We start from the raw sequence: 57,671 nt of genomic DNA on the forward strand, positions 1-57,671 counted from the left end.
CGGGCTGGTCGTGTCGGAAATGATCGCGTCGTGGGCCATGGTCCGCGAAAACCAGAATACCCTGCGCATGGCGGAAGTGGCGGATGACGGTCCAAATTCCGTGCAGCTTGCCGGTTGCGACCCCGATGCGATGGGTCAGGCGGCCCGGATCGCGGTTGATCGCGGGGCGGACATCATCGACATCAATTTCGGCTGCCCGGTGAAAAAGGTGGCGGTGGGGCAGCTTGCGGGTTCAGCCCTCATGCGGGACGAGGCGCAGGCCGGTCGCCTGCTTGAAGGCGTGGTGCGCGCGGTGAATGTTCCCGTCACGCTCAAGATGCGCATGGGATGGGACCATAACAGCCTGAACGCCCCCACGCTGGCCCGGATTGCACAGGAATCGGGCATCCGCATGGTGACGGTACACGGCCGCACCCGTCAGCAGTTTTATAACGGCACGGCTGACTGGCGCTTCGTGCGCAAGGTGGTTGATGCGGTGGACCTGCCGGTTATCGTCAATGGCGATATCCTGACGGTGGAAGACGCCCGCGTGGCCCTTGAACGTTCCGGCGCGCAGGGTGTGATGATCGGCCGGGGCTGTTATGGCCGCCCGTGGTTTCTGGCGCAGGTCGCCCGCGCGCTCATGAACGGCGAGGATGTGCCCGAGCCTGACCTTGCGGCGGAGAAGGCCATCGTGCTGGAACATTACGGCATGATGATCGACCATTTCGGCGCCCATCCCGGCCTGCGTCTGGCGCGCAAGCATGTGTCCTGGTATTCGGCGGGGCTGCCCGATTCGGCGGGTTTCCGCGCCGCGATCAACCGTGTGGATGCGGTTGATGCCGCCATCGGCATGATCCATGAATTCTATGACCGCCAGATCGAAGCGGGCAATGTGCGCGGGCCACGCCCCTCCACCATGGAGGCGGAAAGGGCCGCCGCACAGGCGGCATGAGGGAAAGCCCGTCCCCTTCTGATGGCCCCGGTGGCTGTACGCCCGCCAATGTAACGGGCAATGGCCGGATCGTGCTTGATTCGCTGGCTTTGCCGGTCATGGTCGTGCGGGCCGATAACAGCATCGGTTACGTCAACAGCGCGGCGGAGCCGTTTTTTGGCATGTCGCGCTCCTATCTGGCGCAGTCGCGCCTGACCGACCTGCTGCCTGCCGACAATCCCGTATTCATGCTCATGGAGCAGGTGCGCGCGCAGGACCATACCGTGGTCGAGCACGAGGTCACGCTGGAAAGCCCCCGCCTGCATCATGACGGTGTCACCGTGCAGGGCGCGCCCATGCCGGAGGAACCGGGTTCGGTCGTCCTGACCTTCCATGATTTTTCAGCCGTGCGCGTGCTGGATCGGCAGCTTACCTTCCGTTCCGCCGCGCGCAGCGTGGCGGGCATGGCCGCCATTCTGGCGCATGAGGTCAAGAATCCCCTTTCGGGCATAAGGGGGGCCGCGCAACTGCTTGAAACATCGGTGGGCGAGTCCGACCGGGAGCTTGCGGTCCTGATCCAGGACGAGGTCAACCGTATCCGTGACCTTGTGGACCGGATGGACATGTTCAGCGACCGTCCGATCGAACGCAGGCCGGTCAACATCCATCGCGTACTCGAACATGTGCGCAGGCTGGCCCAGCAGGGCTTTGCCGCCGATATCCGGTTTCAGGAAGAATACGATCCTTCCCTTCCCCCCGTATGGGGCAACCGCGACCAGTTGGTGCAGGTGCTGCTCAACCTTGTGAAGAACGCAGCCGAAGCCCTGCACGATCATCCCGCCGACGCGCCCGCCCCCGTGATTACGCTTACGACCGGCTACCGGCCCGGCATATGGGTCTCCACCGGCGGGGGGCAGCGCGTGCAGCTACCGCTGCTGGTTTCGGTGCGCGACAACGGGCCGGGCATTCCCGACAATATCCGCCCGCACCTGTTCGAGCCGTTCCTGACAACAAAAACAACGGGCAGCGGGCTGGGGCTGGCGCTTGCAGGCAAGATCGTGGGAGACCACGGCGGCGTGATCGAGGTGGAAAGCCAGCCCGGCTGCACGGACGTACTGCTGCATCTGCCTGTCGTGACGGAAGACCGCGAGACCCCGTAATGCCCCCATTCCAGTTCCTGAGAGATTTATAGCGAATGTCGCTGCCGACCATTCTTGTTGCCGATGATGACCGCTCCATCCGTACGGTATTAAGCCAGGCGCTGGGACGCGGGGGGTATCAGGTCCGCGCCACTGCGCAGGCATCGACCCTGTGGCAGTGGATCGAGGAAGGCGAGGGCGACCTCGTGATTACCGATGTGGTCATGCCCGATGAAAACGGGCTGGACCTGATCCCGCGTATCCGCCGTATCCGGCCCGACCTGCGCGTGGTGGTCATGAGTGCGCAGTCCACCCTGATGACGGCGGTCAAGGCGACGCAGCGCGGCGCGTTCGAATACCTGCCCAAGCCGTTCGACCTCAAGGAAGTGCTGGCGGTGGTGGCGCGTGCGCTGGCGACACCGGCAACTCCGGTCCAGCCGCTGGCCGCCCCCGCGCCGGACGAGCAGATGTCGCTTATCGGCCGTTCGGTCGTGATGCAGGACATCTACCGCATCATCGCCCGGCTCACGACTTCGGACCTGACCGTAATGATCGGTGGCGAGAGCGGCACGGGCAAGGAACTGGTGGCGCGCGCACTGCATGAATACGGGCGCAGGCGCACGGGGCCGTTCGTCGCCATCAACATGGCGGCCATTCCGCGCAACCTGATCGAAAGCGAACTGTTCGGGCATGAACGCGGGGCCTTTACCGGGGCCGCGACCCGCGTGGCCGGACGTTTTGAACAGGCGGCGGGTGGCACGCTGTTCCTTGACGAAATCGGGGACATGCCGCCCGAAGCCCAGACCCGCCTGCTGCGCGTGCTGCAGGACGGAGAGTTCGCGACCGTAGGCGGCACCGCGCCCATCCGCGCCAATGTGCGCATCATTGCCGCGACGCACCGCGACCTGCGGCAGGCGATCCGTGCCGGAACCTTCCGCGAGGACCTGTATTACCGCCTGAACGTGGTGCCCATGCGTCTGCCCCCCCTGCGGGAGCGGGTGGAGGACATTCCCCTTCTGGCCCGTCATTTCCTTAATGAAAACGCGGATGAGGGCGGGGTCGTGCGCCTGCTGGATGATGATGCGGTGGCCCGGCTGCAGGCCTATCGCTGGCCCGGCAACGTGCGCGAGCTTGAAAATCTCATGCGCCGCATCATTGCCCTGCACCCGCAGGAAAATATCGGCGCGGACATCATCGATGCCGAACTGGTCGAAGCCGGCAACATGGCGGCACAGGGCGAAGGCGAGGCTACCGGCCTGACCGAAACGCTGGCGGAAGCGGTGGAGCGTCACCTGCGTCGCTTCCTGTCATCGGGGCAGGACGGCATCCCGATGAGCGATATCTACGACAAGGTGATAGCCGAGGTCGAACGCCCGCTGATCACCATGACGCTGGCGGCCACACGCGGCAACCAGATCCGTGCCGCCGCCATGCTGGGGCTGAACCGCAACACGCTGCGCAAGAAGATACGCGATCTCGATATCCCCGTCGTGCGTGGCGGTAGCTGACCATGGACGCCACGCCCCGTCCCGGTGCCGCCTACCGTCTGGCGCGTCGCATGCTGGACATGCTAGTGCGCCGCAATGTGGCGCTGGTTCTGGTCCTGCTGGCGCTGGTGCTGGGGGTGGCGACGTTCGTAGTGCTGTCGGGTGGCCGGTCGCTGGCCCATCATCCGCAGATACAGGCTCTGGTCTTTGTCCTGAACTTCCTTGTCCTGCTGTTGCTGGCGACATCGCTGACCGAAAAGGTGGGGCGTGTGCTGGCTGAACGCCGCAGCGGACTGGCGGGCGCGCGGCTGCATGTGCGGCTGGTGACGCTGTTCGGTATCGTGGCGGTGGCCCCCACGATCGTCGTGGGCACGTTCGCGGCCGTATTCTTTCATTACGGCATCCAGATCTGGTTCAGCGACCGGGTGAATACCGCGCTGAACGAAGCGCTGGAGACATCACGTGGCTATCTGCAGGAACATAACGCCAATATCCGCACGGAAGCCTTCTCGCTGGCGAATTACCTTGTCAGTGCGCAGAACGGGCTGGCGGGTTCGGGTGGCGACCTGCTGCATGATTCCGATGCCCTGTCGCAGGTTCTGGACTCGCAGGCCACGCTGCGCGGACTGGATGTGGCCGTGGTCTATGACCCGTTTACCAACACGGTCGTCGCTTCCGGCGGGCTGATGGGGCGTGCGGCCAACCTGAAGGACCTGCCGCCGCCTGCCGCCACGCTGATGGCGCGCACCAACGAAATCGCGATCCTTGATTCGGCGGATGAAAAAACCGTCCGCGCGGTGGTTACGCTGGGCGATACGCCGCCGCTCATGCTGATGATCGCCCGCCCGGTCGATCCCGCCATTCTCGAACACATGCACCGTACCGAGCAGGTGGTGGCCGATTACCAGCGCCTCAACGGCAACCGGGGGAAGATACAGTTCACCTTCGTGCTGATCTTCGCGCTGGTGGCGGTTCTGGTTCTGGCCACGGCCATCCTGATCGGGCTCATGCTCGCCAACCAGATCGTGCGCCCCCTGCGTCTGCTCATTCTGGCGTCCGAACGGGTCAGCAAGGGCAATCTGGACAGCAATGTGCCCGAAGGCGACCGCGATGACGAGGTATCCAGCCTGTCGCGCGCCTTCAACCGCATGACCACCCAGCTTGCGACCCAGCGGGCCGAACTGGTCAACGCCACCAACCAGATCAATGAACGCCGCCGCTTTACCGAAGCAGTGCTGTCCGGCGTTTCCGCCGGGGTGATCGGGCTGGATTCGCATCGTGTGATCGAACTGCCCAACCGGGCCGCAAGCGTGCTGCTGCACCGTGACATGGCGGCATGCGTCGGTCGCCCCCTGATCGACGTGGTGCCCGAACTGGCCGACATGCTGGCCCGCATTGCCCATGACGGCGCGCGGGAACTGACGGGGGAAGTCAACGTGCTGGCCGGTGGGCGTGCCAGCACGCTGCTGGTGCGAATCGGCGCGGAAATGCAGAGCACCGTGACCGGCGATTTTGCTGACGGTTATGTGGTCACCTTTGATGACATAACAGCCCTGCAGGTTGCGCAGCGCAAGGCGGCATGGGCGGATGTCGCGCGCCGCATCGCGCATGAGATCAAGAACCCGCTCACCCCCATCCAGCTTGCCGCCGAACGGCTCAAGCGGCGCTTCCTGCGTGAAATCGCCTCCGATCCCGATACCTTTGCCCAGTGCGTGGATACGATCATCCGCCATGTGGGCGATATCGGGCGGATGGTGGATGAATTTTCCGCGTTCGCGCGGATGCCGCAGCCCGTCATGCGGGTGGAAGACCTGTCACGCATCGTGCGCGAAGCCCTGATCCTGCAACGCAACGCCCATCCCGAAATCATCTACGAGGCGACGCTGCCCGATCGCGGGCCGCTGGTGAACTGCGACCGCAGGCTGGTGGGGCAGGCGCTGACGAACCTGCTGCAGAACGCGGCGGACGCCATCGCCATGCGCGCCGGTGCCGCCGCATCGGGCGGGGATGGCGTGATCGGCACGATCCGTATTACATTGGAACATGAAGGCCCGAATGTCGTGCTCGCAATCGCGGATGACGGAATCGGGCTGCCGGTTGAGGATCGCGCCCGACTGACCGAGCCATATGTGACGCACAAGCCCAAGGGCACGGGGCTTGGTCTTGCGATCGTCAAGAAAATTCTTGAAGATCATGGCGGTAGCATCGGGCTTGAGGACCGCGCCGGGGGCAGGGGAGCTGTGTCGACGTTGATTTTGCCGATAAAGGACGACCATGGGGCATGAAATCCTGATCGTTGATGACGAGCCGGATATTCGGCTCCTTATCGAGGGTATTCTGGCCGATGAAGGATACGAGACCCGGCTGGCCGGGGATTCCGATTCCGCCATTGCCGCCTTCCGGGAACGTCGTCCCTCGCTTGTGGTGCTCGATGTCTGGCTTCAGGGGTCGCGGCTGGACGGGCTTGGCATCCTCAATGTCCTGCACAAGGAAGAACCGTCCGTTCCCGTCATCATGATATCGGGCCACGGCACGATCGAGACGGCGGTTGCCGCCCTTCAGCACGGGGCGTACGACTTTATCGAAAAACCCTTTCAGGCCGACCGGCTGCTTGTGGTCGTGCGCCGCGCGCTGGAGGCCTCCCGTCTTGCGCGCGAAAATGCTGAACTGCGCCTGCGCGCGGGCTCCGGCACCGTGCTGGAGGGGCGTAGTGCGGCCATAGTCGCCGTACGCAACCAGATCGACCGCGTGGCCCCCACGGGTTCGCGCGTCCTGATCTCCGGCGCGGCGGGCACGGGCAAGGAAATCGCGGCGCGGATGATCCATGCCAGTTCCCGCCGGGCGGAAGGGCCGTTTATCGCGCTCAACTGCGCCACCCTCGCCCCCGGCCGGTTCGAGGAGGAACTGTTCGGCATCGAAGGCGGGGAAAACGGCACGGGCCGCCGTACGGGCGTGCTGGAACGCGCCCATGGGGGCACACTGCTGCTGGATGAAGTGTCGGACATGCCGCTGGAAACGCAGGGCAAGATCGTCCGCGCCCTTCAGGACCAGACGTTCGAGCGCCTCGGCGGCGCGCGGCGGGTCAAGGTGGATGTGCGCGTACTGGCCACCACGAACCGGGACCTGCAGTCCGAAATCGCGCTGGGGCGTTTCCGGGAGGATCTGTACTACCGTCTGGCCGTCGTGCCGCTGCGGATTCCCAGCCTGCGGGAACGGCGCGAGGACATACCCGAACTTGCGCGCATGTTCCTTGACCGTGCGGCGGAAAATGCCGGTCTGCCCATGCGTGAACTGTCGGGCGATGCGATTGCCGCGTTGCAGAGTTATGAATGGCCGGGGAACGTGCGCGAACTGCGCAACCTTATGGAGCGGCTGCTCATTATGATGCCGGGCAACAGCGGCGATCCCATCCGGGCGGACATGCTGCCGTCCACGGTGGGGGAAGGGGCGCCCGCGCTGCTCAAGTTCGATTCTGACGAGGATGTGATGAGCCTGCCCCTGAGGGAGGCGCGCGACCTGTTCGAGACCCAGTACCTGCAGGCGCAGCTTCTGCGCTTTGGGGGAAATATCAGCCGTACCGCCGGATTTGTCGGGATGGAACGCAGTGCGCTGCACCGCAAGCTCAAGCAGCTTGGCGTCACATCCGAGGATCGTAACGCCGGATGAATTTTTGCCCCGTGCACCCATGACTGCTACACAACGAACTGTGATACGGACGGTGGCAACGCCGTAGCATGACACGAGACTGTGCCGTGTAAACCCGCCCAACAAGTAATCAAGTAAGGCCCTGCCCGTGGCAAAAGAACCTTCCCAGAATGTACAGGACGTGTTTCTCAACCACGTCCGCCGGTCGAAAACGCCGGTCACCATTTTTCTCGTAAACGGTGTCAAGCTTCAGGGCATCATCACCTGGTTTGACAATTTCTCCGTCCTGCTGCGGCGCGACGGGCATACGCAGCTTGTCTACAAGCATGCGATCAGCACGGTCATGCCCGCGACACCGGTCAGCCTGTTCGAACCGCCCGCCGAAAGCAGCGGGGCGGAAGATCACGCAGTAACGGATGGCAGCCTGTCGTGACGGCGGTGGTGCCGTCATCTGCCACGCGCGCGGCCGTCATCCTGCCGTGGGAACGTCCCGACCGGCATGATGATGCCCGCGCCGCCGAAGCGCGGCTGGAGGAAGCGGTCGGTCTGGCCGCCTCCATCGGGCTGGTGATCGTCTGTCAGGCCGTGCTGCTGCTGCGTGCGCGCAGGCCCGCCACCCTGCTGGGGGGTGGACAGGTGGAATCACTCAAGGAAACGGTCCAGGCGGACAACATCAAGGTTGTCATCATCGATTCCCGCCTGACGCCCGTGCAGCAGCGCAACCTTGAGCGCGCGCTTGGGTGCAAGGTGATCGACCGGACCGCGCTGATCCTTGATATCTTTGGCGAACGCGCCGCCACGCGTGAAGGCACGCTGCAGGTCGAACTGGCGCATCTGGAATACCAGCGCAGCCGCCTTGTGCGGACATGGACCCATCTTGAGCGCCAGCGCGGTGGCTTCGGCTTCCTTGGCGGTCCCGGTGAAACCCAGATCGAGGCCGACCGCCGCATGATCGGGGACCGGATCGTGCGCCTCAAGCGCGAGCTTGAGCAGGTCCGCCGCACCCGCGGCCTGCACCGGCAGGCCCGCAGGCGCGTGCCGTTCCCCATCGTGGCCCTTGTCGGTTACACCAATGCGGGCAAGTCCACCCTGTTCAACGCGCTGACCGGGGCCAGCGTATATGCGCAGGACCAGCTTTTCGCCACGCTCGATCCCACCATGCGCAGCATCCAGCTTCCATCGGGGCGGCGGGTGATCCTGTCCGATACGGTTGGCTTCATAAGCGACCTGCCGACCGAACTGATCGCAGCCTTCCGCGCCACGCTGGAAGAGGTGGCGGAAGCGGACATCATCCTGCACGTGCGCGATGTCGCCCATCCGGACAGCGTATCCCAGCGCAATGATGTGATCGAGGTGCTTGAAGGCATGGCCCGCACCGGCACGATCGAACAGGACTGGCAGTCCCGTGTGATCGAGGTGCTGAACAAGGCCGATCTGGTGGGCGGGCGTGATGCGGTGGGCGCCCGACCGGGCAATGTGGTCATTTCCGCCATCACTGGCGATGGCCTGCCTGACCTGCTGGCCGCGATTGACGAGCGCATGACGCGGGCGATGGAAGTCGTCGCCTACCGTGTGCCGCTGACCCAGGGCGCCGCCATGGCATGGCTGCACGAACATGGGGAAGTCATCGCCCGGACGGACGGGGAGGACGGCACTGACATGACCGTCCGTGTATCCCCTGCCAATCGCGCGCGGTTCGAAATGCAGTTCGGTGATGTCGTGACGTGCATGCAGCCTTCGTAGCCGGTTCCGGCGTGCGATGAGCGGAGTGCGATGACCGGGGTGTGACCGATGTGTGACCGGGGCAGGGTGGAAAATCCGCTGCTGCGGGTGCATGGATGTGTGGCCGCGAACTGACACGCATAACGGAGGTGGCAATGACGGTAAGGATCACACTGGCGGACATGCACATTGTGGTGGGCATGATGCGGGCGGCGGCGAACCGTCATGTCATGCCCCATTTCCGCTGTCTTGACCGTGCCGACATCCGCACCAAGACCAGTGCGCTGGATATCGTGACCATCGCGGATGAGGCCACCGAGCAGGACCTGACCGCCGCCCTGCAGGCCGCGTGGCCCGGTGCGCTGGTGGTGGGGGAGGAAGCGGTGGCAGCCGATCCCGCCCTGCTGGACGGATTGGCGTCGGCGGATCTTGCCTTTGTGATTGACCCGATTGATGGCACGGCGAATTACGCGGCGGGCGTGCCGCTGTTCGGGATCATGGTCTCCGCCCTGTCCGGTGGCGAGGTGATCGGCGGGGCGATTGTCGATCCGGTCTGTGACATCGCGGTACTGGCCGCGCGGGGACATGGCGCATGGCTGCATGACCAGCGGGGCCGCGAACGCCGCCTGCACGTTGCGCCCCCCGTGCCGCCACAGCAGATGTCGGGCAATGCCTCCTGGCGCTACCTGCCCGCGCCCGTGCGGGAGGCCGTGACGCGGAACCTGCCAAAGGTGGCGGGATCATGGGATTTCCGCTGTGCGGCGCATGAATATCTGATGCTGGTGGACGGGCGCTGCCATTTCCTGCTGTTCAACCGCACCCTGCCATGGGACCATCTGGCGGGCTGGCTGATCCATGCGGAAGCAGGCGGCTATGCCGCCCGGTTCGATGGCACGCCTTACCGTGTGACCAATCATGGCGGCGGCCTGCTTTATGCGCCGGACAGGGAAAGCTGGCACGCCCTGCACGCCCTGCTGTTCGGCCCTACCTGATACATACGCCGGGTGAGTCTCGGCTTTCTCCTCCACGGATTGCAGGCGCATCGCCGCTGGATTGCCGGGACGGTCCGGCTGTCACACGCGGGATTTCAGCGTAAACGGTTTTACCAGCGCGATGCCTGAGGGCGGCAGGTCAGCTTTCGGGCATCATATCCGCGCGTTCGCGGCGTTTGACCGCCTGCCAGCCTTCTTCCATGGTCTTTACGTCCACATCCCCAAGGCTGAGGCCACGCGCCATGATGTCGTGTTCCATGGCGGTGAAGCGGCGGGTGAACTTGGCGTTTGCCTGACGCAGGCAGGCTTCGGGGTCCATGTCCAGCTTGCGGGCCAGCGTGGCCAGCGTAAACAGCACATCGCCCAGTTCGTCGAATATCTTTTCCCGGTCGCCCGATTCCAGTTCGACCTTCAGTTCGTCCAGTTCCTCGTCCACCTTGGCCGCGACTTCGCCCACCGTGTCCCAGTCGAAACCGGTGCGCGCCGCGCGGGCCGACAGTTTGCGCGCGCGCAGCAGGGCGGGCAGCCCCACGGGCACATCATCCAGCGTGCCGCCGCGGTTGCGGGCCAGACGTTCCTGCGCCTTGCCATTTTCCCACTGGCCTGCACTGGCCGGGGTGTCGCCAAATACATGGGGATGGCGGCGCACCATCTTGTCGCCGATCATCCGGGCGACGGTGGCGAAATCGAACAGGCCCTGCTCATCGGCCATCTGCGCGTGATAGACCACCTGCAGCAGCAGGTCGCCCAGTTCATCGGGCAGGCTGTCCCAGTCCTCACGCGCGATGGTGTCCGCCACTTCATAGGCTTCTTCGATGCTGTAGGGCGCTATGGTGGCGAAGTTCTGGGCCTTGTCCCACGGGCAGCCGGTCTGCGGGTCACGCAGGCGGGCCATGATGTCCAGCAGGCGTTGCAGGGCGGTCGGGGCATCGTGCATGGGGTGGTTTCCTGCCTGTTTTGGTTGCGGTCTTGCGCAGGTTTTGTATAGATCGGCCACCGCGTGGGCGGAAAGTTTTTATCGGGACGCATGGAACATGAGCAGCGACGCACAGGCAGCGGTCTTTATCGATGGTGAGGCAGGGACAACCGGGCTGGGTATCCGTAACCGCCTGAAGCACCTGCCGGTCACGCTGCGTTCCATTGATCCCGAACGGCGCAAGGACCCGCAGGCGCGGCGGGACATGATGGCGTCGGTCGATGTCGTCATCCTGTGTCTGCCCGATGCGGCGGCACGCGAAGCCGTGGCGATGGCCGATGAAATGGGGGCTAATGCCCCCCGCGTGCTGGACGCCAGCACGGCGTTCCGGACCGATCCGGCATGGGTTTACGGTTTTCCGGAAATGGATGCGGGCCAGCCTGCCGCCATCCGTGCCGCGGCGCGGGTATCGAACCCCGGCTGTTACCCCACCGGCATGATCGCCCTGCTGCGCCCGCTGATTGCAGCGGGGCTGGTGCCTGCGGACTACCCGGTAAGCGTCAATGCCGTCAGCGGATACAGCGGTGGTGGCCGCAGCATGATCGAGGCGCATGAGCGTGACGGGGGACCGGCCTTCGAACTGTACGGGCTGGGGCTTGGGCACAAGCACGTGCCTGAAATGATGGCCTATACCGGGCTTGCGCATGCGCCGGTTTTCGTACCCTCCGTCGGGCATTTCCCGCAGGGCATGATCGTGTCGGTGCCGCTGCATCTGGACCGGTTGCCCGGTCAGGTCCGCATTGCCGACCTGCATGAAGCCCTTGCGGCCCATTACAGGGGATCGGACCGGATTACCGTGAACGATCCCTGCGCCAAACTGGTGGCCGATACGCTGGCCGGGACCGACCGGATGGAACTGCGCGTGCATGGTGACGACACGATGCGACAGGCCGTGCTGACCGCGCGTCTGGACAATCTGGGCAAGGGGGCTTCGGGTGCCGCGTTGCAGAATGTGGCGCTTATGCTTGGGCTGGAACCGCCGCCGCCCGTGTGATATAGCGGGTCCGCAAGACGTCCCTGGACCGATTGCCGTGGCATTCCGTCCTCTCCGGGCGGGTTGCCTGTATGCGAGAGTGACGGAACGGTAGACGTAGTCGACTCAAAATCGACCGCCGAAAGGCATAGGGGTTCGAATCCCCTCTCTCGTACCAGTCTGGCGCACCGGCGCGCGGTGTCGCCCCCTTTTGCCCGTGTCGCGAACAGGACGTGTCTCCCTTGCCTGAACCCCTTACTGCCAAGCCGTCCGCACGGCCTGCCAATCCGTGCTTTTCTTCCGGGCCGTGCGCCAAGCGCCCGGGCTGGTCGCTTTCCGCCCTGTCCGATGCGCTGGTGGGACGCTCGCACCGTTCGACGGAAGGCCGCGCGCGCCTGAATGATGTCATCACGCGCTCGAAGGCGCTGCTGGGCATGCCGGATGACTGGGTTCTGGGCATCGTGCCCGCATCGGATACGGGTGCGGTGGAAATGGTGCTGTGGTCCATCCTCGGCATGCGTCCGGTGGATGTGCTGGCGTTCGAAAGCTTTTCCGCTACATGGGCCAATGACATCATTGCCCAGCTCAGACTGGCCGATGCCCGCGTGCTGAAAGCGGATTACGGCGAAATCCCCGATCTGGCGCAGGTCGACTGGGCGCGCGACGTGGTGCTGACCTGGAACGGCACGACATCGGGCGCGCGCCTGCCCTATGACGCCGCCATTCCCGCGCAGCGCGACGGGCTGGTGATCTGTGATGCCACATCCGCCGCCTTCGCCATGGACCTGCCATGGGACAGGCTGGATGTGGTGACGTGGTCGTGGCAGAAAGTGCTTGGTGGTGAGGCCGCGCACGGCATGCTGGCCCTGTCGCCACGCGCGGTTGAACGACTGGTTTCAACCCCTGCGCCGCGTGCCCTGCCCAAGATCTTCCGCCTGACCAACAGCAAGGGGCTGATTGACGGCATCTTCCGTGGCGACACCATCAACACCCCGTCCATGCTGTGTGTGGAAGACGCGCTTGACGGCCTGAAATGGGCCGAAAGCGTCGGCGGGCTGAAGGGGCTGATCGCGCGCAGCGAAGCCAACCTTGCCGCCATAGCCGAATGGGAAGAACAGTCCGACTGGGCGCAGTTCCTTGCGACCAATCCCGCGCACCGTTCCAGCACCGCCATCTGTCTGCGTATCGTGGCGCCGTGGTTTACCGCGCTGGACCATGCGGGCCAGACGGCGGCGGCGAAGAAGATCGTCTCCCTGCTGGGGCAGGAAGGTGTGGCGCTTGATGTGGGCAGCTACCGTGATGCGCCGCCGGGCCTGCGGCTGTGGGGTGGTGCGACGGTGGAGGCATCCGACCTGCGTGCCGTGCTGCCGTGGCTTGACTGGGCCTACGCACAGGTCTGCCCCCAGCACGCCTGAAGCCATCCGCTTCCATGTCCTCTCCACCCTGTCCGCCGCTGGCCGGGCAGGGTGCAGCACGATAGGCCCCCGATATGACTGATGATCCGCCGTTCAATCCCGCGCTGCTGCCCGCCGGTTTCGTGGACAGGCTCCCCCCCGAGGCCGAAGCCGAGGCCGCCGGTGTCGAGACGCTGATGCGCGTGTTCGCGGCCCACGGTTATGACCGCGTGACGCCGCCCCTGCTGGAATTCGAGGAAACGCTGCTGTCCGGTGCGGGCTCTGCCGTGGCGGAGCAGACGTTCCGGCTGATGGACCCTGATACACGCCGCATGATGGCGCTGCGTCCCGACATGACACCGCAGATCGCCCGTATTGCCGCAACACGGCTGCCGGACGTGCCGCGCCCGCTGCGTCTTGCCTATGCGGGGCCGTGTATCCTCATGGCCAGCAACCGGGGTGAGGGGGATCGCCAGATTTCGCAGGCCGGTATCGAACTGATCGGTCCCGACCGGCCTGAAGCGGATGCGGAAATCGTCGCCATCGCCGCGGAATGTCTGGCCACGTTGCAGGTGCGTGGTGTGTCATTCGACCTGACCATGCCTTCCCTGACCACGGCGCTGCTGGATACGGGCGGGTTTGACGGACAGGTGCGCGGCACGCTCATGCGCGCGCTGGACCGCAAGGACGCAGCCGCCGTTGCCCGCCATGGCGGTGAACTGGCTCCGGTGCTGATCCGCCTGCTGCATGCGGCGGGTCCGGCGCATGGCGCGCTGGCGGAACTGGCTGCGGTCGACCTGCCGCCTGCCGTACGTGCGCTGAGCGAAAGGCTGGCCGCGACTGTCGCCGCGATCGAAGCCCGCGTGCCGGGTATCCGCCTGACGGTTGACCCGGTGGAATTCCGGGGCTGGCAGTATCATACCGGCGTCTGCGTAAGCGTGTACGCAGCCGGACAGCGCGAGGAGCTGGGTCGTGGTGGCCGTTATCTGTCCAATGATGACGAACCGGCCTGCGGTCTGACCCTGCGCCCGGACATCATCCTGCGTGCCGCCCCGGCGCTGCCCAGCCGCGTGCGGGTGTTCCTGCCGTGGGGCACCCCGGCGGAAACCGGGGCGGCACTGCGCGCCGGGGGCTATGCCACGGTTGGCGCGCTGGCGCCCGATGGGGATGCGCGGGCGGAAGCGGTGATGCTGTCCTGTCCGCTGATGGTGGTGGACGGGCAGGCCGTGCCGGTGGACGGGGCCTGATTTTTCGCCTGATTTTCTGAACAGCAGAGTTTTTTCCGGCAGGCACAGCAGTCGCCGCCGGGCAGCATATCAAGGAGCATGAAATGTCCAACGTCACCGTGATCGGCACCCAGTGGGGTGACGAGGGCAAGGGGAAGATCGTTGACTGGCTGGCCAGCCGGGCCGACGTGGTCGTGCGCTTCCAGGGCGGCCATAATGCGGGCCATACGCTGGTTGTGGGCGATCAGACCTACAAGCTGTCGCTTCTGCCTTCCGGCCTGGTACGTGGCAAGACGGGTGTGATCGGCAATGGCGTGGTTGTCGACCCTGAAGCCCTGCTGAAGGAAATCGACCGTGTCACCGCGCAGGGCCTGAAAGTCACGCCCGAGACGCTGAAGATTGCTGAAAACGCGCCGCTGATCCTGCCCGTGCATGGCGCGCTGGACCGTGCGCGTGAAGCCGCGCGTGGGGATCGCAAGATCGGCACGACCGGCCGTGGCATCGGCCCCGCCTATGAAGACAAGGTTGCCCGCCGCGCCATCCGCCTGTGTGACCTGGCCGAGCCGGAAACGCTGGACTGGAAGCTGGATGAACTGCTGCTGCACCACAATACGCTCCTCAAGGGGCTGGGTGCGGACACCTTCACCAAACAGGAACTGCTGGACTTCCTGAACGGCGTGGCGCCGCGCGTGCTGCCGTTCATGGCCCCGGTATGGGACCTGCTGGATGACAGCCGCCGCGGTGGCGCACGCATCCTGTTCGAAGGTGCGCAGGCGGTCATGCTGGATGTGGATCACGGTACCTATCCGTTCGTGACCAGTTCCAACACGGTTGCCGCCAATGCCGGTACCGGCGCGGGTGTCGGCCCCAACAGCATCGGTTTCGTTCTGGGTATCGCCAAGGCCTATACGACCCGCGTGGGTGAAGGTCCGTTCCCCAGCGAACTGCATGATGAAATGGGCCGCACGCTGGGTGAGCGCGGGCATGAATTCGGTACCGTGACGGGCCGCCCGCGTCGCTGCGGCTGGTTTGATGCCGTGCTGGTGCGTCGTGCGGTGCGCGTTGGTGGCGTGAACGGCCTTGCCCTGACCAAGCTGGACGTGCTGGACGGGCTGGACGAAATCAGGATCTGCGTCGGTTACGAGCTTGATGGCGTGACGACGAAGCATTTCCCCTCCGCCCCCGGTGCGCAGCAGCGTATCCGTCCCGTGTTTGAAACGCTGGAAGGGTGGAAGGACAGCACGAAGGGCGCGCGCTCATGGGCTGAACTGCCCGCGCAGGCCATCAAATATGTCCGCCGGATCGAGGAACTGGTCGAAGCGCCGGTAACGCTGCTGTCCACCAGCCCGGAACGTGACGACACCATCCTGATGCGTGACCCGTTCGAGGACTGATCTGAAAGTCATGGAAGTTCCTGGGTACCGCCTTTTTTCAAAAAGGCGGTATTCCCTGAAGCTTCTTCCCTCCTGTGGTCAGCACAGACAAAAAAAGCCCCGCAGCGCCAGAAGCGTGCGGGGCTTTTTTATCGGGAAGTAACGCGGGGTCAGGCCTCGGCCTGTGCCTCGTGTTTCGCGCGGCGGGTGGCGACTTCCGCCTTCATGGCGTTCTGTACCTTTTCAAAGGCCCGGACCTCGATCTGGCGCACCCGTTCGCGGGAGATGTTGTAGACGTGCGACAGTTCTTCCAGCGTGGCGGGTTCTTCCTTCAGCCTGCGCTCGGTCAGGATGTGGCGTTCACGCTCGTTAAGCGACTTCATGGCGTTGGCAAGAAGGGCCTGCCTGCCGGAAAATTCCTCGCTCTGGGCAAGGGTTTCTTCCTGGTTGTCATTGTCATCAACCAGCCAGTCCTGCCATTCGCCCTCGCCATCCAGCCGCAACGGGGCGTTCAGGCTGTGATCCGGGGCGGCAAGCCTGCGGTTCATGTTCACCACGTCCTGCTCGGGCACGCCGAGGGACTGGGCAATCTTGTTGACCTGTTCGGGCGGCAGGTCGCCATCGTCAATCGCCTGCATCTGCCCCTTGAGGCGGCGCAGGTTGAAGAAAAGTTTTTTCTGGGCGGCGGTTGTGCCGATCTTGACCAGTGACCAGCTATGCAGGATGTACTCCTGTATTGCGGCCCTGATCCACCACATGGCGTAGGTGGCCAGACGGAAGCCACGATCGGGGTCGAAGCGGCGCACGGCCTGCATCATCCCGATATTGCCTTCGCTGATCAGTTCGCCCACCGGCAGGCCGTAGCCGCGATAGCCCATGGCGATCTTGGCCACCAGCCGCAGGTGGGATGTTACGAGTTTATGCGCGGCTTCGGTGTCGCCCTTGTCTTTCCACCGGTGCGACAGGCGAAGCTCCTCCTCGGGGGAGAGCATGGGGAATTTGCGGATGTCCCGAAGGTATTTGGACAGGTTGTTTTCGGGACCGGAAATGAGAGCAGAAGAGGCCATTGTAACGGACTCCTGTTGCAGGGATGGGCAGCGGTAATCCGGTTCAACGTAATTGTGACCGGAAGGGTTGCATCATCACTCTGCTAGACGCACGACTGGACTTCTCACGTCCCCATATCAAACCCCCGTCATGGGCAGTTTCATACAGGACGTCCAGTTAGCCTGGGGGCGTCGGCCCCGGCAAACAATCATGGAATGTAGGGATTTTTCCCCGTTATGTCAATAAATATGCCAGCAGGTCAGGCGATGCTGTCCAGAAGCTGGCGGAAGTCTTCGGGGGGCGCGGTCTCGAACAGCATCTGTTCGCCGCTGCGCGGATGGATGAATCCCAGCCTGCGGGCATGCAGCGCCTGACGGGCAAAATCCAGCGCGGCATGCTTTGCATCGGGGGGCAGGCCGCGGGCGGCTGCGGGAATGCGGCGCAGGTAGACAGGATCGCCCACCAGCGCGTGACCTGCATGGGCGAAATGGACCCGGATCTGATGCGTGCGCCCGGTGGCGAGCCTGCATTCCACATGGGACAGCCCGCCATGGAAGGTGTCCAGGATCCGGTAATGCGTCAGGGCCGCCTTGCCGCCGCCATTGGCGATCACCGCCATGCGTTTGCGGTCGCGGCGGTCGCGCCCGATCGCACCGTCAAACGATCCGCTGGCGGGCGTGGGAATGCCCCAGCATATGGCCTGATAGGCACGGTCGATCCTGCGTTCGGCAAAGGCGAGGGAAAGCGCCTGATGGGCCATTTCCGTTTTGGCTGCGACCATGACGCCCGATGTATCCTTGTCCAGACGGTGGACGATGCCGGGTCTTTTTTCTCCACCGATTCCGGTCAGCCCCTCGCCACAATGGGCCAGCAGGGCGTTGACCAATGTGCCGTCCTCGTTGCCCGGCGCGGGATGGACGACCATGCCCGCCGGTTTGTCGAGTACGATCAGGTCGCGGTCTTCATAGAGTACGTCCAGACCGATATCCTGCCCCTGCGGTGTTGCGGGGATTGCGGGGGGCAGATGAATTTCATAACACATGCCCGCGCGCACGGGTTCCGCCGGGTCACGAAGCGGGCTGCCATTGCGTAACAGGTGGCCACTTTCCATAAGGGACTTGATGCGTGAGCGTGACAGCGTGGTGACCGCACTGGCAATGAAGCGGTCGGTACGCTGGCCTGCGTCATCGGCGGTGGCGATGACGGGGGCAGGGGGGGCGGTGTCGGTCATGGCATGTGTCTATCGGAAAAAACGGCATACGGGAACGGAAAGCACATAATGGAAAAACAGGGATCGCGCGCGCTGCTGGCGGCGGTGATCGGTATGGGGGTTCTGCTGTTTGTCGGCTCCCTCGTGCTGGTGGGCGTGTTGGTGCACCGGATGATGCATCCGTCCATTGCCGCTACCCGTCCGGCGGTTTCGGCGTCCGTGCCGACGCTGCCAGCGCAAGGGGGATATGAGGCGCTGATGCTGGATGAACCGGCAGGCACGCATGTTGAATTGCTGACCACGCGCCCCGATGGCATGATCGCCGCCGCCCTGTCGGGTGGAGGAAGTGCTGAACGCATCATCATATGGGACCCGGCGGCCAGGCGGATTGTGGCGCGGCTGCTGATCGGGCGCTGAAAGCCGGAAAAGCGGGGCGGCAGCATTCTTGCCTCTTGCATTGGAATGCGGGATCACATAGAAGCGGCCTCGGCCCTGGTCCCGTTCGTCTAGAGGCCTAGGACATCGCCCTCTCACGGCGACAACACGGGTTCGAATCCCGTACGGGACGCCAATTCTTCATATCGCAAATGATATTGCCCTTCCTGCTTATGCGGGCAATAGCGGCGTGGCATATGGATGCGCCCACTTGTGCGCATCTGAAGTCCTGTGCGGGATTTCTGCCTGCTTTTGTAAATATAATGCAGTTCGTGCAGGTGCCGGGGGAATGCTGTTCTGGAAAGCAGGACTGCTGTTGCGGCACTTTACGGTTTGTAAAAACATATCATGGCATGTGGTGATCAACAGATCGAAACGATCTGGTTTTCGCCGGGGGTTTGATGGATATTTTCTGACTTTCTTCCATAATTTTTCATGACAATTTTTTAAAAAATATATTTTTGTGATATTCGCGGGGCGACAGGCAGAAAGAATACCGGACTGTCGGCCTCTATTTTTGGGGCCGGGCCTGTTTTTTCATGAATTTGTCAGGCACGTAGATGTGCCAGTCTAACTTTCTGTCCGGTTTTCGTATCGGTCCGCCAGCGTGAAAATGGAAATAAAAACGATTAAAATCATAATAATAGAAGCGCAGATGGCTGATAAAGGCTGATGCAGCCGCCATCGCGCGCACGGTGGCTGTGGCTCTGGTTCGATATTTTTTTTTCTGCTATGCGCTTAACATTCGTAAAAAACTTGTGGAGTAATGGATTGTGAATGCGTTGCTGGCTGGTCTCACGCTTCTGATCATTGGCGACAGCCATGTAACATTCAAGGATTCCCTGCTCTCCATTCTCCCTGATGAATATACGAAGCAGGGCGCGAAAGTCGTGACATACGGGGTGTGCTCATCCACGGCGGCGGACTGGGTCGTGCCCAATCCCAATAACGGCTGTGGCGCGGCCGAGCGCATTGGCGATGCGCCGATCGGCGCCCCCAACATGAAACCCGCTTCCCCACCGCCCATTTCCGCGCTGATGGAAAAATGGCATCCGGATGTCATCATGGTCGTGCTGGGCGACACCATGGCGGCCTATGGCCAGAACACGGTGTCGAAGGACTGGGTGGATGAACAGGTCAAGACCCTGACCTATACCATCGGCAAGACCGCGTGCATCTGGATTGGTCCCACATGGGGGCAGTACAGCCCGCGTTACGGCAAGACCGACAAGCGCGCGGCTGAAATGGCGGAACTGCTGAAAAGCGAGGTTGCGCCCTGCGCCTATGTTGACGGCACGCAGCTCATGAAACCCGGTTCGGTCAACACCATCGATGGTATTCACGCCACGGGCGCAAGTTATCAGGTCTGGGGTAACGCGATCATCCAGACAACACTGCCCATGCTGGAGAAGATCAGGGCGGAATCACCCGCTTCGGCGCAGTAACCCCGTGTCTGCCCCGACAGGGGGCGCGGGCCGAAGGGTGGTGTATTTCATGGATTGCGGATCATGATCCAGAGTCAGGCGGTCAATGCTGCCCACAATACCTGGCGACGCATACTTCAGAACGAGTTCTTTCCCACAAGCCGTCGGCGCGATATCGACGGCCTGCGGGGGCTGGCCGTGCTGTCCGTCATGCTTTTCCATGCCGGGTGGCTGCAGGGCGGCTTTATTGGCGTCGACATCTTTATTGTCATTTCCGGTTATTTCATCGGACATTCCGCACTGGTGACGCAGCCGTTCCAGCCCATGCGGTTCATCTGCCGCCGGCTGTACCGCCTGTTGCCCGCACTTTTGTGCATGATTGCCACCATATCCGCCGGAATGCTGTGGTGGGTACTGCAAAGCGACCGTGCGGATATCGCCATCAACGGGGCGTATGCGCTGGTCTATCTGTCCAATATATGGGCATCGGGCCATGTCGGGTATTTCGAGGGGCAGAGTATTGCCTACCCCTTCCTGCATACCTGGTCGCTCTCGCTGGAGATGCAGTTCTATCTGGTCATCCTTGCCGTGGCGCTCGCGGTCAGGCTGGCGCCGCTGCGGCATATGGTGGTGATCGGTATTTTTGTCCTGTCGCTGGGATATGACCTGTACAGCCATTTTACCGGCGATACGCAGGGTTATTATAATATTCTCGACCGCCTGTGGGAGTTCTCCCTTGGTGCGATGATCTGGATACTGCCGCGTCCACAACCGGGGCGGGCCGTGTCCAATATCGTGTGTGGCGTGGCGATCGCCCTTCTTGTGGGCGTGATGTTTTTCTACACGCTGCAGTACGCCTGTCCGTCCTATATGATTATCGTGCCCTGTCTGGCGGTCATGGCCATCATCATGTGCCCGCAGCACGATGTGGCCCGCATGGCGCTGGTTCCTCTGTCGCCGCTGGGGGTTGTTTCCTATTCGGTGTACCTGTGGCACTGGCCCGCCATCGTGGTTGCCAATTACCTGCTGCAGTTCCAGGTCCATGGCATGGTGATGGGGGGCGTGCTGCTGGCGGCCCTGGTTGCAAGCCTGCTGAGTTATGTGTTTGTGGAGCGTGTTTTCCTTGATTACGAAGGCCGCCTGACACCTACTGCACGTAATTACGGCGCGCTGGCGCTGGTCGGTGCCTGTGGGGGGCTGGCGATGATTCTGTTCTACATATCGTCCGTGTCACGTGTGCATTAAGGCACCTGACCCACGCGGCGCGGGGGTGCCCCGACGCATCCGCGCGTCCATGCCAAAGGGCATGTACAATATGACGCTGCTATGTGGTGTCACGTTGTGCATCCCTTTTGGCATGGCGCGTGCGGATGATGGTCCTGCGCTCAGTTCCCAATCGGTCGCGGTGCAGGGTGTTGTGGCCGGAAATACGGTTCCATCGCCTGATAATCCCGAATTGGGTCTGCTCCTGCGCAAGGCCCAGTACTGGATCGGGCAGCAGCAGTACGACAAGGCGATTGAGGTCGTGCGCGAAGCGCAGAGCATCGCCCCTGATGACAGTCGTATCCTGTATTTTCAGGGGCGCATCCAGATCGGCACGGGCGAGATGGCTGCTGCCCACGCAACGGCGAAGCAACTGGTGGCGCGCCGTGATGGCGCGTCCTATGCCGATATGCTGAACGCGCAGATCAAATACAGTGCGATCGACCCCAGGGCACTGGCGGAGGCACGGCATCTGGCTGAAACCGGCAAGATGATGCCGGCGATGTTCAAGTACAAAGCCCTGTTCAGGGATGGTGATCCACCGCCCGATCTGGCGCTGGAATACTACCGCGTACTCGGGGCCACCATTCTGGGCTATCAGGAAGCGCGGACGAAACTGGGTGACTATGTCGCCCGTAATCCGGAGGATATGGATGCACGTCTGGAATATGACCGCATACTGACCTACCGCATCGCAAGCCGTGCAGAGGGGCTGGCGGATCTGAAGCAGATGGCGCGCGATGCCGATTCCACCCATATCCGCCACCGGGCACTGGCTTCCTGGCGGGAAGCCCTGCCATGGGAGCCGGTAACGGGTTCAAGCATCCCGCTCTATCAGGAATGGCTGGCCAGCCATCCCGATGATGTGGAAATCCGCAAGCTCATGCAGAAGGCGCAACTGACACAGGCCAGCATCGATGCCGCCACCGCCCGGATGGCAGGGTATAAGCTGCTGTCGGAAAAGAAATACGCCGAAGCTGCCAGCCAGTTCCAGCAGGCCCTGACGCTCAGCCCCAACGATCCGGATTCCCTTGGCGGGCTGGGGATCGCGGCACAGGCGCAGCAGCACCCGGACGAGGCCAAGGCCTATTTCATGCAGGCGATCGCGGCGGATTCCACGCCGGACAGCCACTGGCGCACGGCGTTGCAGAAAGTTTATGTCGGCGCGGCGCCCGATCCGCTGATCGCCAATGCCCGCTCGGCCATCGACGCCGGACGGTATGCCGCAGCGCAGGATGACATCAACCGCTTGCGCAGGCATGCGAATGCCGCCGACATGGCGCTGTTCCTGCAGGCGGCACTGGACCGCAAGCTGGGGCGGCTGGATGACGCGGCGCAGGCGTATCAGGAAATCCTGCGTCTTGCGCCCCATAATGCCGATGCCGCCTATAACCTTGCCTATGTCCTGCTCCAGCAGGGGAAGGAGCAGGGCGAACAGGTGAATGAACTGATGCGCATGGTGGAAAGCACGCAGCCCGCGCGTATCCCCACCCTGCGCGCCATGCAGTTGCATTACGAAGCAGACCACGCGACTGACGGGGATCAGCGCATCGCCCTGCTGAAGAAAGTTCTGGAGTACACGCCTGACGATCCATGGGTGCATCTGGAACTGGCAAACGCGCTGTATGTCCATGAGGATACGGAACAGGCCGCCGCCCTTATCCAGCAGCTTACCAGCGGGGCGCAGGTGCCCGCGGTGAATATCGAGGTGGCGATCCTGTATATGATCGCGCATGGCGAAATTGACACGGCAACAGCACTTTATGCCCGTCTGCCGCCGTCTGCGCGGCAGACCCCCAACATGGTGCGGGCCGGGCGTGAACTGCGCCTGACGCATGAAGTGCGGGCCATTGACCCCGGTGCGGCGGATTATACGGACCAGCTTATGGCGCTGGCGAACACGCCCGACCCGGACGGCATGCGGGGCATGATCGTCGCCATCGCCTTTATGGACCGTGACGATCCCCGTTCGGCCCGCAAGGTGCTGCAGCACGAGAACGCAATCACGTTCAATCCCGAGCCGAACCAGAAACTGTCCTATGCCGGGACATCATTGCGTATCGGTTCGTTGCGGGATGCGCGGGCGTATCTTACGGAATTCGATCGCATCGCCACGGACAGTCCCGATATCATTACCGCAGAGCAGCGCGATGTCCGCCACCAGATCGAGATTGGCCTGACCATCATGCAGTCGGACCGGCTGGACCAGAAAGGCCGGACGGCTCTGGCGGAAAAGCTGATGCTGCCACTGGTGATGGGCAATCCTTCCTCTGCCGCCGCGCATCTGGCGCTGGGGCGCGTATATGCAAGGGAAGACAAACCGCGCCGCGCGCTGGATGAAGACGTGACGGTGCTGAATGCGCATCCGGACAATCCGTCGGCCCTGACGGCGGCGGTGGATGATTCGGTGGGGGCGGATGTCATGGCATCCGCCCATGCCTACATGAAGCGGCTGATGGATGTCGCACCTGAAACCGCGCCGACATGGGAAGCGCGGTCGGACATTGCCCGCGCCGAAGGCCATGCCCGCATCCAGCTTGCGGATCTGGAACATGTGCGTGAACTGCTGTGCTCTGGCCGCCTGACCAAAAAATGCCCACCGCGCGATACCTTTGTGCCGGACTATGTCTGGCCACAAATGCACATCGAGCGTAACGGGCCAGGTGTCGTCCCGCTGCCTGCGGGCTATCAGATCATGTTCGATGACACGGCCATACAGGCGACCGACCGGCAGATCGCCTACCTGCGCGAAACGCTTGCCCCGCAGATTGATTCGAACATCTATGTCCGGGGCCGCACCGGGGCCAGCGGGGAAGGGCAGATGACGGAACTGGCCGTGCCGGTGACGGCCACCTTCCCGCTCTCGTCATGGGCGCACCGGCTGACATTTTCCCTTACGCCGACATTCCTGTTCACCGGCAGGCCCCAGCCGACATCCTATGGCATGAACATGTTCGGGACGGTCGGGGTCAATGGCGGCACGCTGAAGAACCATTACGACGCGCAGGGTGTCAGTCTGGGTGTCAGTTACACCAACCGCTGGTTTACGGGCGATGTGGGCACATCACCGCTGGGCTTCCCCATTACCAACGTTCTGGGTGGTGTCGAATTCGCGCCCTCGCTTACGCGTAACCTGCGGCTGCACATCAGTGGCGGCCGCCGCATGGTGACCGATAGTATCCTGTCCTATGCCGGCATGACCGATCCCGGCACCGGCAGGACATGGGGCGGGGTGACGCGTGTATTCGGTCATGGGGCGATAGAATACGCCCGTCCGTTTTGGACCCTGTATGCCGGCGGCGGCGGCGCCTATGTGGAAGGCACCAATGTCGTTGGCAATACGGAAGGCGAGGCCGGCGCCGGTGGCAATGTGATCGTGTGGAATCACAACGACCGGCAGGCCCTGCGCGTGGGGCTGGACCTGATCTATTTCGGGTACAGGCGTAACACCTATTTCTTCACGATGGGGCAGGGGGGATACTTTTCCCCCAGCTCCTATTACGGCGCGATGGTGCCGGTTACATGGTCCGGGCGTCAGGGTCGCTGGAACTGGTTCCTGCGTGGGGAGGCAGGATACCAGAATTACCATAGCGGCAGTTCCCCGGTCTATCCGCGCGACCCGCAGCTTCAGGCCACGCTGTCGCAGGGCAGTGGCCGACTGGCAGGGGGTGGCGCAAGCGGGGTTGCGGGCAACGTATCGGGGCAACTGGTCTACCAGCTTACGCCGCAGTTCCGGCTGGGGCTGAATGGCGGTTTCACGCGCGCGGGAAGCTGGTCGGAAACCAGCGGGATGCTGATGTTTCATTACGTATTTGATGCGCCTGACAAAACGCAGGCTGCGTCATCTTCCCGCCTGTCGGCGGAAGAGGACTGAGCGGAGAGATGCGGCGCAACCGGGATCGCAGGCCATGAAAAAGAAATCTCTCTGCCTTGCCGTACTGACCCTTGGGATCACGGGCCATACGCTGCCCGGCCATGCGGCGTCATGCGCGGATGCGCCGGGGGGAAGCGGCGTGTGCATTCCTGCGCCTGATAGCCGATCCGGCGGTATGGACCGCGCGCCGGGACCACATGATGACACCACGAAGGGTTATGCCACGGGCGATATCTGGCAGGCGGGCGGACAGGTCTGGCAGGCGGCATCGGTAACGGCGGGAAGCGCGCGGTGGGAACCGATGGTGGTCGCGCGTCCGGCGGATGCGCTGGCCGGTCATGTGGTGTTTGCGGGGGGCGCGGTGCAGATGGTTTCCGGCTATGTCGGGCCTGCGGTCGATGTGGAAACGGTGCAGGGGGGCAGGCGGGTCGTGACCACGCTTGCGATCCTGCCCGGCGGCATGCTGGATCAGGACACGTTGCGAACACGTCTTGCCGGGCGTGACGCGGGCACGTTCGCCACGGTCCTGCGGGTATATGACCAGAGCGGGCATGGCCATCACCTGCTGGCGACCGAAGGACGGCATGTGGTCCATATCGGTGAGGTCCGTATCGCGGGGAACGAGACCCTTTCATGGGGGGAAGAGAACGGGCCGGGGGGATTTGTCATCCCGGCGGGGGTGAAGGTTCCGGCGAATGACTTCTTTTTTGGAAGTGTGGGCACCTATGCTTCCTCCAATTCCGGATATGCGGCCTATCCCGTGCCAGTCCTGCTGGGCAGTGCCGGGCGGGGGCGGACGTTCAGGGTCTTTTTCGGCAGCTACAGTCTGGATGGGTTCGCCCATATAGGTGATGCGGCCAGCCCGGACCGCCGGACGGATCTGGTCATTACCAACGCGCCCGCCGCGTTCGACGTGTATGCGACACCTGCGGGCTATGGCCTCCATTCCGGCAATGCAGCCGCCAGCCTGTCCGGCAGCGTGGCGGCGGGCGGACTGGCCGGGGGGTATGTCGGGTTCAACATGGATGGCGGTCCGTGGTTTTCGCAGGGGCGCAATACGGGACAGTGGAGCGGTCTGGTTATTGCCGATCATGCACCTGATCCCGCGCAGCGGCGGTTGTTCCATGCAGCGGCAGCGGCAGCCGGAAACTACATGCCCCAGCTTCGCCCTGTCCTTGTCACGATCGGTGACAGCCGTTCGGAGGGGTACGGCCTGTCCGATGGCCGGAACTGGCCATACATCATGCAGCAGTACGGACGTTACCAGAGCTATGATCTGGCGGTATCGGGTGCGAACACGCGGCAGATGCTGGGCATGGTTCCCGCGGCGGAAGCGGTAGGCCGTGGTGCCGGCCCGAAGGTGGCCGTCGTGTTCGGTGGTTATAATGACCACCTGCCTTCCAGCCATTTCCCGGCAGATGAAACCGTGCGGAACATCGCGGAAATCATCAGGCGGCTTAAAAAGGCCGGTTTCACCGTAGCCCTGATTGATGAGACCAGTACCGGCGGCGCGCCGCGTGCGGCACTGAAAGCCGCGATCCACGACGGAACGCTTGCCCCCGATATCGAGATCGATCCCTTCGCGCCTGACCAGCCGCTCTACAACGTCGAAAACCATACCAACTGGCTGGCTGATGATACGCATCCTTCCCAGACGGGGCACGCCATTCTGGCCAGCATGGTCTGGGACCGGATCGGACGCCTGCTGCTGGAAGCGCCTTGAACCGACGTGCTGCCGCGCGGGCGAAGGTACGCAGGGACTGGCTGCGGTTGCAGTTTGATGGATTTCGGATAGGAAAACCTGATAACTCCACAGGATGCATGATTATCTGATGCGCGCGAATTCCATGACATCTGACAGCGGCGCACCGCTTCCCCCGCGCCCGGCGATGGGCCGCCGCACCATGCTGGCGGCCCTTGCGGCAATCGGGGGCGGGATGTCGTGCGCCCGTGCGGCTTCCCCTGTCGCCCCGCCGGGACCGGATGCCATCGCGGCGCAATGGGCCATCTTCCGTGCGCAATATTTCCGCCCTGACGGCCGCATTGTCGATACCGGCAATAATGGCCAGTCCCATAGCGAGGGGCAGGGCTACGGCATGCTTTTTGCCGTTGCCGCCGGTGATCTCCAGTCGTTCGAGGTCATGTGGAACTGGGCGCGCACCACCTTGCAGCATACGAAGGACAAACTGTTTTCATGGCGGTTCCTGCCCGACCATGATCCCGCCATGCCCGACACCAACAACGCCACCGACGGCGACCTGCTGATCGCACTGGCCCTTGGGCGCGCGGGGGTGCGATGGGGACGCACCGATCTGGTGCACGATGCGATTGCGATCTATCGCGATGTCCTGAAACACATGACCCTGCAGGTCGGGGGGTATCGGGTCCTGCTGCCGGGGGCGACGGGTTTTGTCACGCCGGATGTGGTGACACTCAACCTGTCCTATTACATTATGCCCGCGCTGCTGCAGGCCCTGGAACTGACGGCCGACCGGGCGTGGCGCACGATCATGCATGATGGCATGCGCATCATCCTGCAGGCCCGGTTCGGTCAGTGGCGGCTGCCTGCGGACTGGGTCGCCATGGACCGGCATACGCAGGTTTTCTCCATCGCGAAGGGATGGCCGCCGCGTTTTTCCTATGATGCGATCCGTGTGCCCCTGTATCTGTACTGGGCTCACATGCTGACGCCACGCCTGCAGGCGGATTATGCCCGGTTCTGGAATCATTTTGGCGCGGACGGACTGCCTGCATGGGTGGACCTGACGACGGGCGCGCGCTCGCCTTATAATGCTCCACCGGGATATCTGGCGGTGGCGCAGTGCACGGGGCTTGCTTCCGTCGCGGAATTGCCGACACTGGACCATTCGCCGGATTATTATTCCGCGGCATTGACGCTTCTGGTTTATATCGCGCGAGCAGAGGAGCAAGCGAAGTGAGCGGTTCAGGGTCGGAAGACAGGGTTGAAGGCAATGGCCAGGCCCCGGCAGGGGAGCGTCCGCAGGATATAGAACGTGTCCTGCAGAGCTTCGGTGTCGAGCAGGGATTCGTTTACCGTCCCTTTAGCGACCCCGCCTTTCAGCCCCCGGATGGTCCCCCTGCGATCGCACCGCCTTCCAGCCACGAAGAAGAAGGCCCCGCCGAGACCGAGGACTCTTACGACTGGCAGGGTGACAGCGAACCGGGTGAAAACGAACCGGCTGAAGAACCGGAAATGCGCGACGGGCCAGAAGAGCCAGAAGAACACGATGAAGGCGAAGACGGGCCGGAAGACGTAACGGCGGAAGAGACGCCCGAACACCGGGATCATGCCCTGCCTGCCATCGGCACCGATGTGCCGTCCGAGCCCGCGCACGACGGCCACCCGCCCGCGCCTGCCGTAGCGCATGAAGCGCCGCCGCCGCCACCCGCGGTGGAAGAACCCGCGCTCCCCCCGCCGGAAGCTGCCGTGGCGCTTGAGCCGCCTGAGCCGCCTGCGTTGTCAGAACCGGAACCACACGAAACGCAGGCTCCGCCGCTTCCCGCAATCGAATCGCCGCCGGTGGAAGCGCATGAGCCCGCTCCCGCCCCACCGGTGGAGGAGCCTGCCCCCACACCGGCATTGCAGCCCGCGCGCCGGAACGCCAAAGTGGATCGCTGGCCCCGTGCCCTACCACCCTATAAGGAACCGATGTCGTCGCCACAAAAACATGCGCTGGAGCTTCCGCTATCCTTCCCGGAGGAAACCGGGGAGGAGGACTGGATGCCCGTTCCCAAGGCGCGGCACCAGCGCGGGGAACGCCCGCGCCCTGCAAGCCGTAGCCTTGTTTTCTCCCTCAACCGCCCACCGGATGAACGCAGGCTGTTCAGCTCCGTTCCCGTGCGCGTTTCCCGTCCCCAACATTCCAAGGTGAAGAGCATGACCAAGTCGAATTCGAACCCCAACAGCGAAACCGTCTCCACCCCGTCGGCTGATGGTTCGCCGACCATGAGCGAAATGTTCATGATCCTTGGTGGCCGCGCGACCGAACGCCTGACCCCCAAATCCACCCTGCGCGACGCCCTGCTGCGCCGCCGGGAAGAAGAAGAATCCTGAAAAGGAACGTATCGCGCGTGGTTTCAGGGCCAGTCCGCTATGGCTCCCCTGAAACCGTGTGACGATATGACGACCGGGACAGGCGGGGCATTATCCCCGCCGTTTCGCACGATCTGGGCCTTTTCCGTCCAGACCGCCCGCCGGTTTTCAGGCGGCTGGAGTGCCGTTGTGCATGCTGGCGGCAGGCGTAATGACTGTCTGACAGTTTTTGAATGCAGTTTTCTGTTTTTGCAGTTTATTTCGGACGAGTGGATTTATGTCAGAGGTTGAGTCGCCAACACGGGCCGAATCGGCATGGTCGCGCCGGTTAGAACTGTTCCTCGCATCCCGTCCGGGAATTGGAATTACGGTTGCTATCGCCCTGTGCGCCCTGTTCGCGGCCAGTACGGTCACGCTGACGCCCAACCAGCAACTGGTCGTGGCCTTTGTCTACATGGCCGTCTTTTTCGTGGTTGGCAGAAAAAAGACCCGGCATGTCCAGGTCTTTCTGGAAGTCCTGTCGGCTGCCGTATCCCTGCGCTATCTTACATGGCGTCTGACCGACACGCTTTATTTCGACACCTGGATCGAGATCGGACTGGGCACGTTCCTGCTTACGGCGGAACTGTATGCGTTGGTGATGCTCTTCCTGACCTATTTCCAGACCATCTACCCGCTGGGCCGCGCGCCCATTCCCCTGCCCGACAATGCCAGGGACTGGCCCACGGTCGATGTCTACATCCCCACCTATAACGAGGATCTGAGCATTGTCCGCCTGACCATATTGGGCGCGCTGGGCATCGACTGGCCGCGTGACAAGCTGAACGTCTATGTCCTGGATGACGGAAAGCGGGAAGAATTCGCCCGGTTTGCCGAAGAGTGCGGGGTGGCCTACATCGCGCGCCCCGTAAATGAACATGCCAAGGCCGGTAATTTCAACTACGCGCTCAAACGGACATCGGGCGAGTTCATCCTGACGCTGGACAGCGACCATATTCCCACCCGCGCCTTCCTTCAGTTAACCATGGGCTGGATGATCGGGGACCCCAAGATCGCGCTGATGCAGACCCCGCATCATTTCTATTCTCCCGATCCCTTCCAGCGCAATCTGGCGACCGGTTTCCGTACCCCGCCGGAAAGCAACCTGTTCTATGGCGTGGTGCAGGATGGCAATGACTTCTGGGATGCGACCTTTTTCTGCGGCTCATGCGCCATCCTGCGTCGTGAGGCGATCGAGGGCATAGGCGGCTTCGCCACCCAGACCGTGACCGAGGATGCACATACCGCCCTGCGCATGCAGCGTCAGGGATGGTCCACCGCCTATCTGCGCATACCGCTGGCAGGCGGGCTGGCGACGGAACGGCTGATCACGCATATCGGCCAGCGCGTCCGCTGGGCACGCGGCATGCTGCAGATTTTCCGTATCGACAATCCCCTGCTGGGGCCGGGGCTGAACTGGGGGCAGCGGCTCTGTTACCTGTCGGCCATGATCTCCTTCCTGTTCGCGGTGCCGCGGGTGGTGTTCCTGACCTCGCCACTGGCCTTCCTGTTTTTTGGCCAGAATATCATTACCGCTTCGCCGCTGGCGGTGCTGGCCTATGCTGTTCCGCATATGCTGCACGCGATTGCCACGGCGTCGCGCATCAACAAGGGCTGGCGGTATTCGTTCTGGAGCGAGGTGTACGAAACCACCATGGCGCTGTTTCTGGTGCGCGTGACGATCGCGACCCTGCTGCGTCCCAGACGCGCCCGTTTCAATGTCACGAACAAGGGCGGCGTGCTGGAAAGCGGGTATTTCGACCTGCGCGCGGTCTATCCCAATATCATTCTGGGCATCGTGATGCTGATCGGCCTGTCGCGGGGGATCTACGGGCTGTTTTTCGAGCATGTCGATTTCATCGCCCGGCGTGGTTATCTGCTCAATTCCCTGTGGGCCGCGATCAGCCTGCTGATTATCCTTGCCGCCATCGCCGTGGGCCGGGAAACGCAGCAGAAGCGGTATAGCCATCGTATCCGCGCGGAACTGCCGGTCAGCATCACGACCGAGGATGGCGTCACGATGAATGGCATGACCGAGGACCTGTCCATGGGTGGGGCGTCGGTCAGCATGAACTGGCCCCACCCGGTCACGGCACCGCAGCAGGTCGATGTCCGCGTCGGCATCGAAGGGGAGCAGGCGCATCTCAGGGCGCGTGTGATCCGTAGCAGCAATGGCAAATGCGTCCTGCAATGGGATATAGGCTCCATTCCGGAAGAAGCCAGTATCGTCCGCATCGTGTTCGGTCGTGCAGATGCGTGGATGGACTGGAACGATTACAGATATGATCAACCCCTGCGCAGCGTGATGGAAATCCTTATCAACATCAAAGGTCTGTTCTATTTCCCCAGGCGGCGGCGCAATGCGGGGGCAGAGGCCAGCTATCCCAGTCTCAGTGAGGAAAATGTGTTAACGGATGAAGGAACGGCCGGGACGGATGGCGCCCAGCGCAGGCGCAAGACCGGTCTGCTGTCCGGCACGCGCAGCCTGAAAATACTGCCGCTGCTGGCATGCCTGTCATGGGCGGCATCGGCGCAGGCGGCTTCCTCACCCTCATCCGCGTCCGCACCCGTATCCACGCCAGCGCCGGTCCCGGCGAGCGATGCCGATACCGACGCCGCCGCTGCGGAAGCCGCAGTGGATAGTGGCGAGAACGCCAGTGGGGCGGGGGAGCAGATGGCCACCACCCACACCTATACGCTGGAACAGCTTGGCGCACCGCGCGCCCTGACCATGCGCAGCAACTCGCCGTTGCAGGGTCTGGAATTCGGTGTGCCCGCCGACCGGCTTGTCACCTCCGCGCGGCTGATCGTTTCCGGGGCGATGTCACCCAGCCTGCGGCCCGAGACCAGCGCCGTCACCATCACGCTGAACGAACAGTATGTCGGCACGCTGCGTCCCACCCCTTCGCAGCCGGCATTCGGGCCGATTGCGTTCGATGTGAACCCGATCTTCTTCGTGAACGGGAACCGGCTGAATTTCAATTTCGCCGCAGGCACGCAGGGCTGTGCCGACCCGACCGACAAGCTGATGTGGGCAACCATTTCCCAAAATTCGCAGTTGCAGGTCACGACCATTCCCCTGCCGCCGCGCAGGCAGCTTTCCCGCCTGCCGCAGCCGTTTTTCGACAAGGCTGTGGACCAGCAGGCGACCATTCCCATGGTGCTGGCGGCCAGCTATGATTCTGAAATCCTGACCGCGAGCAGCATCGTCGCCTCATGGTTCGGCAAACAGACCGATTTCCGTGGCGTGACCTTTCCCGTCTCCTCCACCATACCGCAGCGGGGCAATGCGGTTGCGGTGGGCGTGGTTGCGGAACTGCCCGCGGCGCTGGGGCATCTGCAGGTCAACGGGCCGACCGTGCTGGAGCTTGCCAATCCGTCCGACGCCAATGGCACGGTTCTGGTGGTGACGGGCCGCGACCGTGATGAGGTGATTACGGCCAGCAAGGGACTTGGCTTCGGTTCCGCCACGCTGCCCAACGCGCCGCGCGCGGACATCGCCCCCATCGATCTGGCGCCGAGCAGGCCTAACGACGCGCCCGCCTTCATTCCGACCAACCGGCCGGTCAAGCTGGGTGAACTGGTGCCGCCCGGCGTGCTGCAGGGGGTGGGCTATACACCCGGTATCATGAGCGTGCCGTTCCGCGTGCCGCCGGATCTGTACACCTGGCATGACCGTCCGTACAAGATGGATGTGCGTTTCCGCTCGCCCGACGGGCCGATTGTGGACGTGTCCCGGTCGCATCTGGATGTGGGGGTGAACGATGTCTATGTCCGCTCCTATTCCCTGCGTGATGACAGCAATGCCATCAAGAACGTGCTGGAACATCTGGGCCTGCACGCGGCATCAGGGGTGGAGAGCCATATCGTCTCGCTGCCGCCATGGCTGATCTATGGCAAGAACCAGCTTCATTTCTATTTCGACGCCATGCCCATGTCGAGCGCGGTATGCCGGGCCGGGCTGAACGTGCTTCACCTGTCGGTTGATCCTGATTCCACGATCAATTTTTCAAACGCCTTCCATATCACCACCATGCCCAACCTGGCCTATCTGGCCAGTGCGGGGTACCCGTTCACGACCTATGCCGACCTGTCCCGTACTGCCGTCGTGCTGCCCGATCATCCTTCCGCCAGCACGATCAGCGTGTTCATGGACCTGATGGGGTTCATGGGCGCATCGTCATGGTATCCGGTTGCGGGTGTTGAGATCGTGACCGCCGACCATGTCAGCGATGTTGCGGACCGGAACCTGATCGTCCTGAGCACGCTGGGTGAAAGCGGGGACATCTCGCCGCTGCTGGCCAATTCGGCTTACCAGATTTCCGATGGCCGCCTGCACATGTCCATCCGCACGCCGCTGGGTGGTATATGGAATGCGTTCCGCAGTCCGCTGGCCGCGCTGCAGGGGCATGGGACCACGGAAATGGAAAGCGACCTGACCGGCGGGGTCGGCGCGATGATGGAGTCCCAGTCGCCGCTCATGGCCGGGCGCACGGTCCTGGCCCTGCTTTCAGCCGACGGACAGGGACTGAACAACCTGATCCAGGTGCTGGAATCGCGTAAGGACCAGCCGCAGATACAGGGCGACCTGCTGCTGGTGCATGGTGATACGCTGTCCACCTATCGCAGTTCGCCGCTCTATACGGTGGGGTCGCTGCCACTGTGGATGTGGCCGGACTGGTATATGCACAACCATCCCTCGCGCGTGCTGGTGCTGGGCCTGTTTGCCTGCGTGCTGCTGACGGCGGTCATGACACGTGCGCTCGTCCGCCACGCCACCCGTCGATACAAGGAACTGCAGGACCAGCGCCGGACCTATCGCGACTGACCGGGCCGCTCCGTGTCCCGTGCGCCAGCGGCGCGCGGGGCGCATGGACGGCCTAGCCGCGGGGCCTATTCGGTGGCAGAGTAGATTATTGCTGTTTTATCCGCAGCCCCGGTGCGGCATGGTGGCAGCGTAATCAGCGCGACGACAGCACGACCGCGGGGGAGTGCCATGATTTCGAACCACTATCTTGTTATGGACCAGTAATGACAACTTTCAAGAAACAACCGGATTTTTCCCTGTTCCTTCAGGCGCTGTCCTGGGAAATCGACGATCAGGCGGGGATCGAGGTCAGGAACGAACTGCTGCGCGAGGTCGGTCGTGGCATGGCGGGCCGTCTGGCGCCGCCGCTGTGCAATACGCTTGATACGCTTCAGATCGAACTGAACGCCCTGCTGTCCATGCTGGGCTGGGGCTATGTCTCGCTCGAACTGCTGAGCGAGGAAAAGACCCTGCGTATCGTGCATGAAGATCTGCCGCAGGTTGGCAGCGCGGGCGAACCGCCGGGAACCTGGCTGGCACCGGTGCTGGAAGGGCTGTATGGCCGCTGGATCACGTCGCAGCCGGGTGCGTTCGGCGATTACGTGGTGGTGCGTGATCTGGAAGCGGAAGATCTGGATTCCGTGCCCCGCCAGACCATCATCCTTTACATGCGCGTGCGCAGCAACGCGCTGTAAGCTACCGGCGAACTGACACATGCGTTCCCTCCTGCCACTCCTCCGGCAGGGGGAAGGGTGCTGGCATGCGCAGGCCGGAAGGGCAGGGGCTGCTGCCGTCCGGTCATGGCTGCGTTCATCAGGGTATGATGTTGCGGGTGGCCCTTGTGGCGCATGCCGGTAACGTTCCGTCTGGAACAGGCGGGATATGCGGGCATGGTCGCCACCGCCCATGCAGGAGCCATCATGGGGTTGCACGATGCGCAAAGGCGGATTTCTGGCCATGGCCGCAGCAGCGACGGGAATGGTATGGGCTGGTACCGCACCGGCAGCAGCTTCGGGCTGGTCCGATACGCCGTCTGGGCGTGCCCGTATGCTGGCGGCCATTCAGGAACTGGAAATCACCCTTCTCACCCATCCCAGCGCGACGCGTGCGCTTGAGGAGTGGTGCGCCACCCATCGCATGGCCGACAGGCCCGTGGTGGTCGCATACAAGGTAGCCGGAAACAGTCCCGAAACCGTGCCCGAGCGGGTGCGGACCGATCTGGCCGTCACAGCCACGCAGGCCATCCGGCACCGGCAGGTGCAACTGGTATGTGGCGCGCATGTCCTGTCGGTTGCCGATAACTGGTACGTGCCCGACCGGCTGACGGCGCAGATGAATGACGCGCTTGACCAGACCGACATGCCTTTCGGCCATGTGGTCGCCCCGCTGCATTTTTCCCGGGAGCGGCTGGAATTCGTCCGGCTGTGGTCGCCGTCAGATGAAAAGCCCCCGGTAGCAGTGGGTGCGATGATCGTGCCCCCCGCCATCATCCTGCGCCAGCGCGCCGTGCTGCGCGACGCCCACGGCCTGCCGTTCAGCGAGGTTGTGGAAACCTATACCAGCCAGACGCTCGATTTTACGCCGGACCCACAGACCCCGCCCACACGCTGAGCGGATACCGGGCGGGCATTGCCGTGTCCTGTCAACGGGGCTACGCCGGTGCGTGGATGAAGACCGGAGCAAGGACGCAATCATGATCGACCTGCGAGATCCAGCCGTACCCGCGCACGAGGTAAGGCGGATGCTGGACCTGCAACCGCACCCCGAAGGTGGCAGCTACCGCGAGATATGGCGCGATACGCCAGCCCATGGTGGCCGGGGCGCTGTCTCGACCATCCAGTTCCTGCTTGCAGCAGGAGAGCGGTCGCACTGGCACCGTGTCGATGCGGCGGAAATCTGGTGCTGGCAGGGGGGCAGTCCGCTGGTTCTGGAAATGGCGGCGGAGGGAATGCCGGTTACGCGCACCATCCTTGGCCCGCTTCCGGGCAGCCAGCAGGCGCTTCAGGCCGTGGTGCCCGCAGGCATGTGGCAGGCGGCATCATCGCAGGGGGCGTGGAGCCTTGTGGCCTGTCAGGTCGCGCCTGCGTTCCTGTTCAGCAGTTTCGAACTGGCCCCGCCCGGATGGTCGCCGGAAGGAGAGGGCGCATGAACATGCAACTGACCCCGCAATGGCTTGTCTGGGCGCGTGACCTTCAGGCACTGGCCCAGAGTGGCCTGACCTATGCCGAAAGCCCCTTCGACCGGGAACGCTATGAAAGCATAATGCAGATCGCGGCGGACATGATGGCCGCAGGCGGTGCTGCCGACATGAAGCGTGTGCTGGACCTGTTCAGCAGCCAGCACGGTTACGCCACGCCGAAGGTGGTGGTGCGCGCCGCCGTATTCGATGACCGCCAGCGTGTGCTGCTGGTGCGTGAAGTTCTGGATCACGACCGGTGGACCCTGCCCGGTGGCTGGGCCGATGTGAACCTGACGCCGGTTGAAAACGCCGTAAAGGAAGTGCGCGAGGAAAGCGGTTACGACGTGCGCGTAACCCGGCTTGCCGCCGTATGGGACCGCGACCGGCAGGGGCACCCGCCGGCACCGTTTTCGTGCTACACGCTGTGCTTCATCTGTGAACTGACGGGCGGTGCGGCCCGCACCAGTATCGAAACATCTGAAATCGGGTGGTTCGGCGCGGATGAAATCCCCGCTGACCTGTCACTGGGGCGGGTATTGCCCCGGCAGATCGCGCGTCTGTTCGCGCATGCCCGCAATGCGGACCTGCCCGTGGATTTTGACTAGGGCACGGCAGGATCACCCATTGAAAACGCTGCAAACATTTCCATATCCAATACAAATTGTAATTTAACAGCTCATTTATAAACAACAGGACAGCCAATGACCGATCAGACCACAGCCAGCCCGTCCGAAACCACGGGCGAACAGCATGAATTCAGCGCCGAGGTCGGACGCCTTCTCGACCTTGTGGTGCATGCCCTTTATTCCGAACGTGAAATCTTCCTGCGTGAACTGGTTGCCAACGCGGCGGATGCGACGGACAAGCGCCGTTTCGAAGCCCTGACCGATGGCGCGCGCGCGCTGCCCGATGATGCAAAGATCCGCATCAACCCGGACAAGGATGCCCGCCTGCTGACCATCAGCGATGATGGCGCGGGCATGGGCAAGGATGAGCTTGCCCGCAACCTTGGCACCATCGCCCGCTCCGGCACCCGCGCCTTTGGCGAGGAACTGGCCAACGCGAAGCCTGAGGACAAGCCCAACCTGATCGGGCAGTTCGGTGTCGGCTTCTACGCGGCCTTCATGGTGGCGGACCGGGTGGATGTGATCTCGCGCCGCGCCGGAAGTGACGAAGCATGGCGCTGGTCCTCCACCGGCAAGGGCAATTACACCATAAGCCCCGCCACGCGCGACAGGGCGGGCACGGACATCATCCTGCATATCAAGGACGATGCGAACGACTTCCTCGATTCGTGGCAGCTTGAGACGATCGTGCGCAAATGGGCCGATCACATCTCGTGGCCGATCACCATCGTCAAGGAAGGCGAGGAAACATCCGCCAACAAGGGGACGGCCCTGTGGCGCAAGCCGCGCGGTGAGATCGACGAGGAACAGCTCAACGAATTCTACCGTCACGTCAGCCACAATTTCGATACGCCGTGGGCGACCCTGCACTGGCACGCCGAAGGCACGCTGGAATTCTCGGCCCTTCTGTTCATTCCCGGCAGCAAGCCGTTCGAGTTTGCCGAGCCGGTGCGTGAAAGCCAGATCCGCCTGCACGTCCGCCGCATGTTCATTACGGACGATGCGGGGCTGCTGCCGCCATGGCTGCGTTTCGTGACCGGTGTGGTCGATACCGAAGACCTGCCGCTGAACGTCTCGCGTGAGATGCTGCAGGCGACGCCGGTGCTGGCCCGTATCCGCAAGGCCGTCACCAACCGCGTGATTTCCGAACTCAGGACCCGTGCGAAGGACGAAGCGGATTTTGAGAAGTTCTGGGACAATTTCGGCCCCACCTTCAAGGAAGGTATCTGGGACGATGCGGAGCACCGTACCGACCTGGCCACCATCGCGCGCTTCCGTTCCAGCACGCAGGAAGGCTGGACTACGCTCGATGCCTACCTTGAGCGCAGGAAGCCCGAGCAGGAAGCCATTTACTACCTGACGGGCGACCGCACGGAAATGCTGTCCTCCTCGCCGCAGCTTGAAGGTTTCCGCGCACGTGGGATCGAGGTGCTGCTGCTGTCCGATCCGGTGGATTCCTTCTGGCCCGATCGTCTGGGCGTGTACAAGGACACCCCGCTGCGCAATATCAGCCAGTTCCATACCGATCTGGAAAAGTTTGGCGCACCGGAAGAAACGCAGGCTGAAAAGGATGCGCTGGAAGTCGTCATTCCCGCGCTGAAGGAAGCGCTGGGCGATGCGGTATCTGATGTGAAGGGCACCAACCGTCTGGTCAACAGCGCCGTGGTGCTGGCAGCTCCCGAATCCGGTCCCGACCTGCAGATGATCCGGCTGATGAAGCGCAGTGGCCAGCAGGTGCCAGACACGGCCCCCGTGCTGCAGGTCAATCCCGCGCATCCGCTTGTCCTTGATCTGGCGGCACGGGTGAAGAACGGCGACCCGGTGCAGGATATCGCCCTTGTGCTGATGGACATGGCCCGCATCCAGGATGGCGAGAGCCCGAAGGACCCGACCGGCTTTGCCCAGCGGCTGACCACCATCCTGACGCGTCTGCCGCTGACCGACGGCCCGCAGGGCTGAGCCTTCCGGCTTCATTCTTTTCGCGTTGTTTCATCCCGCCATGCAGCCTGCATGGCGGGATATTTTTTGCCCGATGCAGGTGGCGCCCCTTCCGCCACCGGCACTGCGCCCGCATATATGGAACCATCCATGAACTGGCTGTATGATACGACCGGTTTCGCAGCGATGGTTTCGCGTGGTCTGACGGGATGAAGCTGCCCCGACTGCCCGGTCATGCGGGATTCGGGGGAAGGGGGCTTGAATACCAGCCTGCCGGATGCTTCCCTACGCGCCCTTCTGGTGTTCTGGTTTTTCTATGGCGGCAAATATTATATGAAAATCGACAACGTCTCCTATCGTAGCGTCTGGGTGGATGCGGATGATGGCTGGTCAGTCCATATCTTTGACCAGACCCGGCTACCGTGGTCGCTGGACATCCTGCGCCTGACCGAACGCGATCAGGTGGCGCATGCCATCCGCACGATGCAGGTGCGCGGCGCACCGCTGATCGGTGCGGTGGCGGCCTACGGGCTGGCCCTTGCATTGCGTCAGGACAGCAGCGATGCGGCGATGGAGCGTGATGCCGCCCTGCTGGCGGCTACCCGCCCCACGGCGGTCAACCTTGCATGGGCCATCCGGCGCATGCTGACACGCCTGCGCACCACGGCCCCGGCCGACCGCGTGGCAGCCGCCTATGACGAGGCCGGACGCATCTGTGATGAGGACGTCATCCAGAACGAGGCCATTGGCCGACAGGGACTGGAACTGATCGAAGAGATTGCCAGCCGTCGCCCCGGACCGGTCAATGTCATGACCCACTGCAATGCGGGCTGGATCGCCACGGTGGACTGGGGCACGGCCCTTGCGCCGATCTACATGGCGCATGACCGTGGCATTGACGTGCATGTATGGGTGGATGAAACCCGCCCGCGCAATCAGGGCGCGTCGCTGACCGCGTGGGAACTGGGGCGTCATGGCGTGAAGCATACCGTCATTGCGGATAATGCCGGTGGCCACCTGATGCAGCATGGCATGGTGGACATGGTCATCGTCGGTACCGACCGCGTGACGCGTACGGGCGATGTGGCGAACAAGATCGGCACGTATCTCAAGGCGCTGGCCGCGCATGACAATGGCGTGCCTTTCTGGGTGGCGTTGCCTTCCACCACCATCGACTGGACCATCAGTGACGGTGTGACGGAAATCCCCATTGAGGAACGCAACGGCCGCGAAGTCACCCATATACAGGGACGCGACGAAACCGGCGCCGTGACCACCGTGCAGCTTGTGCCCGATGGCAGCAAGGGGGCCAATCCGGCCTTTGATGTCACGCCCGCGCGGCTGGTGACGGGACTGATTACCGAACGGGGCCGCTGCCCCGCATCGGCCGACGGGTTGTGCGACCTGTTTCCCGAATACGTGTGACACATCACCTATAACCTTGACAGGCGGGGGCGGGATTGGCTTTGTCGCGCCTGAAACCGGGCGCGTCCATGGCAGGCGCGCCCCCCGGACTCTGGTAGAATCAGGACAAGAGCATGCATCCCTATCGTACCCATAGCTGCGCGGCCCTGCGGGCTGCTGACGCCGGGCAGACGGCCCGCCTTTCCGGGTGGGTACACAGCAAGCGCGACCACGGCGGCCTGCTGTTCATTGACCTGCGCGACCATTTTGGCATGACGCAGATCGTGATCCCCGCCGGTTCCCCCGTTCTGGAAACGGCCGAGCGCGTGCGCGTGGAAAGCGTGCTGACGGTAACGGGCGAAGTGGTGCTGCGCGATGGCGCGACCAAAAACCCGAACCTGCCCACGGGTGAGATCGAACTGCGCGCGCGTGAAATCGCGGTCCAGTCCAGCGCCGACGTGCTGCCGCTGCAGGTGGCGGGGAACGAGCATTACCCCGAAGACCTGCGCCTGACCTACCGCTACATCGACCTGCGGCGCGACAAGGTGCACCGCAACATCATGCTGCGCGCGCAGGTGATCGCCAGCCTGCGCAAGCGCATGACGGATCTGGGGTTCATGGAATTCCAGACGCCGATCCTGACCGCATCCTCCCCCGAAGGTGCGCGCGACTTCCTCGTGCCCGCGCGCATGCATCCGGGCAAGTTCTATGCCCTGCCGCAGGCCCCGCAGCAGTTCAAGCAGCTTGCCATGGTCGCGGGCTTCGACCGCTATTTCCAGATCGCACCCTGCTTCCGCGATGAAGCGGCGCGTGCCGACCGCTCGCCCGGTGAGTTCTACCAGCTCGATTTCGAAATGGCGTTTGCAACACAGGAAGATGTGTTCGCGACGCTGGAACCCGTGATGGAAGGCGTGTTTCGCGAATTCGGCGGTGGCCGGACCGTCAGCAAGGCCCCGTTCGAGCGCATTCCCTACGCCACGGCCATGGATGTGTATGGCAGCGACAAGCCTGACCTGCGCAACCCGCTGAAACTGTCCGACGTGACCGAAGCCTTCGCCGGTTCCGGTTTCGGCCTGTTTGCCCGCATCGCCGCCGATGGTGGTCAGGTCCGCGCCATTCCCGCGCCGGGTGCGGGTGACCGCCCGCGTGCCTTCTTTGACAAGCTCAATAACTGGGCGCGCGAATCCGGTGCCGGTGGGCTGGGCTACATCATCTTCGCCGAAGATGGCGGCAAGGGGCCGATCGCCAAGAACCTTGAAGCCGAGCGTATCGAGGCCATTCGTGCGGCAACAGGGCTGAAGGCGGGCGACGCCGTGTTCTTCGTGGCGGGCAAGGGCGATGAGATGGTCAAGTTCTCGGGGGCGGTGCGTACGCGCGTTGCGACCGAACTGGACCTGATCGAACAGAACGCCTTCCGCTTCTGCTGGATCACGGATTTCCCGATGTATGAGCGCAACGAGGAAACGGGCGAGATTGACTTCTCCCACAACCCGTTCTCCATGCCGCAGGGCGGCATGGACGCGCTGCAGAATCAGGACCCGCTGACCATCAAGGCCTACCAGTACGATATCGTGTGCAATGGCGTGGAACTGTCATCGGGCGCGATCCGTAACCACCAGCCCGATGTGATGATCCGTGCGTTCGAGATTGCGGGCTATCCCGCCAGCGAGGTCGAAGCCCGCTTTGGCGGCATGCTGAATGCGTTCCGTTACGGCGCGCCGCCGCATGGTGGTTCGGCCCCCGGCGTGGACCGTATCGTGATGCTGCTGGCTGATGAGCCGAACATCCGCGAAGTGATCCTGTTCCCGCTCAACCAGCAGGGCGAAGACCTGATGATGGGGGCGCCGGCCCCGGTCGAGCCGCAGCGGCTGAAGGAACTCTCCCTCGCGCTCGACCTGCCCCGCCCCAAGCCCGGTCAGGCCAAGAACTGACCCTCATGGCGCGGGTGGGGCGTGCCGGGGCGCTTGCCCATGGCTGCATGGTCATCGTTGCGGGCGTAATCGCCCTGTGGCGGGGCCATTCGGTCGCGGCCCCCGCTTCCGCCCCCGTCATGGCCCCGCATCGCGCGGTCTATGATCTTTCCCTCTCCGCCGTGGGGGATGGCGATGTCGTCACGGCGGAAGGGCAACTGACTTTCGTTCTGTCCGACATGTGTTCGGCATGGTCCACGCAGCAGCAACTGCACCTGCGCACCACGGGGCGTAGCGGGGCGGAAGCCATAAGCGATTCGGATTATGCCGTGCTGGAGGAAAAGGACGGCTCATCCCTCGTCTTCCGTGCCGACCAGACGGAAAATGGCACGCCCGCGCCCCGCATCGCGGGTGAAGCGCGGATGGGGACCAGGGGCGGCAGCGTGCATTATACTGCCCCCGCCACCCATGATGTCGCCCTGCCTGTGGGCACGCTGTTTCCCGTAGCGTATACCCGTGCCGTCATTGCAGCCGCCCTTGCTGGCAGGGGGCAGATTTCCCCCGATCTGTTTGATGGAACCGTCGAAACCGGGGCGCTGGGCACGTATGTGCTGCTGCTGGGCCAGCAGGCGGCCCCGGTTGCCGTGCCCTTTCCCGCGCTGGCCACCCTTCCGGCGGTGCGGGTGCATGTTGCGTATTACAACAGCGCCACGCACGACATGACGCCGATGTTCCAGACCGGAATGCGTTATTTCATCAATGGCGTGGCCGACAATGCGGAGCTGGATTTCGGGCAGTTCCGCGTGGCGGGCACCTTGCGTGAATTCCGCCTGTTACCCGCCCATGACCGCTGCATGGGCGGGGCCAGTCCACCGGCGGGCGGTGTGGTCAGTCCGCCGCGGCAGCGTCAGCCGGCGTAAGGGTAATCGTCAGCGGTACATGATCGGATGGCTGTTCCCTGCCGCGCTCGTCACGGGCGGGCAGGGCGGTCAGCAGCCGTTCGGCCACGCGGGGCGACAGAAGGGCATGGTCGATGCGCAGGCCGCTGTTACGCTGCCATGCAGCCGCCTGATAATCCCAGAACGTATAGAACGCCCCGGTGGGGTGCAGGGCGCGCAGCGCATCCGTCAGCCCCAGCCACAGCAGACGGCGGAAGGCCGTGCGGGTCTGCGGGCGGACCAGTGCGTCATCGGGTGACAGCGCGCCCGGGGCACAGTCTTCTTCCGTGGGGCAGACATTGTAATCCCCCATCAGGATGAAATCCTGCCCCGCCTTGAGCATCGCCTGCGCATGCAGGGCGAGGGCTTCCATGAAAGTCAGCTTTGATTCGTATCCCGGTGTTCCACCGGAATTGCCGTTGGGCAGGTAAAGATTGCCAACCACCAGACCACAGGTGCGGATTTCCACATACCGTGCCTGTGGCGGTTCCGTTTCCCAGCCGGGCAGGCTGGTATGGGTGACCGTATGCGGGTGGCGGGTCAGGATGGCGACGCCGTTATAGCTTTTCTGTCCCACCACGATGCTGTCATAGCCCGCAGCCCTGAATACATCGACGGGGAAGATTTCGGTGGCGCATTTGATTTCCTGCAACGCCAGCACGTCGGGCTGCTCGCGGGCAAGATAGTCCAGCACATGGTCCTGACGCTGGCGGATGGAATTGACGTTCCAGGTCGTGAGTTTCATCATTCGACTGAAAAGCTCGTGCCACATCCGCACGATGACGCGGCATTGGGGTTACGCACGGTAAAATGCGCGCCCATCAGGCTGTCATTGAAGTCCAGTTCGGCCCCGGCCAGCAGGTCCATGCTGGCCGGGTCGACCAGCACGCGGGCATCGCCTGCCGTAATGACGATATCATCGGGCATGGTGGCGGGATCGAGCGCGAATTTGTACTGAAATCCGTTACACCCCCCCGCCAGAACCGACACGCGCAGCGCCGGTTCGTCGTCCGTGCCCGTGGGCTGTTCGTCCAGGATCTCACGCAGGCGCCGGGCAGCCGAATCCGATACGCGGAAGCTTTCGGCGGTGGGGGAAGGGGGCATCGACATCGGGCTTCACCATGGTGTGTGGAACGCGCAGGCACGGGATCATGTTGGCCACGGGCCGCGCGCGGGTTATGGATGCAGGCGGCGGTATCATCATGTGCCGTCTTATCCATGGCTGGGTCTTGATCATATATGAGTACTGCACCCTACGCTGTCCAGACCGCCACCGCGCGTGGCCGCCTTCATCGCGAAGCGGAAGCCCCGACACGCAGCCCCTGGCAGCGTGACCGCGACCGGGTCATCCACTCCGCCGGGTTCCGTACCCTGCAATACAAGACGCAGGTGTTCCTGAACCATGAGGGGGACTTCTTCCGCACGCGCCTGACCCATTCGCTGGAAGTAGCGCAGGTCGCGCGCTCGATTGCGCGCAGGCTGGGGCTGGAGGAAGACCTGACCGAAGGGCTTGCCCTTGCCCATGACCTTGGCCACACGCCCTTTGGCCATGCGGGGGAGGAAGCGCTTGCGGCAGCGATGAAGCCGTGGGGCGGGTTCGATCACAATACCCAGTCCCTGCGGCTGGTGACGTTGCTGGAACGGCGGTATTTCGCCTTCGACGGGCTGAACCTGACATGGGAAATGCTCGAAGGGCTGGCCAAGCATAATGGCCCGGTGGATCATCCGACCACCTATGTCGCCGATTACGCGGCCCGGCACGGGCTGGAACTGCAAAGCTATGCCTCGGCCGAGGCACAGGTGGCCGCCGTGTCGGATGACATCGCCTATCACGCCCATGATCTTGACGATGGCCTGCGGGCGGGTCTCCTGCATATCGAGGAACTGGAAGCCCTGCCGGTGGTGCGTGAAGCACTGGCCGAAGCCCGCGCCGCCCAGCATCAGGCGGGCCACAGCATCGGCAATAACGATCCCCGCCTGCGGCATGAAACGCTGCGCCGCGTCATCAACGCGCTGGCGATGGACCTGATCGGGCAGACGCAGCGCAATCTTGAACGGCTGTCCCCCCGGTCATCGGACGACATACGCAATGCTGCCGCCCCGGTCGTGGCGTACAGTCCGGCCATCGCGGCGGCCAATCTGGAAATCCGCAAATTCCTGTATGCCCGCCTTTACCGCCACTGGCGCGTCAACCGGATGACCCGCAAGGCGCGGCTGACGGTCGAATCGATTTTCAGCATCCTGTCGGAAAACGTGACGCTGCTGCCCGATGGCTGGCGCGAGTCCGCTCTGGCCGCGCGGGATGGCGGGGACATGGCGCGTGCGTGCCGCGTGGTGGCCGATTATATTGCCGGTATGACCGATCGCTGCGCGATGGAAGAATATCGACGGTTGACGGACCTGTCCTCGCCGGGGTGAAACACGCGCAGCAAGATCATCCGCCTGTCATGCCATCTGGCATCACGGCAGGCCATTTATGCCGGGCCGCGGGGTCCGGCGCCGTTTTTTGGGAAACCGAGCCGCATGTCAGAAAGTCTGTTCGCCCGTTATCTCTCGCATGTGCGCGACGCGCTGCGTCAAATCCTGCCTGACCTGCCGCCCGCCACGCTGGACCGGGTGGAAGTCACCTCCACCCGCGATCCTGCCCATGGCGATCTGGCCACCAATGCGGCGCTGGTCATTTCCAAGGTCGCGCGGCGTCGCCCGGCTGAAATCGCGGCGGAACTGGTTACGGTGCTGGCGGGCGCGCCCGGCATCACGCGCGCCGAAGTGGCGGGGCCGGGTTTCGTCAACATGACGCTGTCCGCATCGGTGTGGCAGGGCATCGCGCGCGAGGTGCTTGAAGCGGGCGAGGATTACGGTCAGGGCACCGCGGGCGAGGGCGTGCGGGTGAATGTGGAATATGTTTCCGCCAACCCCACCGGCCCCATGCATGTCGGTCACTGCCGCGGCGCCGTAGTGGGGGACGTGCTGGCCAACCTGCTGGCCAAGGCGGGTTACGCGGTGACGAAGGAATATTACATCAACGATGCCGGGGCGCAGGTCATCGCCCTGGCATGGGCGGCGTACTGGCGTTACCTGCAGGCGCTGGGCACGACCATGGACGAGGCGGAATTCGCCGCCATCGTGCCCGGTGGCGCGATCCAGTACGGTGGTGACTACCTTGTCCCCGTGGGCGAGGCGCTGGTGGCGCGACACGGCGCGACACTTGCGGCGGCGGACGCGAAACCCGCCGACCCGTCCGTATGGCTCGATACCGTCCGGACCGAGACGGTCGATGCCATGATGGGCATGATCCGGCAGGATCTGGCCGCCCTTGGCGTGCATCATGATGTCTTTACCAGCGAAGCCCGGATTCTGGCGGATGGCGAAACCGACCGCGCCATTGCCCGTCTTGAAGAAAAGGGCCTGATTTACGAAGGCGTGCTGGAACCGCCCAAGGGCAAGCTGCCCGATGACTGGGAAGCCCGCCCGCAGACGCTGTTCCGCTCCACCGAATTCGGGGATGACGTGGACCGGCCCCTGCGCAAGTCCGACGGGTCCAACACCTATTTCGCCAATGATATCGGCTACCATGCGGACAAGATACGCCGGGGCGCGGATGTGCTGATCGATGTGTGGGGGGCGGATCATGGCGGTTACGTCACCCGCATGAAGGCAGCCGTGGCGGCGCTGGCGACGGATGGCCGCCCCGTGCTGGACGTGCTGCTGTGCCAGATCGTGCGCATCGTGCGCGATGGCCAGCCGGTGCGCATGTCCAAGCGCGCGGGCACCTTCGTTACCCTGCGCGACCTGATTGACGAAGTCGGGCGTGACGCCGTGCGCTTCACCATGCTGACGCGCAAGGCTGACGCGCAGATGGAATTCGATCTGGATCAGGTCGTGGCCCAGAGCCGCGACAACCCGGTCTTTTATGTCCAGTACGCCCATGCGCGCTGCTGTTCGGTGCTGCGGGCCGCAGCCGGTCTGGTCAATGAAGGCAGGCTGCCCGGTGGCATCACGCCTGCCGAACTGGCGCAGGGCGACCTGTCGGGCCTGACATCGGATGCGGAACTGGCCGTGCTGCAGCGCATGGCGCAGTGGCCGCGCATGGTGGAATCGGCCGCCGCCGCGCATGAACCGCACCGGATCGCTTTCTACCTCAATGAACTGGCGTCGGATTTCCATGCCCTGTGGAACCGGGGACGTGACGACACCACCCTGCGTTTCCTTCAGGAAGACGATGTTGAGGCGACCCGGATGAAACTGGCCCTTGTCGAAGCAACGGCAACCGTGCTGCGTTCAGGAATGAAAGTACTCGGCGTGCAGCCGGTCGAGGAGATGCGATGAGTCCTGACGATACATCATCCCCTGATACGCCCCCTGACGATGACCGCCACAACCCGGCGGCGCCAGATCCCTATGCCGCATCCAAAAGCCGGATGCGCGAACGCATGGGGGCGGATTCCAACCCCGATATCGACCCGCGCAACCCCATGGAACCACCCGAGGGTGGCCGCTCCCGACCGGGACGCAGCGGGGCGGGCATGGACTTCCGTGGCATGCTGGCGCGGCTTGGCGGGATCAGTCTGATCGGTCACGACCCGACAACGCGCAAACTGGTTTACGGTGCCGCCGGACTGGGCGGCGTGCTGGTGGTGGCGATCGGTGGCTGGTCGCTGTTCGGCCATCATCAGGGCGGGATTCCCGTTCTGGGGCCGCCACCGGGGCCGGTGCGGGTCAAGCCGGCCGATCCGGGCGGCATGCAGATACTTGGCGCCGCCGATGGCATGCCCGCTGATGGCGGGGTAATGCGTCTTTCCCCGCCGCCGGAACAGCCGCAACCCGATGCCATGGCCCGGCAGTATGGCCAGAACGCTGGCCCGGACGCAGCACACCCGGCTGATGCCGCCACGGCACCCGAAGCCACGCCCACGCCACCAGCCCCGCCTGCTGGCGCGACCCCGGCCGCACCGCCCCCGGCTGCACAGGAAGCCCCGGAACCGGAGGCCGCGGCCCCGCCGCCGTCCCGATCCGTAGCCGAAGCGCCATCCCTCGCCGCAACCCTGCCGCCGCCTGTATCGGGCGAGGCGGGTGAGGGAAGTGGCGCATATGGCGTCCAGCTTGCCGCCCTCGATTCCCAGGCGGCGGCCCTGAAAAGCTGGAACAGCCTGAGCAGCCGTTACCCCGCCATTTTCGGGGCGTACCAGCCAGCGGTGGTGAAGGCCGAACGCAATGACCGCACCTTCTACCGCCTGCGGGTAAAGGGGCTGACCAAAGCGCAGGCCACGGGGCTGTGCGAGAAGGCCAGGGCAAAAAGTCTGCCGTGTGATCTGGTCCATTCCTGAGACAGTCGTGATACGGACCACACAGCGGAGGGATGGGTGAACGGGGACAGTACATCCGTCCCCGCTGCGCAGTCCGTCGCCTCCACCGCTCCCATCGTCCATCTGGAAGGTTTCCAGGGGCCGATGGATCTGCTTTTGGAACTGGCGCGGGCGCAGAAGGTGGATCTGTGGCGCATATCCATCCTGCAACTGGTCGAGCAGTTCCTGTCCGTTGTCCGCTCCGCCCAGACGGTGCGGCTGGAACTGGCGGCGGACTGGCTGGTTATGGCGGCGTGGCTGGCATGGCTCAAATCCCGCCTGCTTCTGCCTGAAGACGATGAGGAAGCCACCGATGCGGAAGAAGCGGCGGCGCTTCTGCATGAACGGCTGCTGGAACTTGAGCGCATGGTCCAGCTTGGCCGGTGGCTGGCGGCCCGTCCCCAGTTGGGGCATGTGGTGTTCGAGCGCGGACAGCGCGAGGATCTGGTGGAAATCGACCGCTCCGGGCTGGCGGTGGATGTGCCCCAGCTCATGCGGGGCTATATGGCGGCCATGCGGCGGCGCGTGCGCCGGTCCGTCTATCAGCCACGGGTATTGCGTTTCTGGACCGTGCAGGACGCGCTGGCGCGGTTGCGGCGCATGCTGGGCGGTGGCGTGGGGGAGGAAGGCTGGTGCGGGCTGGAGCATTTCCTGCCTGATCCCCTGCCGCAGCCCGACATGGCGGATGACATGGCCGAAACCGGTCGTCGCGCCGCGGTTGCGGGCACGCTGCTGGCCAGCCTTGAAATGGCGCGCAACGGCGCGATTGAACTCCAGCAGGCCCGGCAGTTCGGTCGTATCCTGCTACGTGAACGCATGGCGGATGACAGCGCCGTGGCAACAGAACCGGAAGGGGACATGGCCTGATGAACGATACGCAGCATGCGCAGGGCGAACTGATCGGTGATGAGGCTCCGGCTGTCGACATCCCGGTGCGCGAGTTTTCCATCAGGCTGGCGGAAGCCCTGATATTCGCCCGCGCCGATCCCCTGAGCACCCGTGCCGTGGCGGAGGTGCTGAGCGCGCAGGGTGGCGTCCCGCATGATGTAGCCGACCGCGACGCCTATGTCGCCGCGACACTGGCGGCACTGGGCGCGCAGTATGCGGGGCGGGGTGTGGTGCTGGTGGAAGTGGCGGGGGGATGGCAGTTCCGCACCGCGCCCGACCTTGCATCCCGGCTGACCCGCGTGATGCCGCGCCCGCGCAGGCTGGCGCGTTCCACCATGGAAACGCTGGCCATCATCGCCTATCACCAGCCCTGCACCCGCGCCGAGATCGAGGAAATCCGTGGCGTGAGTTTGAGCCAGCAGGTGCTCGATACATTGCTGGAAGCCGAACTGATCATGCCGCTGGGGCGCAAGGAAGTGCCGGGGCGGCCGATCCTGTGGGGCACGTCCTCAGGTTTCCTGCGGCATTTCGGCCTCAAGGACCTTGGCGACCTGCCCCGGCGCGAGGAGCTTCTGGTGGACGTGCCCGATACGGGCATGCAGCCCGGCACGGATGACGAGGTTCCTGACCCGCCCATGTCATGATAGGTGTGCGGGGGCGTATGGTCGTATGCGCGTGCGCGTGGCGCGCTGGGGAAGGATACAGGGTTCATGTTCGATTTCGCGTGGTCTGAATTTGCCCTTGTCGGGGTGGTCGGCCTGTTGCTGATCGGCCCGAAGGACATGCCCGTCGCCATCCGCACGGTCACGGGCCTGATCAAGAAGGCACGCGGGCTTGCGACCGAGTTCCAGTCCCATGTTGACGAGATGGTGCGCGAAGCCGACCTGACCGAAGCGCGCGACCAGCTTGGCCAGTTGGGGCGGCTGAACGTGCGCGACAAGCTGATGAAGGCCATTGATGGTGATGGCGCGCTGCGCCGTTCGCTGACCATGCCGCCGCTGGTGGAAAACCCGCCCCGCCATCCCCGTCGCCGGGACAGCGCCCCCCCTGCCGGAACGTCCGCTGCCCGCCCGTCATTACATTCCGCCCCTTGTGGATGAGATGGACCGCGATACGGGACCGGTGCCTGATGCGCCGGATTTCCTGCCGCCCCGCACCGCACGCCGCATTGCCGCCGAGCTGCCCCATCTGGCGCCGCCGGCCTTCCTGCCGCCGGTGCGCGTCATCCATCGGGGCCAGCGCGTATCCGTCATGACGGCAGGCAGGAATACCTAACGCGATGGACGCAGGAGACAGGACCCTGAACGAGGATTCGATCAACGACCAGCCCATGCCGCTGCTGGAGCATCTGGTGGAATTGCGGCGCAGGCTGCTGTGGTCCATGGCGACGTTCGTGGTGTGTTTCGCCGTCTGTTACTATTATTCGGAACAGATCTACTTCTTCCTTGCCCGTCCGCTTGGCACGATCATGCGGCAGAAGGGGGAACAGCCGCACCTGATCTATACCGCGCTGTATGAGGCATTCTTCACTTACATGAAGGTCGCCTTCTTTGGCGCGGCCTGCCTGTCCTTTCCCATGGTGGCGGTGCAGGCGTGGATATTCATCGCGCCCGGACTGTACCGTAGCGAAAAACGTGCTTTCGCACCTTTCCTTGTCGCGACGCCGATCATGTTCGCCCTGGGTGCCGCGCTGGCCTATTATTTCATTTTCCCTGCCGCGTGGAAGTTCTTCCTCTCCTTCCAGACGGCGGATGGACAGGACGGGCTGCAGATCGAACTGCAGGCCAAGGTGTCGGAATACCTGTCGCTTGTCATGAAGCTCATCATGGCGTTCGGCATGGCGTTTGAACTGCCGGTGGTGCTGACGCTCATGGCGCGGGTGGGGCTGGTGACATCGAAGGGACTGGCGAAGGTACGGCGTTACGCCTATGTGGGCGCGTTCGTGGTCGCGGCCATCCTGACGCCGCCCGACGTGATTACCCAGACCGGACTGGCCGTGCCGCTGATCGTGCTTTACGAGATTTCCATTCTTTGCGCCCGCCTTGTCGAGCCGCGCAATCCGCCTGAAGAGACCGAGGAGACACCCTGATGCACGACCTGCGCGCCCTCCGCGCTGACCCCGATGGTTTTGACGCCGCCCTGAAGCGGCGCGGGGAGCCTGCCGTGGCTTCCACCGTGCTTGTGCTGGACAGGGAACGCCGCGCGGCGGAAACCGAACTGCAGGAACTCCAGTCCCGCAGGCGCACGATCTCCAAGGAAATCGGGGCGCTGCGCCGCAAGGGCTGCGATACCTCCGACCTTGAGGCCGAGGTGGCATCAGGCAAGGCGCGGATGGAAGAACTCCAGACGCAGGTGGATACGCTGGACGGCCAGTTGCGCAACACGCTGGAACGCCTGCCCAACCAGCTTGACGCGACCGTGCCCGACGGTGCGGACGAAAGCGGCAACGTGCAGGTCCACCAGAAGGGAACGCCCAAGGAGTTCGCCTTTACCCCGCGTGAGCATTACGAGCTGGGCGAAGCGCTGGGCATGATGGATTTCGAAACCGCATCCCGCCTGTCGGGCACGCGGTTCGTGGTGCTGCGTGGCCAGCTTGCCCGTCTGGAGCGCGCGCTGGGCCAGTACATGCTGGACCTGCATACCGGCAGCAACGGGTATGAGGAAACGGCCGTTCCCGTTCTGGTCAACAGCGAAGCCATGTATGGCACCGACAAGCTGCCCAAATTCGCCGATCAGTCCTTCCGCACGGAAGATGGCCGCTGGCTGATCCCCACGGCGGAGGTGCCGCTGACCGCCACCGTATCGGGCCAGATCCTGCCTGCGGACGTGCTGCCGCTGCGCCTTGTCGCCCTGTCTTCATGCTTCCGTAGTGAGGCAGGTGCCGCGGGACGTGATACCCGTGGCATGCTGCGCCAGCATCAGTTCCAGAAAGTGGAGATGGTCAGCATCACCGCGCCGGAAGAAAGCGATGCCGAGCATGAGCGCATGACGCGCTGCGCGGAAATGGTGCTGGAAGGGCTGGGCATTCCCTACCGGCGCATGCTGCTCTGCGCAGGGGATACCGGCTTTGGCGCCGCAAAGACCTTCGATCTTGAGGCATGGTTGCCGGGCCAGCAGGCGTGGCGCGAGATTTCGTCGTGTTCCACCACGCGCGATTTTCAGGCCCGCCGCATGAACGCCCGTTTCCGCGCGGGGGATGGCAAGCCTGCCTTCGTCCATACCCTGAACGGTTCGGGGCTGGCCGTGGGCCGCACGCTGATCGCCGTGATAGAAAATTACCAGAACGAAGATGGCAGCGTCACCGTGCCCGACGTGCTGCGTCCCTACATGGCCGGGGTGGAAGTTATCCGCGCGGGCTGAAATCCGTAGCAGGGCTGGCGGGTACTACCGCCGGGCACCGTGTTGGATGGAGCGGGCAGTGTCCCGTGCCTGCCCGTTCTGCTTTCTGTTCCCAGATCCGCCTTCACGGGCGCCATGAAGGAAGTGGTACGGGGCAGGGTGCGCCCCGCCCGCGTCACCGCCGTTTGCGGGGCGGGCGCTTGCCGCCGGGGGCCGCGTCGCGGTTGCGCCGTCCCGGCGGGCTGCTCCGTCTGTCCGGGCTGAAGGGGGATGTCCGGGGCGTGCGGGCGCGGATGCTCTGCTGGCGCAGCACGTCTTCGATCCAGTCATTGAGGCGCGCGGTCGTGGCTTCCGCTTCCTCGCGGTTGACGTAGGCTTCGGGGAAGCGCAGCGCCAGCCAGCGCCATGCCACCAGCCGCTTGTGCCGCTTTTCCGCGCGTTCCAGTTCGGTACGTTCCGCCCGTTCCGGCGCGGGCAGGGGACCGGTGCCCGGCGGGGCCACGCTGTTGCCCGCGGCATGGTCCGCCGCCCAGTGGACAAGACGCTGGATGCCATTGTCACGGTCATCAACCGGGCACATGGCGTAGACCCAGCGCTGCGCCAGTGTCAGGTCAGCCACACCTTCCAGTGCGGTTGCGATGGCGAAGGCCTGTTCCATGTTGGCCAGCCGGTAATTCGGATCGTCACGGCGCAGCACCGCGCGGCGGATGCGCACCAGCACGCCAAACAGGCTGTCCGACCCGATTTCGGCCGCGACGGCCTGCACGATGTCGGCGTCCGGCTGGACCTGCGGGCGCATGTCCTCGATCGGCTGGGGCGGGGCTGCCAGCATGGCATGGATGAACGATGGGCTGCCCACCCCTTCCAGTACGGCGACGACGCCCTGTTCATGCTTGCCGAAACGTCCGGCGCGACCGCCGATCTGCTTGACTTCCTGCGGGTTGAGGTCGCGCGTCTGGTTGCCGTCATATTTGCGCAGGGCCGCGAACACGACCCGGCGGATGGTCAGGTTCAGTCCCATGCCGATGGCGTCGGTCGCGATCAGGATATCGGCGTCGCCATTATTGAAACGCTGGGCTTCCGCGCGGCGGACTTCGGGGCTGAGTGCGCCGTACACCACCGCCACCCGCTTGCCATGCGCCAGCAGCATCGCGCGCAGGTCCAGCACCTCGCGCCGGGAAAAGGCGATCAGCGCATCATGCTTCTGCAGTTCATGCAGGCTTACGGCCCGTTCGGCGGCAACCAGCGGGCTTTTGCGTTCCAGCCGGATTTCGTCCACCGGGTCCCCGCACAGTTCCGCAATGCGCTTCACCATGGGAATGCAGTCTGGCGCGCCCAGCACGAACAGGTGCCGTGCGGGTGCTCCCATGATGGCTGCCGTCCATGCCGCCCCCCGGTCGGGGTCGGTCAGCATCTGGGCTTCATCGATGATCGCGACATCGACGGGATTGTTCAGCGGGCACATTTCCACGGTTGCGGCCAGATGGCGGCTGCCGGGCATGTCGATGCGTTCTTCCCCCGTGGCAAGGGATGTGGGCACCCCGCGTGCCATGAGCGACTCGCGGAACTCATGCGCCAGCAGGCGTAGCGGGGCCAGCGCCAGCCCGCTTTCCGCCTGTGCCAGCGCATCAAGGGCCGTATGCGACTTGCCGCTGTTGGTCGGTCCCGTCACCAGTGTGATGCGGCGGTTGAGCGCGCGTGCGGTGCGGAAATGGGCGGCGTAGCGGTCAAGGGCCGCCACCTGCGCGATGACCGCATTGCCCACGCGCCGGTTGCCAAGATCGGGCGCGATGGGGGCGCGGCTGGTGCTGTCTGTTCCATCCCTGCGCCATTCGGGAATCTGCTGGCGCAGGGCCATGAGTTCGGCGGGATCGAACTCCCAGCGTTCCTGCCCGTTGGACTGGGGCACGCGACGGGCGACGGGCAGGCGGTTTTCCGCAATCCAGCGCAGGGCCTCGCGCTGGGAACAGCGCAGCAGGCCCGGCACATCGCTGAACGGGACAAGGCTTTTTTCCCATGCGCGCAGGCGCTGGACTTCCTCGCGTCTGCGGGCGCGGGCCGTATCCTCGATTTTTGCGTCCCGGTCCTTGCGGCTGCTTTCCTCACGCTCCAGATCGGTAGCGAAGGTGTCCGTATCGGCCAGGGCGAAGGCATCCGCCACCGCACGGGCAAGCGTGCCGAGTTCACCGGGGGAGAGGACCCGGCCGGTGCCATCGAACAGGTCGGCACGGATATTGTCCACCGCCGCGCGTGGCGTATCGCCCTGCGCGCGCAGTCTGGCCTGCATCACGGGGGCGAGGGCGGCAAGCAGGCGCGCATCGTCGGGTTCGGGATCATCCACCGTTATGGCGGCGGCCTCCGTATCCGCGCGTGTAACCCATACCTGCCCTGCGCGGCGCGTAAGGTCCATCAGGCGCGAACCCCACGGCTTGCGCCGGACGGTGCATATGGCCGCGCGGAAGGCGGCGTCATCTATCCGGTCGGCGCCGGGTTGCAGCATGCGGGCGATCACGCGCTCCAGCTTCGGGCGTTCGCGGTTTTCAACATGCAGCCCGCTGGAGGCAATCGCGGCGTCCAGCGCCAGCAGGGCCGGGGCGGCCCGGTCGGGGAATTCTGAAGTCATGTCTATCTATGTGCGTCATCCACGCGGCGGGGACAATGGACTCAGTACTTGCATCCATACGCGAATTCATTGAATACAGGCCCGCATCGTACGCGTGTGACGTGACATGAGCGCCCCGGCATGGGCATTGTGCGGTGAATTCAGCTTCCCGTGGCGCGTGATATATTTGTTTGTGCTGGAATTCCACGCTGTGGATGGCCTAAACATTCCCGCCTCAGCCACGCAGTGCGGTGGGGGGCATGTTTCAGGAGATCCTGTGTCCGCGGTCCCTCCAGCCGGGAGAATGACAACCTGATGTCCGATACGTTGATTATGCCAACTTCCGAGACCATGCTCACCGGGCTTGCACCGGTCGAGGGGCAGGAAGGCGTGTTCCACCTCGCCGAGCCGAGCAAGGAATACGGACACCTGAACGCTGAAACCGTTCTGTCGGTTCATCACTGGACCGACCGGCTGTTCAGCTTCACCACCACGCGCGACCCGGCGCTGCGCTTCGAGAACGGCCAGTTCACGATGATCGGCATCGAGGTCGAGGGCAAGCCGCTGCTGCGCGCCTACAGCATCGCCAGCGCGAATTACGAGGATCACCTCGAATTCCTGTCGATCGCCGTGCCCGATGGCCCGCTGACATCGCGCCTGCGCCATGTGAAGGTGGGCGACAAGGTGCTGATCGGGCGCAAGCCGGTCGGAACACTGCTGCTGGACAACCTGCGTCCGGGCCGTAACCTGTATTTCCTGTCCACGGGCACGGGGCTTGCGCCGTTCATGAGCCTGATCAAGGACCCGGAATGCTATGACCGTTACGAGCACGTGATCCTGAGCCACACGGTACGCATCTCGGGTGAACTGGCCTATTCCAACCATATCCGCCATGAACTGCCCGAGCATGAATTCCTGGGCGAGGACGTGTCGGGCAAGCTGCTGTACTACCCCGCCGTCACGCGTGAGGAATTTGCCGTCACCGACCGCATCACCAAGCTGATCGAGACGGGCAGGATCTTTACCGACCTGAACATTCCCGAACTCGACCCCGAGCATGACCGCGTCATGATCTGCGGTTCGCCGGAGATGCTGGCCGATACGGAAAAGATGCTGCAGGCACGTGGCTTTGATGAGGGCAACAACTCCCATCCTGGCGCCTATGTAGTGGAAAAGGCGTTCGCCGAACGTTGATCCCATGCCCCGGCCGGGCGCGCTGGCCGGGGCTTTTTTTATGGGCCGCCCCGTCGCGTGGCGGCCTGTTGCCGGAGCGACGCGTGCCGTTTCGTCCTTCCGGCCGGAACAGGATGCGGAACTGGCATGAGTTATGATTTTGATCTGTTCGTAATTGGCGCGGGTTCCGGCGGGGTGCGGTGTGCGCGCATTGCGGCGGGCCATGGTGCGCGTGTGGCGGTGGCGGAAAGCCGGCACTGGGGCGGCACCTGCGTCAATCTGGGCTGCGTGCCCAAGAAGCTCATGGTTCAGGCCAGCGATTATGGCGACTGGGTGGAAGACAGCCACGGTTTTGGCTGGAACACGCGGCGGGGCCATAATGACTGGGCCGAACTGATCGCCGCCAAGGACCGCGAGATCACGCGCCTCAACGGCATTTACGTCTCCATGCTGGAAAAGGCCGGGGTGTCCCTGTTTACCGGGCATGCCACGATCGAGGACGCGCATACCCTGCGCATCGACCCGTCCCCGCTTGCCCCCCATGCCGCCCCGCGCCGGGTCACCGCCGCACGGATTGTCATTGCCGTGGGTTCCACCCCCACCATGCCCGCGATCGATGGGATCGGGCATGCCATTTCCTCCGATCAGGCGTTCCACCTGAAGGAACGGCCCGCGCGGGTGTGCATGGTGGGCGGCGGATATATCGGGGTGGAGTTCGCCGGTATCTTCCGTGGTCTCGGTTCGGAAGTGGATCTGGTCTACCGCCAGCAGCTACCGCTGCGCGGCTTTGATTCCGATCTGCGCCACGCTTTGCATGACGCCATCGACCTGCGCGGTATCCGCCAGCATGTCGGTGCGTCACCCACCAGCATCGACCGGCTGGCGGATGACAGTTTTGTCGTAACGCTGGACAATGGCGCCCGTATCGAGACGGACTGCGTATTCTTCGCTACGGGACGCCATCCGAAAGTCGCCAGTCTGGGCCTGATTCAGGCCGGTGTCGCGACACAGGAGAACGGGCGCATCATCGTTGATGAAAATGGTGAGACCTCGATCCCCGGCATCTACGCCATTGGTGACGTGACCAACCGCCTAAACCTGACCCCCGTCGCCATTGCGGAAGGGCATATGCTGGCTGACCGCCTGTTCGGCAATGAACCGCCGCGGCAGTGGTCGTTCGCCACCACGCCCAAGGCCGTGTTCTTCACCCCCGCGCTGGCCAGTGTCGGCCTGACGGAAACGGAAGCCGCCCATAACGGCGATGTGGATATTTACATCAGCCGCTTCCGCCCCATGCGCAATACACTCAGCGGGCGGGCACAGCGCACGTTCATGA

At 63.7% G+C, this 57,671-nt stretch carries 45 protein-coding genes and 2 tRNA genes (2 of these 47 only partly in view); 41 read left to right on the top strand and 6 right to left on the bottom strand.

Translation table 11 applies throughout. The annotated features are described in order from the left end of the window. The 8 genes from dusB to KSAC_RS12295 all read left to right on the top strand — a co-directional run. On the top strand, positions 1–934 hold the 3' portion of the coding sequence (gene dusB / locus KSAC_RS12260) for a tRNA dihydrouridine synthase DusB (protein WP_207918690.1). 128 nt of this gene lie to the left of the window's left edge; only the last 934 of its 1,062 coding nucleotides appear in the window; its start codon lies beyond the left edge, outside the window; its stop codon occupies positions 932–934. Continuing rightward, positions 931–2,073, top strand: a complete 1,143-nt coding sequence (locus tag KSAC_RS12265; protein ID WP_102324669.1) for a two-component system sensor histidine kinase NtrB — start codon at positions 931–933, stop codon at positions 2,071–2,073. The genes dusB and KSAC_RS12265 overlap by 4 nt, the downstream gene beginning before the upstream one ends. 35 nt (positions 2,074–2,108) lie before the next feature. Further along, positions 2,109–3,560, top strand: coding sequence for a nitrogen regulation protein NR(I) (ntrC, locus tag KSAC_RS12270; RefSeq protein ID WP_132305617.1), 1,452 nt, complete (start codon positions 2,109–2,111; stop codon positions 3,558–3,560). 50 nt (positions 3,561–3,610) lie between these two features. Further along, positions 3,611–5,824, top strand: a complete 2,214-nt coding sequence (locus tag KSAC_RS12275) for a sensor histidine kinase NtrY-like (RefSeq protein ID WP_243705374.1) — start codon at positions 3,611–3,613, stop codon at positions 5,822–5,824. Continuing rightward, a complete protein-coding gene (ntrX, locus tag KSAC_RS12280) occupies positions 5,814–7,205 on the top strand; it encodes a nitrogen assimilation response regulator NtrX (RefSeq protein ID WP_102324666.1) in 1,392 nt (463 codons plus the stop codon). The genes KSAC_RS12275 and ntrX overlap by 11 nt, the downstream gene beginning before the upstream one ends. A 127-nt stretch (positions 7,206–7,332) precedes the next feature. Further along, positions 7,333–7,617, top strand: coding sequence for an RNA chaperone Hfq (gene hfq / locus KSAC_RS12285; protein WP_102324665.1), 285 nt, complete (start codon positions 7,333–7,335; stop codon positions 7,615–7,617). Next, positions 7,614–8,927, top strand: coding sequence for a GTPase HflX (hflX, locus tag KSAC_RS12290; protein ID WP_102324664.1), 1,314 nt, complete (start codon positions 7,614–7,616; stop codon positions 8,925–8,927). Before hfq ends, hflX begins: the two co-directional genes overlap by 4 nt. Positions 8,928–9,061: 134 nt before the next feature. Further along, positions 9,062–9,898, top strand: a complete 837-nt coding sequence (locus tag KSAC_RS12295) for an inositol monophosphatase family protein (RefSeq protein ID WP_102324842.1) — start codon at positions 9,062–9,064, stop codon at positions 9,896–9,898. 139 nt (positions 9,899–10,037) lie between these two features. Here the strand turns inward: KSAC_RS12295 and mazG are convergent, their stop codons facing one another. Then, complete coding sequence (gene mazG / locus KSAC_RS12300) at positions 10,038–10,835, bottom strand: nucleoside triphosphate pyrophosphohydrolase (RefSeq protein ID WP_110546910.1); 798 nt, start codon at positions 10,833–10,835, stop codon at positions 10,038–10,040. Positions 10,836–10,932: 97 nt separating this feature from the next. On the opposite strand from mazG, the gene argC reads away from it, so the two are divergent. The 5 genes from argC (at position 10,933) to KSAC_RS12325 (ending at position 15,861) form a co-directional block, all read left to right on the top strand. Next, a complete protein-coding gene (gene argC, locus KSAC_RS12305) occupies positions 10,933–11,868 on the top strand; it encodes an N-acetyl-gamma-glutamyl-phosphate reductase (protein WP_132305619.1) in 936 nt (311 codons plus the stop codon). 73 nt (positions 11,869–11,941) lie between these two features. Next, positions 11,942–12,025: transfer RNA gene (locus tag KSAC_RS12310), tRNA-Leu, on the top strand. A gap of 64 nt (positions 12,026–12,089) precedes the next feature. Next, entirely contained in the window at positions 12,090–13,262 is a 1,173-nt protein-coding gene (locus KSAC_RS12315; protein ID WP_132305621.1) for a phosphoserine transaminase, read from the top strand. Between the two features lie 74 nt (positions 13,263–13,336). Next, on the top strand, positions 13,337–14,488 hold the full coding sequence (locus KSAC_RS12320) for an ATP phosphoribosyltransferase regulatory subunit (protein ID WP_118962476.1): 1,152 nt from the start codon (positions 13,337–13,339) through the stop codon (positions 14,486–14,488). Between the two features lie 83 nt (positions 14,489–14,571). Continuing rightward, on the top strand, positions 14,572–15,861 hold the full coding sequence (locus tag KSAC_RS12325; RefSeq protein ID WP_102324659.1) for an adenylosuccinate synthase: 1,290 nt from the start codon (positions 14,572–14,574) through the stop codon (positions 15,859–15,861). A 149-nt stretch (positions 15,862–16,010) separates the two neighbouring features. On the opposite strand, the gene rpoH is transcribed toward KSAC_RS12325, so the two are convergent. Both rpoH and KSAC_RS12335 read right to left on the bottom strand, forming a co-directional pair. Next, complete coding sequence (gene rpoH, locus KSAC_RS12330; protein ID WP_102324658.1) at positions 16,011–16,907, bottom strand: RNA polymerase sigma factor RpoH; 897 nt, start codon at positions 16,905–16,907, stop codon at positions 16,011–16,013. Between the two features lie 239 nt (positions 16,908–17,146). Continuing rightward, positions 17,147–18,118: an RluA family pseudouridine synthase gene (locus KSAC_RS12335; RefSeq protein WP_132305623.1), complete on the bottom strand. Its 972-nt coding sequence runs from the start codon at positions 18,116–18,118 to the stop codon at positions 17,147–17,149. A gap of 48 nt (positions 18,119–18,166) precedes the next feature. Here KSAC_RS12335 and KSAC_RS12340 point away from each other — a divergent pair, with 48 nt between their 5' ends. The 17 genes from KSAC_RS12340 to KSAC_RS12420 all read left to right on the top strand — a co-directional run bounded on the left by KSAC_RS12340 (position 18,167) and on the right by KSAC_RS12420 (position 42,970). Then, positions 18,167–18,514 carry a hypothetical protein gene (locus KSAC_RS12340; RefSeq protein ID WP_132305634.1) on the top strand — a complete coding sequence of 116 codons (348 nt, stop codon included), beginning with the start codon at positions 18,167–18,169 and terminating at the stop codon, positions 18,512–18,514. Positions 18,515–18,592: 78 nt separating this feature from the next. Continuing rightward, positions 18,593–18,668: transfer RNA gene (locus tag KSAC_RS12345), tRNA-Glu, on the top strand. 637 nt (positions 18,669–19,305) lie between these two features. After that, entirely contained in the window at positions 19,306–19,977 is a 672-nt protein-coding gene (locus KSAC_RS12350) for an SGNH/GDSL hydrolase family protein (protein ID WP_102324655.1), read from the top strand. Positions 19,978–20,040: 63 nt separating this feature from the next. After that, positions 20,041–21,201: an acyltransferase family protein gene (locus KSAC_RS12355; RefSeq protein ID WP_132305636.1), complete on the top strand. Its 1,161-nt coding sequence runs from the start codon at positions 20,041–20,043 to the stop codon at positions 21,199–21,201. Positions 21,202–21,271: 70 nt separating this feature from the next. Beyond that, on the top strand, positions 21,272–25,093 hold the full coding sequence (locus KSAC_RS12360; RefSeq protein ID WP_165927323.1) for a cellulose biosynthesis protein BcsC: 3,822 nt from the start codon (positions 21,272–21,274) through the stop codon (positions 25,091–25,093). A gap of 34 nt (positions 25,094–25,127) precedes the next feature. Further along, on the top strand, positions 25,128–26,816 hold the full coding sequence (locus KSAC_RS12365) for an SGNH/GDSL hydrolase family protein (RefSeq protein ID WP_132305640.1): 1,689 nt from the start codon (positions 25,128–25,130) through the stop codon (positions 26,814–26,816). Positions 26,817–26,940: 124 nt separating this feature from the next. Continuing rightward, complete coding sequence (locus tag KSAC_RS12370) at positions 26,941–28,032, top strand: glycosyl hydrolase family 8 (RefSeq protein WP_132306265.1); 1,092 nt, start codon at positions 26,941–26,943, stop codon at positions 28,030–28,032. Then, positions 28,029–29,168, top strand: coding sequence for a hypothetical protein (locus KSAC_RS12375; RefSeq protein ID WP_132305642.1), 1,140 nt, complete (start codon positions 28,029–28,031; stop codon positions 29,166–29,168). The genes KSAC_RS12370 and KSAC_RS12375 overlap by 4 nt, the downstream gene beginning before the upstream one ends. A gap of 256 nt (positions 29,169–29,424) precedes the next feature. Beyond that, positions 29,425–34,014, top strand: a complete 4,590-nt coding sequence (gene bcsA, locus KSAC_RS17340) for a UDP-forming cellulose synthase catalytic subunit (protein WP_165927324.1) — start codon at positions 29,425–29,427, stop codon at positions 34,012–34,014. A 203-nt stretch (positions 34,015–34,217) separates the two neighbouring features. Continuing rightward, positions 34,218–34,688, top strand: coding sequence for a cellulose biosynthesis protein BcsD (gene bcsD, locus KSAC_RS12385; protein WP_102324647.1), 471 nt, complete (start codon positions 34,218–34,220; stop codon positions 34,686–34,688). A gap of 262 nt (positions 34,689–34,950) precedes the next feature. Beyond that, complete coding sequence (locus KSAC_RS12390; protein WP_207918692.1) at positions 34,951–35,604, top strand: hypothetical protein; 654 nt, start codon at positions 34,951–34,953, stop codon at positions 35,602–35,604. 82 nt (positions 35,605–35,686) lie between these two features. Continuing rightward, the gene (locus KSAC_RS12395; protein WP_110546899.1) at positions 35,687–36,142 is read left to right on the top strand and encodes a cupin domain-containing protein; all 456 of its coding nucleotides are present in this window, start codon (positions 35,687–35,689) and stop codon (positions 36,140–36,142) included. Further along, complete coding sequence (locus KSAC_RS12400) at positions 36,139–36,777, top strand: NUDIX hydrolase (RefSeq protein WP_132305644.1); 639 nt, start codon at positions 36,139–36,141, stop codon at positions 36,775–36,777. Before KSAC_RS12395 ends, KSAC_RS12400 begins: the two co-directional genes overlap by 4 nt. A gap of 96 nt (positions 36,778–36,873) precedes the next feature. After that, positions 36,874–38,757, top strand: coding sequence for a molecular chaperone HtpG (gene htpG, locus KSAC_RS12405; RefSeq protein ID WP_110546897.1), 1,884 nt, complete (start codon positions 36,874–36,876; stop codon positions 38,755–38,757). A gap of 312 nt (positions 38,758–39,069) precedes the next feature. Beyond that, the gene (gene mtnA, locus KSAC_RS12410; protein ID WP_102324840.1) at positions 39,070–40,161 is read left to right on the top strand and encodes an S-methyl-5-thioribose-1-phosphate isomerase; all 1,092 of its coding nucleotides are present in this window, start codon (positions 39,070–39,072) and stop codon (positions 40,159–40,161) included. A 113-nt stretch (positions 40,162–40,274) separates the two neighbouring features. Then, complete coding sequence (aspS, locus tag KSAC_RS12415) at positions 40,275–42,071, top strand: aspartate--tRNA ligase (RefSeq protein WP_102324641.1); 1,797 nt, start codon at positions 40,275–40,277, stop codon at positions 42,069–42,071. 5 nt (positions 42,072–42,076) lie between these two features. Further along, positions 42,077–42,970: an EipB family protein gene (locus KSAC_RS12420; protein WP_132305646.1), complete on the top strand. Its 894-nt coding sequence runs from the start codon at positions 42,077–42,079 to the stop codon at positions 42,968–42,970. On the opposite strand, the gene KSAC_RS12425 is transcribed toward KSAC_RS12420, so the two are convergent. Further along, a complete protein-coding gene (locus tag KSAC_RS12425; RefSeq protein WP_132305648.1) occupies positions 42,939–43,736 on the bottom strand; it encodes an exodeoxyribonuclease III in 798 nt (265 codons plus the stop codon). The two genes, KSAC_RS12420 and KSAC_RS12425, sit on opposite strands and share 32 nt — an antisense overlap. Next, positions 43,733–44,098 (bottom strand): HesB/IscA family protein, encoded by a 366-nt coding sequence (locus KSAC_RS12430; protein WP_118962462.1) that lies wholly within the window; start codon positions 44,096–44,098, stop codon positions 43,733–43,735. The genes KSAC_RS12425 and KSAC_RS12430 overlap by 4 nt, the downstream gene beginning before the upstream one ends. 129 nt (positions 44,099–44,227) lie before the next feature. Here KSAC_RS12430 and KSAC_RS12435 point away from each other — a divergent pair, with 129 nt between their 5' ends. From KSAC_RS12435 to serS, 9 genes are all read left to right on the top strand, one after another. Continuing rightward, a complete protein-coding gene (locus tag KSAC_RS12435) occupies positions 44,228–45,406 on the top strand; it encodes a deoxyguanosinetriphosphate triphosphohydrolase (RefSeq protein ID WP_102324637.1) in 1,179 nt (392 codons plus the stop codon). Positions 45,407–45,511: 105 nt separating this feature from the next. Next, positions 45,512–47,317: an arginine--tRNA ligase gene (gene argS, locus KSAC_RS12440; RefSeq protein ID WP_118962461.1), complete on the top strand. Its 1,806-nt coding sequence runs from the start codon at positions 45,512–45,514 to the stop codon at positions 47,315–47,317. Further along, positions 47,314–48,315, top strand: coding sequence for an SPOR domain-containing protein (locus KSAC_RS12445; protein ID WP_132305650.1), 1,002 nt, complete (start codon positions 47,314–47,316; stop codon positions 48,313–48,315). The genes argS and KSAC_RS12445 overlap by 4 nt, the downstream gene beginning before the upstream one ends. 36 nt (positions 48,316–48,351) lie before the next feature. Beyond that, positions 48,352–49,200 carry a segregation and condensation protein A gene (locus KSAC_RS12450; protein WP_132305652.1) on the top strand — a complete coding sequence of 283 codons (849 nt, stop codon included), beginning with the start codon at positions 48,352–48,354 and terminating at the stop codon, positions 49,198–49,200. Continuing rightward, the gene (gene scpB / locus KSAC_RS12455) at positions 49,200–49,865 is read left to right on the top strand and encodes an SMC-Scp complex subunit ScpB (protein ID WP_102324634.1); all 666 of its coding nucleotides are present in this window, start codon (positions 49,200–49,202) and stop codon (positions 49,863–49,865) included. Before KSAC_RS12450 ends, scpB begins: the two co-directional genes overlap by 1 nt. Positions 49,866–49,931: 66 nt before the next feature. After that, entirely contained in the window at positions 49,932–50,321 is a 390-nt protein-coding gene (tatB, locus tag KSAC_RS12460) for a Sec-independent protein translocase protein TatB (protein ID WP_408884731.1), read from the top strand. A 1-nt stretch (position 50,322) separates the two neighbouring features. After that, the gene (locus tag KSAC_RS17850; RefSeq protein ID WP_408884732.1) at positions 50,323–50,496 is read left to right on the top strand and encodes a hypothetical protein; all 174 of its coding nucleotides are present in this window, start codon (positions 50,323–50,325) and stop codon (positions 50,494–50,496) included. 4 nt (positions 50,497–50,500) lie between these two features. Beyond that, positions 50,501–51,310 carry a twin-arginine translocase subunit TatC gene (gene tatC, locus KSAC_RS12465; RefSeq protein WP_132305654.1) on the top strand — a complete coding sequence of 270 codons (810 nt, stop codon included), beginning with the start codon at positions 50,501–50,503 and terminating at the stop codon, positions 51,308–51,310. Further along, on the top strand, positions 51,310–52,581 hold the full coding sequence (serS, locus tag KSAC_RS12470; protein ID WP_132305656.1) for a serine--tRNA ligase: 1,272 nt from the start codon (positions 51,310–51,312) through the stop codon (positions 52,579–52,581). The genes tatC and serS overlap by 1 nt, the downstream gene beginning before the upstream one ends. A gap of 154 nt (positions 52,582–52,735) precedes the next feature. Here the strand turns inward: serS and KSAC_RS12475 are convergent, their stop codons facing one another. Beyond that, positions 52,736–55,183 (bottom strand): helicase-related protein, encoded by a 2,448-nt coding sequence (locus tag KSAC_RS12475; protein ID WP_132305658.1) that lies wholly within the window; start codon positions 55,181–55,183, stop codon positions 52,736–52,738. 294 nt (positions 55,184–55,477) lie between these two features. Here KSAC_RS12475 and KSAC_RS12480 point away from each other — a divergent pair, with 294 nt between their 5' ends. Both KSAC_RS12480 and gorA read left to right on the top strand, forming a co-directional pair. Then, on the top strand, positions 55,478–56,356 hold the full coding sequence (locus KSAC_RS12480) for a ferredoxin--NADP reductase (RefSeq protein WP_102324630.1): 879 nt from the start codon (positions 55,478–55,480) through the stop codon (positions 56,354–56,356). A gap of 126 nt (positions 56,357–56,482) precedes the next feature. Then, positions 56,483–57,671, top strand: the 5' portion of a protein-coding gene (gorA, locus tag KSAC_RS12485; RefSeq protein ID WP_118962456.1) for a glutathione-disulfide reductase. 212 nt of this gene lie beyond the right edge of the window; only the first 1,189 of its 1,401 coding nucleotides appear in the window; the start codon lies at positions 56,483–56,485; its stop codon lies beyond the right edge, outside the window.

The organism is Komagataeibacter saccharivorans (assembly GCF_004348195.1).
Taxonomy (GTDB): domain Bacteria; phylum Pseudomonadota; class Alphaproteobacteria; order Acetobacterales; family Acetobacteraceae; genus Komagataeibacter; species Komagataeibacter saccharivorans.

Excerpts from the sequence above, each read along its gene's own strand:
- KSAC_RS12265 (WP_102324669.1), top strand. The coding sequence starts at position 931 with ATGAGGGAAAGCCCGTCCCCTTCTGATGGCCCCGGTGGCTGTACGCCC.
- ntrC (WP_132305617.1), top strand. The coding sequence starts at position 2,109 with ATGTCGCTGCCGACCATTCTTGTTGCCGATGATGACCGCTCCATCCGT.
- KSAC_RS12275 (WP_243705374.1), top strand. The coding sequence starts at position 3,611 with ATGCTGGACATGCTAGTGCGCCGCAATGTGGCGCTGGTTCTGGTCCTG.
- ntrX (WP_102324666.1), top strand. The coding sequence starts at position 5,814 with ATGGGGCATGAAATCCTGATCGTTGATGACGAGCCGGATATTCGGCTC.
- KSAC_RS12295 (WP_102324842.1), top strand. The coding sequence starts at position 9,062 with ATGACGGTAAGGATCACACTGGCGGACATGCACATTGTGGTGGGCATG.
- mazG (WP_110546910.1), bottom strand. The coding sequence starts at position 10,835 with ATGCACGATGCCCCGACCGCCCTGCAACGCCTGCTGGACATCATGGCC.
- argC (WP_132305619.1), top strand. The coding sequence starts at position 10,933 with ATGAGCAGCGACGCACAGGCAGCGGTCTTTATCGATGGTGAGGCAGGG.
- KSAC_RS12320 (WP_118962476.1), top strand. The coding sequence starts at position 13,337 with ATGACTGATGATCCGCCGTTCAATCCCGCGCTGCTGCCCGCCGGTTTC.
- KSAC_RS12325 (WP_102324659.1), top strand. The coding sequence starts at position 14,572 with ATGTCCAACGTCACCGTGATCGGCACCCAGTGGGGTGACGAGGGCAAG.
- rpoH (WP_102324658.1), bottom strand. The coding sequence starts at position 16,907 with ATGGCCTCTTCTGCTCTCATTTCCGGTCCCGAAAACAACCTGTCCAAA.
- KSAC_RS12335 (WP_132305623.1), bottom strand. The coding sequence starts at position 18,118 with ATGACCGACACCGCCCCCCCTGCCCCCGTCATCGCCACCGCCGATGAC.
- KSAC_RS12340 (WP_132305634.1), top strand. The coding sequence starts at position 18,167 with ATGGAAAAACAGGGATCGCGCGCGCTGCTGGCGGCGGTGATCGGTATG.
- KSAC_RS12355 (WP_132305636.1), top strand. The coding sequence starts at position 20,041 with ATGATCCAGAGTCAGGCGGTCAATGCTGCCCACAATACCTGGCGACGC.
- KSAC_RS12360 (WP_165927323.1), top strand. The coding sequence starts at position 21,272 with ATGACGCTGCTATGTGGTGTCACGTTGTGCATCCCTTTTGGCATGGCG.
- KSAC_RS12365 (WP_132305640.1), top strand. The coding sequence starts at position 25,128 with ATGAAAAAGAAATCTCTCTGCCTTGCCGTACTGACCCTTGGGATCACG.
- KSAC_RS12370 (WP_132306265.1), top strand. The coding sequence starts at position 26,941 with ATGACATCTGACAGCGGCGCACCGCTTCCCCCGCGCCCGGCGATGGGC.
- bcsA (WP_165927324.1), top strand. The coding sequence starts at position 29,425 with ATGTCAGAGGTTGAGTCGCCAACACGGGCCGAATCGGCATGGTCGCGC.
- bcsD (WP_102324647.1), top strand. The coding sequence starts at position 34,218 with ATGACAACTTTCAAGAAACAACCGGATTTTTCCCTGTTCCTTCAGGCG.
- KSAC_RS12390 (WP_207918692.1), top strand. The coding sequence starts at position 34,951 with ATGGCCGCAGCAGCGACGGGAATGGTATGGGCTGGTACCGCACCGGCA.
- KSAC_RS12395 (WP_110546899.1), top strand. The coding sequence starts at position 35,687 with ATGATCGACCTGCGAGATCCAGCCGTACCCGCGCACGAGGTAAGGCGG.
- KSAC_RS12400 (WP_132305644.1), top strand. The coding sequence starts at position 36,139 with ATGAACATGCAACTGACCCCGCAATGGCTTGTCTGGGCGCGTGACCTT.
- htpG (WP_110546897.1), top strand. The coding sequence starts at position 36,874 with ATGACCGATCAGACCACAGCCAGCCCGTCCGAAACCACGGGCGAACAG.
- mtnA (WP_102324840.1), top strand. The coding sequence starts at position 39,070 with ATGAAAATCGACAACGTCTCCTATCGTAGCGTCTGGGTGGATGCGGAT.
- aspS (WP_102324641.1), top strand. The coding sequence starts at position 40,275 with ATGCATCCCTATCGTACCCATAGCTGCGCGGCCCTGCGGGCTGCTGAC.
- KSAC_RS12420 (WP_132305646.1), top strand. The coding sequence starts at position 42,077 with ATGGCGCGGGTGGGGCGTGCCGGGGCGCTTGCCCATGGCTGCATGGTC.
- KSAC_RS12425 (WP_132305648.1), bottom strand. The coding sequence starts at position 43,736 with ATGATGAAACTCACGACCTGGAACGTCAATTCCATCCGCCAGCGTCAG.
- KSAC_RS12430 (WP_118962462.1), bottom strand. The coding sequence starts at position 44,098 with ATGTCGATGCCCCCTTCCCCCACCGCCGAAAGCTTCCGCGTATCGGAT.
- KSAC_RS12435 (WP_102324637.1), top strand. The coding sequence starts at position 44,228 with ATGAGTACTGCACCCTACGCTGTCCAGACCGCCACCGCGCGTGGCCGC.
- argS (WP_118962461.1), top strand. The coding sequence starts at position 45,512 with ATGTCAGAAAGTCTGTTCGCCCGTTATCTCTCGCATGTGCGCGACGCG.
- KSAC_RS12445 (WP_132305650.1), top strand. The coding sequence starts at position 47,314 with ATGAGTCCTGACGATACATCATCCCCTGATACGCCCCCTGACGATGAC.
- scpB (WP_102324634.1), top strand. The coding sequence starts at position 49,200 with ATGAACGATACGCAGCATGCGCAGGGCGAACTGATCGGTGATGAGGCT.
- tatB (WP_408884731.1), top strand. The coding sequence starts at position 49,932 with ATGTTCGATTTCGCGTGGTCTGAATTTGCCCTTGTCGGGGTGGTCGGC.
- KSAC_RS17850 (WP_408884732.1), top strand. The coding sequence starts at position 50,323 with ATGGACCGCGATACGGGACCGGTGCCTGATGCGCCGGATTTCCTGCCG.
- tatC (WP_132305654.1), top strand. The coding sequence starts at position 50,501 with ATGGACGCAGGAGACAGGACCCTGAACGAGGATTCGATCAACGACCAG.
- serS (WP_132305656.1), top strand. The coding sequence starts at position 51,310 with ATGCACGACCTGCGCGCCCTCCGCGCTGACCCCGATGGTTTTGACGCC.
- KSAC_RS12475 (WP_132305658.1), bottom strand. The coding sequence starts at position 55,183 with ATGACTTCAGAATTCCCCGACCGGGCCGCCCCGGCCCTGCTGGCGCTG.
- KSAC_RS12480 (WP_102324630.1), top strand. The coding sequence starts at position 55,478 with ATGTCCGATACGTTGATTATGCCAACTTCCGAGACCATGCTCACCGGG.